Source organism: Pseudomonas sp. B21-015, assembly GCF_024749285.1.
In the GTDB taxonomy this organism is placed as follows: domain Bacteria; phylum Pseudomonadota; class Gammaproteobacteria; order Pseudomonadales; family Pseudomonadaceae; genus Aquipseudomonas.
On record NZ_CP087196.1, the window covers coordinates 4,344,320 to 4,401,232 of the forward strand.

At 59.3% G+C, this 56,913-nt stretch carries 52 protein-coding genes and 1 pseudogene (2 of these 53 only partly in view); 18 read left to right on the forward strand and 35 right to left on the reverse strand.

The window, feature by feature from the left end; all coding sequences use genetic code 11:
* From pheS to thrS, 5 genes are all read right to left on the reverse strand, one after another.
* Positions 1-715: the 5' portion of a phenylalanine--tRNA ligase subunit alpha gene (gene pheS, locus LOY38_RS19805; protein ID WP_007905876.1), read on the reverse strand. It extends 302 nt beyond the left edge of the window; 715 of the gene's 1,017 nt are visible here — the first part of the coding sequence; it begins with the start codon at positions 713-715; the stop codon falls past the left edge of the window.
* A gap of 109 nt (positions 716-824) precedes the next feature.
* On the reverse strand, positions 825-1,181 hold the full coding sequence (gene rplT / locus LOY38_RS19810) for a 50S ribosomal protein L20 (RefSeq protein WP_007905879.1): 357 nt from the start codon (positions 1,179-1,181) through the stop codon (positions 825-827).
* Between the two features lie 28 nt (positions 1,182-1,209).
* Complete coding sequence (rpmI, locus tag LOY38_RS19815) at positions 1,210-1,404, reverse strand: 50S ribosomal protein L35 (RefSeq protein WP_002553160.1); 195 nt, start codon at positions 1,402-1,404, stop codon at positions 1,210-1,212.
* Between the two features lie 60 nt (positions 1,405-1,464).
* Positions 1,465-2,016, reverse strand: a complete 552-nt coding sequence (gene infC / locus LOY38_RS19820) for a translation initiation factor IF-3 (RefSeq protein WP_172435341.1) — start codon at positions 2,014-2,016, stop codon at positions 1,465-1,467.
* Positions 2,016-3,938: a threonine--tRNA ligase gene (thrS, locus tag LOY38_RS19825; protein ID WP_258696701.1), complete on the reverse strand. Its 1,923-nt coding sequence runs from the start codon at positions 3,936-3,938 to the stop codon at positions 2,016-2,018. Before thrS ends, infC begins: the two co-directional genes overlap by 1 nt.
* Before the next feature lie 372 nt (positions 3,939-4,310).
* Between thrS and LOY38_RS19830 the strand changes: the two genes are divergently transcribed.
* The gene (locus LOY38_RS19830; RefSeq protein ID WP_258696702.1) at positions 4,311-4,613 is read left to right on the forward strand and encodes a hypothetical protein; all 303 of its coding nucleotides are present in this window, start codon (positions 4,311-4,313) and stop codon (positions 4,611-4,613) included.
* A gap of 292 nt (positions 4,614-4,905) precedes the next feature.
* Complete coding sequence (locus tag LOY38_RS19835) at positions 4,906-5,118, forward strand: cold-shock protein (protein ID WP_003179963.1); 213 nt, start codon at positions 4,906-4,908, stop codon at positions 5,116-5,118.
* Positions 5,119-5,190: 72 nt separating this feature from the next.
* On the opposite strand, the gene LOY38_RS19840 is transcribed toward LOY38_RS19835, so the two are convergent.
* Together LOY38_RS19840 and LOY38_RS19845 are read right to left on the reverse strand one after the other, a co-directional pair.
* A complete protein-coding gene (locus LOY38_RS19840; protein WP_258696703.1) occupies positions 5,191-5,508 on the reverse strand; it encodes an I78 family peptidase inhibitor in 318 nt (105 codons plus the stop codon).
* 166 nt (positions 5,509-5,674) lie between these two features.
* Positions 5,675-5,980, reverse strand: coding sequence for a hypothetical protein (locus LOY38_RS19845; RefSeq protein ID WP_258696704.1), 306 nt, complete (start codon positions 5,978-5,980; stop codon positions 5,675-5,677).
* Between the two features lie 131 nt (positions 5,981-6,111).
* Here LOY38_RS19845 and LOY38_RS19850 point away from each other — a divergent pair, with 131 nt between their 5' ends.
* Positions 6,112-6,318, forward strand: coding sequence for a hypothetical protein (locus tag LOY38_RS19850; protein WP_258696705.1), 207 nt, complete (start codon positions 6,112-6,114; stop codon positions 6,316-6,318).
* Between the two features lie 41 nt (positions 6,319-6,359).
* On the opposite strand, the gene LOY38_RS19855 is transcribed toward LOY38_RS19850, so the two are convergent.
* The 8 genes from LOY38_RS19855 to LOY38_RS19890 all read right to left on the reverse strand — a co-directional run bounded on the left by LOY38_RS19855 (position 6,360) and on the right by LOY38_RS19890 (position 13,955).
* Positions 6,360-7,388 (reverse strand): nucleoside hydrolase, encoded by a 1,029-nt coding sequence (locus LOY38_RS19855; RefSeq protein ID WP_258696706.1) that lies wholly within the window; start codon positions 7,386-7,388, stop codon positions 6,360-6,362.
* Positions 7,389-7,421: 33 nt separating this feature from the next.
* Positions 7,422-7,826, reverse strand: a complete 405-nt coding sequence (gene rbsD, locus LOY38_RS19860; protein WP_258696707.1) for a D-ribose pyranase — start codon at positions 7,824-7,826, stop codon at positions 7,422-7,424.
* The gene (gene rbsK / locus LOY38_RS19865) at positions 7,823-8,740 is read right to left on the reverse strand and encodes a ribokinase (protein WP_258696708.1); all 918 of its coding nucleotides are present in this window, start codon (positions 8,738-8,740) and stop codon (positions 7,823-7,825) included. Before rbsK ends, rbsD begins: the two co-directional genes overlap by 4 nt.
* Before the next feature lie 24 nt (positions 8,741-8,764).
* Positions 8,765-9,784: a LacI family DNA-binding transcriptional regulator gene (locus LOY38_RS19870; RefSeq protein ID WP_258696709.1), complete on the reverse strand. Its 1,020-nt coding sequence runs from the start codon at positions 9,782-9,784 to the stop codon at positions 8,765-8,767.
* A 3-nt stretch (positions 9,785-9,787) separates the two neighbouring features.
* Complete coding sequence (locus LOY38_RS19875) at positions 9,788-10,765, reverse strand: ABC transporter permease (protein WP_258696710.1); 978 nt, start codon at positions 10,763-10,765, stop codon at positions 9,788-9,790.
* Positions 10,762-12,315: a sugar ABC transporter ATP-binding protein gene (locus LOY38_RS19880; RefSeq protein ID WP_258696711.1), complete on the reverse strand. Its 1,554-nt coding sequence runs from the start codon at positions 12,313-12,315 to the stop codon at positions 10,762-10,764. Before LOY38_RS19880 ends, LOY38_RS19875 begins: the two co-directional genes overlap by 4 nt.
* Before the next feature lie 56 nt (positions 12,316-12,371).
* A complete protein-coding gene (locus LOY38_RS19885; RefSeq protein WP_258696712.1) occupies positions 12,372-13,328 on the reverse strand; it encodes a sugar ABC transporter substrate-binding protein in 957 nt (318 codons plus the stop codon).
* 174 nt (positions 13,329-13,502) lie between these two features.
* Positions 13,503-13,955, reverse strand: a complete 453-nt coding sequence (locus LOY38_RS19890; RefSeq protein WP_258696713.1) for a hypothetical protein — start codon at positions 13,953-13,955, stop codon at positions 13,503-13,505.
* Positions 13,956-14,253: 298 nt separating this feature from the next.
* Between LOY38_RS19890 and LOY38_RS19895 the strand changes: the two genes are divergently transcribed.
* The gene (locus LOY38_RS19895; protein ID WP_258696714.1) at positions 14,254-14,544 is read left to right on the forward strand and encodes a DUF1654 domain-containing protein; all 291 of its coding nucleotides are present in this window, start codon (positions 14,254-14,256) and stop codon (positions 14,542-14,544) included.
* A gap of 4 nt (positions 14,545-14,548) precedes the next feature.
* Entirely contained in the window at positions 14,549-15,238 is a 690-nt protein-coding gene (locus LOY38_RS19900) for an endonuclease I family protein (RefSeq protein ID WP_258696715.1), read from the forward strand.
* Between the two features lie 262 nt (positions 15,239-15,500).
* Here the strand turns inward: LOY38_RS19900 and LOY38_RS19905 are convergent, their stop codons facing one another.
* Positions 15,501-16,964 (reverse strand): glyceraldehyde-3-phosphate dehydrogenase, encoded by a 1,464-nt coding sequence (locus tag LOY38_RS19905; protein ID WP_123720883.1) that lies wholly within the window; start codon positions 16,962-16,964, stop codon positions 15,501-15,503.
* A gap of 354 nt (positions 16,965-17,318) precedes the next feature.
* On the opposite strand from LOY38_RS19905, the gene mfd reads away from it, so the two are divergent.
* The 3 genes from mfd to LOY38_RS19920 are packed head-to-tail and all read left to right on the forward strand — an operon-like array spanning position 17,319 to position 24,062.
* A complete protein-coding gene (mfd, locus tag LOY38_RS19910; RefSeq protein ID WP_258696716.1) occupies positions 17,319-20,768 on the forward strand; it encodes a transcription-repair coupling factor in 3,450 nt (1,149 codons plus the stop codon).
* Positions 20,769-20,778: 10 nt separating this feature from the next.
* Entirely contained in the window at positions 20,779-21,357 is a 579-nt protein-coding gene (locus LOY38_RS19915; RefSeq protein WP_258696717.1) for a peptidoglycan binding protein CsiV, read from the forward strand.
* A gap of 11 nt (positions 21,358-21,368) precedes the next feature.
* Complete coding sequence (locus LOY38_RS19920; RefSeq protein WP_258696718.1) at positions 21,369-24,062, forward strand: DEAD/DEAH box helicase; 2,694 nt, start codon at positions 21,369-21,371, stop codon at positions 24,060-24,062.
* Between the two features lie 138 nt (positions 24,063-24,200).
* Here LOY38_RS19920 and LOY38_RS19925 read toward each other — a convergent pair whose 3' ends face one another.
* The 3 genes from LOY38_RS19925 to LOY38_RS19935 form a co-directional block, all read right to left on the reverse strand.
* Positions 24,201-24,938 carry an S-methyl-5'-thioinosine phosphorylase gene (locus tag LOY38_RS19925; RefSeq protein WP_258696719.1) on the reverse strand — a complete coding sequence of 246 codons (738 nt, stop codon included), beginning with the start codon at positions 24,936-24,938 and terminating at the stop codon, positions 24,201-24,203.
* 12 nt (positions 24,939-24,950) lie between these two features.
* Positions 24,951-25,949 (reverse strand): beta-N-acetylhexosaminidase, encoded by a 999-nt coding sequence (gene nagZ / locus LOY38_RS19930; protein ID WP_258700763.1) that lies wholly within the window; start codon positions 25,947-25,949, stop codon positions 24,951-24,953.
* 167 nt (positions 25,950-26,116) lie between these two features.
* Positions 26,117-26,824 carry a TetR/AcrR family transcriptional regulator gene (locus tag LOY38_RS19935; RefSeq protein WP_258696720.1) on the reverse strand — a complete coding sequence of 236 codons (708 nt, stop codon included), beginning with the start codon at positions 26,822-26,824 and terminating at the stop codon, positions 26,117-26,119.
* Between the two features lie 229 nt (positions 26,825-27,053).
* On the opposite strand from LOY38_RS19935, the gene lexA reads away from it, so the two are divergent.
* Together lexA and sulA are read left to right on the forward strand one after the other, a co-directional pair.
* Positions 27,054-27,662, forward strand: coding sequence for a transcriptional repressor LexA (gene lexA, locus LOY38_RS19940; RefSeq protein WP_007933171.1), 609 nt, complete (start codon positions 27,054-27,056; stop codon positions 27,660-27,662).
* 10 nt (positions 27,663-27,672) lie between these two features.
* Positions 27,673-28,146, forward strand: coding sequence for an SOS-induced cell division inhibitor SulA (gene sulA, locus LOY38_RS19945; protein WP_258696721.1), 474 nt, complete (start codon positions 27,673-27,675; stop codon positions 28,144-28,146).
* 93 nt (positions 28,147-28,239) lie between these two features.
* Here the strand turns inward: sulA and LOY38_RS19950 are convergent, their stop codons facing one another.
* The 7 genes from LOY38_RS19950 to LOY38_RS19980 form a co-directional block, all read right to left on the reverse strand.
* The gene (locus LOY38_RS19950; protein WP_007933173.1) at positions 28,240-28,473 is read right to left on the reverse strand and encodes a hypothetical protein; all 234 of its coding nucleotides are present in this window, start codon (positions 28,471-28,473) and stop codon (positions 28,240-28,242) included.
* 141 nt (positions 28,474-28,614) lie between these two features.
* A complete protein-coding gene (locus LOY38_RS19955) occupies positions 28,615-29,139 on the reverse strand; it encodes a DUF6586 family protein (RefSeq protein ID WP_258696722.1) in 525 nt (174 codons plus the stop codon).
* Between the two features lie 141 nt (positions 29,140-29,280).
* The gene (topA, locus tag LOY38_RS19960; protein WP_258696723.1) at positions 29,281-31,908 is read right to left on the reverse strand and encodes a type I DNA topoisomerase; all 2,628 of its coding nucleotides are present in this window, start codon (positions 31,906-31,908) and stop codon (positions 29,281-29,283) included.
* A gap of 114 nt (positions 31,909-32,022) precedes the next feature.
* Entirely contained in the window at positions 32,023-32,259 is a 237-nt protein-coding gene (locus LOY38_RS19965; RefSeq protein WP_057715655.1) for a DUF1653 domain-containing protein, read from the reverse strand.
* A gap of 98 nt (positions 32,260-32,357) precedes the next feature.
* Positions 32,358-33,533, reverse strand: coding sequence for an acetyl-CoA C-acyltransferase FadA (fadA, locus tag LOY38_RS19970; protein ID WP_007933190.1), 1,176 nt, complete (start codon positions 33,531-33,533; stop codon positions 32,358-32,360).
* 30 nt (positions 33,534-33,563) lie between these two features.
* A complete protein-coding gene (gene fadB, locus LOY38_RS19975; RefSeq protein ID WP_258696724.1) occupies positions 33,564-35,711 on the reverse strand; it encodes a fatty acid oxidation complex subunit alpha FadB in 2,148 nt (715 codons plus the stop codon).
* Between the two features lie 542 nt (positions 35,712-36,253).
* A complete protein-coding gene (locus LOY38_RS19980) occupies positions 36,254-36,691 on the reverse strand; it encodes a hypothetical protein (RefSeq protein ID WP_258696725.1) in 438 nt (145 codons plus the stop codon).
* 104 nt (positions 36,692-36,795) lie between these two features.
* On the opposite strand from LOY38_RS19980, the gene LOY38_RS19985 reads away from it, so the two are divergent.
* Complete coding sequence (locus LOY38_RS19985) at positions 36,796-37,233, forward strand: universal stress protein (protein ID WP_030128421.1); 438 nt, start codon at positions 36,796-36,798, stop codon at positions 37,231-37,233.
* 114 nt (positions 37,234-37,347) lie between these two features.
* Here the strand turns inward: LOY38_RS19985 and LOY38_RS19990 are convergent, their stop codons facing one another.
* Entirely contained in the window at positions 37,348-39,270 is a 1,923-nt protein-coding gene (locus tag LOY38_RS19990; protein ID WP_258696726.1) for an ATP-binding cassette domain-containing protein, read from the reverse strand.
* A gap of 212 nt (positions 39,271-39,482) precedes the next feature.
* Here LOY38_RS19990 and LOY38_RS19995 point away from each other — a divergent pair, with 212 nt between their 5' ends.
* Positions 39,483-41,411, forward strand: coding sequence for a transglycosylase SLT domain-containing protein (locus tag LOY38_RS19995; protein ID WP_258696727.1), 1,929 nt, complete (start codon positions 39,483-39,485; stop codon positions 41,409-41,411).
* 118 nt (positions 41,412-41,529) lie between these two features.
* On the opposite strand, the gene LOY38_RS20000 is transcribed toward LOY38_RS19995, so the two are convergent.
* The 4 genes and pseudogenes from LOY38_RS20000 to LOY38_RS20015 form a co-directional block, all read right to left on the reverse strand.
* Positions 41,530-41,718: a Fic family protein gene (locus tag LOY38_RS20000; protein WP_408980637.1), complete on the reverse strand. Its 189-nt coding sequence runs from the start codon at positions 41,716-41,718 to the stop codon at positions 41,530-41,532.
* A gap of 142 nt (positions 41,719-41,860) precedes the next feature.
* Positions 41,861-42,259, reverse strand: coding sequence for a type VI secretion system amidase immunity protein Tai4 (locus LOY38_RS20005; RefSeq protein WP_258700764.1), 399 nt, complete (start codon positions 42,257-42,259; stop codon positions 41,861-41,863).
* A 29-nt stretch (positions 42,260-42,288) separates the two neighbouring features.
* Positions 42,289-42,618: pseudogene (locus LOY38_RS20010) on the reverse strand (T6SS effector amidase Tae4 family protein); the annotation flags it as partial.
* A gap of 25 nt (positions 42,619-42,643) precedes the next feature.
* On the reverse strand, positions 42,644-44,431 hold the full coding sequence (locus LOY38_RS20015) for an ABC transporter transmembrane domain-containing protein (protein WP_258696728.1): 1,788 nt from the start codon (positions 44,429-44,431) through the stop codon (positions 42,644-42,646).
* Between the two features lie 258 nt (positions 44,432-44,689).
* Between LOY38_RS20015 and LOY38_RS20020 the strand changes: the two genes are divergently transcribed.
* A complete protein-coding gene (locus LOY38_RS20020) occupies positions 44,690-44,869 on the forward strand; it encodes a PA1571 family protein (protein ID WP_258696729.1) in 180 nt (59 codons plus the stop codon).
* Between the two features lie 186 nt (positions 44,870-45,055).
* On the opposite strand, the gene pdxB is transcribed toward LOY38_RS20020, so the two are convergent.
* Positions 45,056-46,198: a 4-phosphoerythronate dehydrogenase PdxB gene (gene pdxB / locus LOY38_RS20025; protein ID WP_258696730.1), complete on the reverse strand. Its 1,143-nt coding sequence runs from the start codon at positions 46,196-46,198 to the stop codon at positions 45,056-45,058.
* Positions 46,199-46,440: 242 nt separating this feature from the next.
* Between pdxB and LOY38_RS20030 the strand changes: the two genes are divergently transcribed.
* On the forward strand, positions 46,441-47,850 hold the full coding sequence (locus LOY38_RS20030) for an MATE family efflux transporter (protein ID WP_258696731.1): 1,410 nt from the start codon (positions 46,441-46,443) through the stop codon (positions 47,848-47,850).
* On the opposite strand, the gene tusA is transcribed toward LOY38_RS20030, so the two are convergent.
* Positions 47,847-48,098, reverse strand: coding sequence for a sulfurtransferase TusA (gene tusA / locus LOY38_RS20035; RefSeq protein WP_007907805.1), 252 nt, complete (start codon positions 48,096-48,098; stop codon positions 47,847-47,849). The two genes, LOY38_RS20030 and tusA, sit on opposite strands and share 4 nt — an antisense overlap.
* A 185-nt stretch (positions 48,099-48,283) precedes the next feature.
* Entirely contained in the window at positions 48,284-49,357 is a 1,074-nt protein-coding gene (rlmM, locus tag LOY38_RS20040) for a 23S rRNA (cytidine(2498)-2'-O)-methyltransferase RlmM (RefSeq protein ID WP_018925308.1), read from the reverse strand.
* Between the two features lie 223 nt (positions 49,358-49,580).
* On the opposite strand from rlmM, the gene acnA reads away from it, so the two are divergent.
* From acnA to LOY38_RS20055, 3 genes are all read left to right on the forward strand, one after another.
* Positions 49,581-52,322 (forward strand): aconitate hydratase AcnA, encoded by a 2,742-nt coding sequence (gene acnA, locus LOY38_RS20045; protein ID WP_258696732.1) that lies wholly within the window; start codon positions 49,581-49,583, stop codon positions 52,320-52,322.
* Positions 52,323-52,559: 237 nt separating this feature from the next.
* The gene (locus LOY38_RS20050) at positions 52,560-53,351 is read left to right on the forward strand and encodes a CPBP family intramembrane glutamic endopeptidase (RefSeq protein ID WP_258696733.1); all 792 of its coding nucleotides are present in this window, start codon (positions 52,560-52,562) and stop codon (positions 53,349-53,351) included.
* Between the two features lie 103 nt (positions 53,352-53,454).
* Positions 53,455-55,020 (forward strand): PAS domain-containing methyl-accepting chemotaxis protein, encoded by a 1,566-nt coding sequence (locus tag LOY38_RS20055; protein ID WP_258696734.1) that lies wholly within the window; start codon positions 53,455-53,457, stop codon positions 55,018-55,020.
* A 205-nt stretch (positions 55,021-55,225) separates the two neighbouring features.
* Here LOY38_RS20055 and LOY38_RS20060 read toward each other — a convergent pair whose 3' ends face one another.
* On the reverse strand, positions 55,226-55,903 hold the full coding sequence (locus tag LOY38_RS20060) for an alpha/beta family hydrolase (RefSeq protein WP_258696735.1): 678 nt from the start codon (positions 55,901-55,903) through the stop codon (positions 55,226-55,228).
* Positions 55,904-55,998: 95 nt separating this feature from the next.
* On the opposite strand from LOY38_RS20060, the gene ccoN reads away from it, so the two are divergent.
* Positions 55,999-56,913: the 5' portion of a cytochrome-c oxidase, cbb3-type subunit I gene (ccoN, locus tag LOY38_RS20065; RefSeq protein WP_258696736.1), read on the forward strand. Its footprint extends 510 nt past the window's final position; 915 of the gene's 1,425 nt are visible here — the first part of the coding sequence; it begins with the start codon at positions 55,999-56,001; its stop codon lies off the right edge, out of view.

The following is a 56,913-nucleotide window of genomic DNA, read 5'->3' on the forward strand; positions in this document are numbered from 1 at the left end:
GTTCTTTTTCGAAGAACACGCGCAGGAACTCTTCGATGGTCCCTTTCAGGTCGGCGAAGTTGATATCGCGGTCGACCAGCAGGCCTTCGACCTGGTGGAACATCGGGGAGTGAGTGATATCGGAGTCGCTACGGTACACACGGCCTGGACAGACGATGCGGATCGGCGGCTGTTTCGATTCCATGGTGCGAACCTGTACCGGCGAGGTATGGGTGCGCAGCAACATGTTGGCATTGAAATAGAAGGTGTCATGCATCGACCGGGCCGGGTGATGGCCTGGGATGTTGAGCGCTTCGAAGTTGTGGTAGTCGTCTTCGACCTCAGGGCCTTCGGCGATGCCGTAGCCGATGTGAGTGAAGAACTGTTCGATACGTTCCAGAGTGCGAGTAACCGGATGCAGACCACCCGAGGTCTGGCCACGGCCAGGCAGGGTCACGTCAATGGACTCGGCAGACAGTTTGGCGGCCAGATCAGCCTCTTCAAACAGTGCCTTGCGCGCATTGAGAACCTCTGTGACACGCTCCTTGGCAACGTTGATCAGCGCACCGACTTGCGGGCGCTCTTCTGCCGGCAAATTCCCCAGGGTCTTCATCACCTGAGTCAATTCACCCTTTTTGCCAAGGTAGTGAACCCGGATTTGCTCCAGGGCATTGATATCTTCAGCGCTTTGCACAGCCTCTAGTGCTTGAGAGACGAGCGCGTCCAGGTTTTCCATGTACAGACTCCAGATACAAAATAGGGGAAGAGCTTGAAGGCTCTTCCCCTATTTATGACGTTTAACACCTGACCCCACAGAGGTGAGGCCGGGTGACTGTCGGGGGTACTTAAGCCAAGGTGGCTTTAGCTTTCTCGACAATCGCAGCAAACGCCGCTTTTTCGTTCACTGCCAGATCAGCCAGAACCTTACGGTCGATCTCGATGGACGCTTTTTTCAGGCCGGCGATGAAACGGCTGTAGGACAGACCGTTGATACGTGCACCAGCGTTGATACGAGCGATCCACAGAGCGCGGAACTGACGTTTTTTCTGACGACGGTCACGGTAGGCGTATTGGCCTGCCTTGATTACCGCTTGCTTGGCAACACGGAATACGCGCGAGCGAGCGCCGTAGTAGCCTTTAGCAAGTTTCAGAATTTTTTTGTGACGTTTACGGGCAATGACGCCACGCTTTACACGAGCCATGAGTTACTTCCTCTATTCTTGACTAAAATTAACGAAGGCGCAGCATGCGCTCGACTTTTGCCACGTCAGACGGATGCAGCAAGCTGCTACCGCGCAGTTGACGCTTACGCTTGGTCGACATTTTAGTCAGGATGTGGCTCTTGAAAGCGTGCTTGTGCTTGATACCGTTAGCAGTTTTCAAAAACCGCTTAGCAGCACCACTTTTCGTTTTCATTTTTGGCATGTTCGGATACTCCGCATTCAGTTGATAAACATAATCAGAAGGCCTGCCGTGCCCTGTTGATTACTTCTTCTTTTTCGGGGCGATGACCATGATCAGCTGGCGTCCTTCCATCTTAGGATGCTGTTCGACCGAACCGTACTCGAGCAAGTCACCTTCAACTCGCTTGAGGAGTTCCATCCCCAGCTCCTGGTGGGCCATCTCACGGCCGCGGAATCGCAAGGATACCTTGGCCCTGTCCCCGTCACTCAGGAAACGTACCAGGTTGCGCAGTTTTACCTGGTAATCCCCTTCCTCCGTCCCTGGACGAAACTTGATTTCTTTAACCTGAATCTGCTTCTGGTTTTTCTTGGCTGCGGCAATCTGCTTCTTCTTCTCGAAGATCGATTTGCCGTAGTCCATCAGTTTGCAAACAGGGGGTACTGCATCGGCGGAAATTTCCACCAGATCCAGCTTGGCCTCTTCAGCCTTAAGAAGCGCGTCTTCAATTGACACAATCCCAAGCTGTTCACCTTCAGCCCCAATTAACCGAACCTCGCGTGCCGAGATATTCTCGTTGATCGGGGCTTTCGGTGCAGCTCGTTTATCTTGTCTCATTTCACGCTTAATAATAATTACTCCGAATCTGGGCGACCACGCCGGGAAACCGCTTGCGCGAGAAACTCAGCGAACTGGGCGACGGGCATCGAGCCCAGGTCAGCACCTTCACGAGTACGCACAGCGACAGTCTGCATCTCGACTTCCCGATCTCCGATAACCAAGAGATAGGGAACCTTGAGCAAAGTATGCTCGCGGATTTTAAAGCCGATCTTTTCATTTCTCAAGTCAGACTTGGCACGAAACCCGCTTTCGTTGAGAGTTTTTTCAACCTCGGCGGCAAAATCGGCTTGTTTATCAGTGATATTCATAATCACTGCCTGGGTCGGCGCCAGCCACGCAGGGAATGCACCCTCGTAGTGCTCGATCAGAATTCCGACGAAGCGCTCGAAGGAACCCAGGATCGCCCGGTGCAACATCACCGGGTGCTTGCGACTGTTGTCTTCGGAGACGTATTCGGCTCCCAGACGGACAGGCAGGTTAAAATCGAGCTGAAGGGTACCACACTGCCAGACGCGACCGAGGCAATCTTTCAGCGAGAACTCGATCTTCGGACCGTAGAACGCGCCCTCGCCTGGCTGCAAATCGTACGGCAAGCCAGCGCTATCAAGGGCTGCAGCCAGTGCAGCTTCGGCGCGATCCCACAGTTCGTCGGAACCAACGCGTTTTTCCGGACGAGTGGACAGCTTCATCTCGACGTCTTTGAAGCCGAAGTCGGCATAAACGTCCATGGTCAGCTTGATGAACGCGGCGGATTCGGCCTGCATCTGCTCTTCAGTACAGAAGATGTGAGCATCGTCCTGAGTGAAGGCACGAACGCGCATGATGCCGTGCAGCGCACCCGACGGTTCATTACGGTGGCAGGCACCGAACTCGGCCAGACGCATTGGCAGCTCGCGGTAGCTTTTCAGGCCCTGGTTGAACACCTGCACGTGGCAAGGGCAGTTCATCGGCTTGATGGCGTAGTCGCGGTTTTCCGACTGGGTGGTGAACATGTTGTCGGCGTAGTTGGCCCAGTGCCCGGATTTCTCCCACAGGCTGCGGTCAACGACTTGTGGAGTCTTGATCTCCAGATAACCGTTGTCGCGTTGAACCTTGCGCATGTACTGCTCGAGCACCTGGTACAGAGTCCAGCCGTTCGGGTGCCAGAACACCATGCCCGGCGACTCTTCCTGGGTGTGGAACAGGCCCAGGCGCTTGCCGATCTTGCGGTGATCGCGTTTTTCAGCTTCTTCGATGCGCTGAATGTAAGCCGCCAGCTGCTTCTTGTCCGCCCATGCGGTGCCGTAAACGCGCTGCAATTGCTCGTTCTTGGCATCGCCACGCCAGTAGGCGCCAGACAGCTTGGTCAGCTTGAAGGATTTCAGGAAGCGCGTGTTCGGCACGTGCGGGCCACGGCACATGTCGACGTATTCTTCGTGATAGTACAGGCCCATGGCCTGCTCGTTCGGCATGTCTTCGACCAGACGCAGCTTGTAGTCTTCGCCGCGGGCCTTGAACACTTCGATCACTTCGGCGCGCGGAGTGACTTTTTTGATCACATCGTAATCTTTCTCGATCAGCTGCTGCATGCGCTGTTCGATGGCGGCCAGGTCGTCGGGCGTGAAAGGACGCTCGAAGGCGATGTCGTAATAGAAGCCTTCTTCGATGACCGGGCCGATGACCATCTTGGCCGTCGGGTACAACTGCTTGACCGCGTGGCCAACCAGGTGGGCGCAAGAGTGGCGAATGATCTCCAGCCCCTCTTCATCCTTTGGCGTAATGATTTGCAGCGAGGAATCGCTGTCGATGATATCGCTGGCGTCGACCAGCTTGCCATTGACCTTGCCGGCCACGGTGGCCTTGGCCAGACCGGCACCAATGGATGCGGCGACCTCGGCTACGGAAACCGGGTGATCGAATGAACGTTGACTGCCATCGGGAAGAGTAATAGTTGGCATGGCGCCTCCTCTCCTAGTGGTGACCCCTACCAAAGGTCACGTGGGTTGGGATGAGCCAGTACAAGATCCGGTCCAGGCCATTCAATAACGAACGCCTGCCTTACAGCGGCAGGAGCCTTGCGGCCAACCGGAAAACCGAACCAGAGTGACTGGGATTCAAATCAGGGTTATTCGCGCCTCTGCCGCTACCGGGACTGAAGGTCATCCGGAGCCTGCAAACGCCCGAGCAGGGCATGCTAGCACAGATGAACGGTCGTCGATGCACCGGGGTTTTCTGCTGGGGCAAATCAGGCTTTTTATGCCAGAGTGCTGAACTTGAACCCCGCGTCACCCATCAGATAAAAGACATTGACCCAAAAGGAGCATCTCAGCATGCGTCTGAATCGTTTATTTGCCGTCGTCGCACCCGTCGTCCTGCTGCTGCCGCTGACTGCTCATGCCGACTGGCCGAAGGGCGAGCGCGAGAAGTACATGGCGCAGTGCACACAAGCTGCTTCCCCGCAGATTGGCGCTGCGGCTGCAAAAGCTCACTGTGCATGCGGTGCTGATGCGATCAAATCGTACCCGGCCAGCGACATCCAGTCATTGATGGACAACACCGCCAGTGACGCACTGAAACAAAAAGCACTGACTAAAATTGCCTCCTGCAAAGCCGATGAGAAGGCGAAAAAATAAGCCCCACAGAACGCTTTGAAGGCCTTGAGAGCTGATGAAAAGCCTCTGAAAACAGCTTTTTCGTACAAAATATGCAGGTTTTACAGCTTTTTTTATTGTCTTTACTTTCGGCTGAAAGCCTTTTAAAACGGGGCTTTCAGCCACACATAGCAACAAAGAGAACGCGACTGCAGGGCAAACAGCACGGCCGGGGGGCTCCCAAAGCGAACATTTCGACTATGATACTCCGGTGTGCCCAGTTGGCCTGAGCAGCACAGTACTACTGAAAATATATGTTTCTTGGAGATACACCATGTCTAATCGCCAAACCGGCACCGTTAAATGGTTCAACGATGAAAAAGGCTTCGGCTTCATCACTCCTCAAGGTGGCGGTGACGACCTGTTCGTACACTTCAAAGCTATCGAAAGCGACGGTTTCAAAAGCCTGAAAGAAGGCCAAACCGTTTCCTTCGTGGCTGAGAAAGGCCAAAAGGGTATGCAAGCTGCACAAGTTCGCCCAGAGTAATTTTCTGGCGCACTAAAAAACCCCGTCCATGTGACGGGGTTTTTTTATGGATGAAACAAAAGCCTGCAGCAATCAGCCGCAGTTGACGCGAGTGACCACCAGGTTGTTATCGGTGTTCAGGTTCAGGCGATCGGAGCGGTACTCCAGGGTCACCATGTCATCGGGCTTGAGGAACCGGGCATTCTGCGCGCCTGCACGGGTGCGTGCCTGCTCCAGCAGTTCGGGCGAAGCCTTTTTGCCAAGGGTGAATTCGGCAGCCTTTGCTTCACAACGGCTGTGGCCGGTATCGGTCGCCACCGGGTCCTTTACCGACTCGGTGGACGTACTGCTGCAACCAGCCAGCAGCGTGGCAGCCAACAAAGTACCCAATGACGCGAGCTTCCAAGGCATGAAGCCTCCTTTTTTCAATAGTTAAGCTGAGATCGTGCGACCGCCATTTTGGTGTTTGGTTTCAAGACCGGCGCTATCACCCTGCCCTCGGCCTGGACAAGCGGCGAGTTTGCCTGAGCATCACCCTGCCGTTCATCCCGCAATCGTGACTAAATATGAACAGCGCTCAATAGACGTCGATGTAGTCGAACGGCGGATTCGGCCAGTTTTCTTTCAGCGCATTAAATATCTGCATGACCCAGACTTCGTCGCTGGCCGCGACCAATCCGACATAACCCGAGCCCTTGGCCCATGTTTCCAGGCGAAACAGCAGCCCGTCGATATCAGTACCGCCCACGACACCCGACGAAATGTAGGCGATGCCGCCCTTGGTGACCCGCAGCTGGGTGTGCTCATCATCGCTGGCAGAGGCCAGTAGCTGACGCACCGCCTCAAGGGTCAAGCCGTCAGGAGTGTTCAAATCGATCTGCACAGCACAGTCCTTGAAAATTCGTCAAAGACCAAGTGTCGCATAGCCCTCCCTTCATGCCTAAGTCGGAGTGCCAAACGTCCCGCAAAATGGTTAACTCGACACTCAGACATCTCGATTTCACGAGCGCCATCATGACCACCGTAAGCATCGACGCCAACATCACTATCAAGTGGCCACAGGGCCACAGCTCTTACAGCCCGGGCACCCCGGAAGAGTTGGCAATCATTGGTATCGATTTGCTGGTCAAGGAACTGGGGACGCAAGCCGCCCAGACCTTCATCGCACAGGTACTCGAGAAGTACCCCGCCGACTATATGGGCGCAACAGAAACCGAGTAAGCGTAAAAACCCCGCAGGCGGGCACCTGCGGGGCATACGGCTTACTTCAGGCGAGCCAGCCGCTGGGTCAGCAGGTCGAAGAAGCCCTGAGCGTCGCCATTTTCAACCCAGAAGGCATTCTTCGGCGCCTTCAGGCCGTCATACCAGTCGACAATGGTCTGGCCAAAGGTCGGCCCTTCGCGGCTATCAACCACTACGTTGACCGAACGACCGGTGAACAGCTCCGGTTTGAGCAGGTAAGCGATGACCGTGGCGTCATGCACCGGGCCTCCCGGAATACCGTAGTGCTCCATGTCGCCCTTGACGTATTCGTTGAGAATATCGCCCACCAGTTTGCTGGCATTGTTGTTCAGAGCGGCGATCTGCTTCAGGCGCGCTTCACTGGTGAGGATCTTGTGGGTCACGTCCAGCGGCAAATAAGTCAGCTTGACGCCGCTTTTCAGCACCACTTCCGCCGCCTGTGGGTCGGCGAACAGGTTGAATTCGGCCACCGGGGTGATGTTGCCGCCGTTGAAGTGCGCACCGCCCATGATCACCACTTCCTTGATGCCCTGAACGATTTCAGGTTCCTGGATCAACGCCAGGGCCAGGTTGGTCTGTGGCCCGAGCATGGCGATGGTGATGCTGTGGGGTTTGGCGGCTTTCAGGGTATCGATCAGATAGTTGACCGCGCTGCCTTCGGCCAGGCCTTTCTTCGGCTCATGCACGGTGACACCCGACAGGCCTTCCTTGCCGTGGATGTTCTCGGCATAGATCGGCGTGCGCATCAGCGGTTTCGGTGCGCCCGCGTAAACAGGCACCTCTTCGCGGCCCGCCCATTCGCGGGCCAGACGCGCGTTACGCGAGGTCTTGTCCAGGCGCACGTTGCCAGCGACGGTGGTCAGTGCACGAATGTTCAGTTCTTCCGGCGAGGCCAGGGCAAACAGCAAGGCGACCACATCGTCGGCCCCCGGATCGGTGTCGATGATCAAGTCGATCTTTTCCGCTGCCTGGGCGCTTGTTGCAGTAATCAGGGACAAAAGCAGCAGACTCCGAAGCAGGTGGTGCAGTTTCTGGGCATAGCGGTGCATAGCGCACTCCTTGTGCGTGGGAAGAACGGAAAGTTAGAACGTTACGCCAGCCACCAACACAATGTTGCAGTACGGCTGACATTCGCCTGTACGAACAATCGCCCGTGCTTGTCGGCTGAGCGCTTTGAATTGCTCATGACCGAGCAGTTCGCGCCGGCCAACCGCGCCTTCGGCATTCAGTTCATCCAGTGTGCTCAAGGCCGACGGTTTCTTGTCCAGAATCTCATGGGCCAGCACATGGCTTTCGACCTGCATTTCGCTGAGCACGACTTTCAAGGTACTGACGAAATCCGGAATGCCGTGGGTCAAGGCCAGATCGATCAATTCGACGCCGGGCGGTACGGGCAGACCGGCATCGCCGATCACGATCATGTCGCCATGGCCCAGAGACGCGATCAGCCGCGACAGCGCGACGTTGAGCAAAGGTGTCTTTTTCATGGTGTTTTAAAGGCCTGTACGTCAGACAAGGTGGGAATCGAAGGTTGCGCGCCGGCCCGGGTGACCGACAGCGCAGCGGCGACCTGACCGAAACGGATCGCCTCGGCCTCGCCTTTGCCGGCCGCCAGGGCCGCGGCGAAACCACCGACAAACGTGTCACCGGCCGCAGTGGTATCGACCGCCTTCACTTTCGGCGCCGGGAAATGCTCCAAGCGTGTGCCATTGGCAAACAGCGATCCCTGAGCGCCGAGGGTAATGATCACTTTGCCGGCACCCATGGCGATCAACCGGGTCGCGGCGATTTCGGCAGTGCTCAGGGAGTCCACGGGCAAACCGCTCAAGGCCGAGGCTTCGCTTTCGTTGGGGATCAGGTAATCGATGGCCGCGTACCAATCCGCTGGCAGCGGGCGACTGGCCGGCGCCGGATTGAGGATCACGGTTTTGCCCAGCTCACGGCCGCGCTTCAAGGCATGGCCGACCGTGACATCCGGCACTTCCAGCTGACAGATGATCACATCCGCCGTCTGCAACACGCTGTCGAAACGGTCGATCACCTCGGGGGTCAGCGCACCATTGGCGCCGGCAACAATCACAATCGCGTTCTGACTGTTGTCATCGACCACGATCAACGCCACACCGCTGGAATCTTCGACAGTACTGACTGCCTGGCAATCGATCTGATCGGCCAACAACGCTCCGCGCAGCGCGTCGCCATAGGCATCACTGCCGACACAACCGACCATCGACACCTGCGCCCCCAGACGCGCCGCGGCCACGGCCTGGTTCGCGCCCTTGCCACCGGAAACCGTGGAAAACGACTGGCCTATCAGCGTTTCACCACCACGGGGCAGCCGTGGCGCCCGGGTCACCAGGTCCATGTTCAGGCTGCCTATTACCACTACTTTTGCTGGCATACATCACTACTCATCAATTCGATTTCAGCGGTATTGGTCAAACACACCGGCCAGCGGCGCGGTCGATTCTCGCAGGACAATACTGGGCGTCACGATGCGCTGATCGGTCGCCAGATCCGGCGCGGCAATCCGGCGCAGCAGCACCTCGGCCGCCATCTCGCCAAGCCGCAGGATCGACTGGCCCACGGTGGTCAACGCCGGATAGACATAACGGCTCATCTGGATATCGTCGAAACCGATCACCGACAGCTCGGTGGGCACGCGAATATTGCGCTCGGCAGCGGCGCGCAACACACCGATGCCGATCATGTCGTTACCGGCGAAGATCGCACTGGGCGGATTCCTTTCCAGCAGGATCGCAGCGGCGTTGTAACCGCCGGTGCTGGTGAAATCGCTTTCCAGCATGCGCTCGCGCGGCACTTCGACGCCCGCCTCTTTCAAGGCGCGGCAATATCCGGCCAGACGCATCTGCGCCACGCTGGTACTCGCCGGCCCGCCAATCGTGGCAATGTCCCGATGCCCCAGCTCCAGCAAGTGCCGGGTCGCCAGATAGGCGCCGTATTCGTGATCGATACGCACCAGGTCCGCATCGACGCCTTCCAGATCACGGTCGACGATCACCATCGGCGTGCGCACGCCCGCCAGGCCTTCAGCCAGGCCGCTGTCACCACCGGCAGACGCAACGATCAAACCGTCGATGCGTTTTTCCAGCAGTACGCGAAGGTAGCTACGCTGCTTGTCCGGGTTGTCGTCGGAATTACAGAGGATGACGCAATAGCCGTTGCGCTCGCAGTAATCCTCGATGCCACGGGCCAACTCGGCGAAGTAAGGGTTGAGGCTGTTGGGCACCAGCAGGCCGATGGTCGCGGTGGTTTTCGCTTTCAACGAGCGGGCCACGGCGCTGGGCACGTAGTCGAGGCTTTTGATTGCCGCCTCGACCTTGATCCGCACTTCCTCACTGACCGGCCGCGTCTTGTTCACCACATGGGAAACCGTGGTGTAGGAAATGCCCGCGAGTGCCGCTACATCCTTGATCGTTGCCATGACTCAGGTCCGCCGGCTTGCGCGCTGACTGCGATAAGTATCGAGCACCACCGCCACCACGATAACCGCACCGGTGATGATGCGTTTGGTCGGTTCGGTCGCGCCGATCTGCGCCAGACCGGCCGCCAGTACGGAAATAATCAAGACGCCGAAGAACGTGCTGATAACCGAACCGCGCCCGCCCATCAGGCTGGTGCCGCCGATCACCACCGCGGCGATCACTTGCAGCTCCAGACCGGAACCGGCATTCGGGTCCGCCGCTTCCAGGCGAGAAATCTGAAACAGCGCAGCGATACCGGCCAGCAGCCCCATCAGACTGAAGACCAGGATCTTGTAGGGCTTCGGATTGATCCCTGCCAGACGCACCGCCTCTTCGTTGGTGCCGATGCCGATCAGGTAACGACCGAACACCGTACGCGTCAGCACGGCCTGGGCAATGAAGATAATCAGCAAGGCAATGATGAATGACGGCGAGATGCCGAATGCAATCGGGTTGGACAGCCAAGCGAACGCATCACCGATGTACGCGGTGCGCGAACCGGTCATCTGATACGCCAGCCCCCGCGCCATTTCCAGCACCCCGAGGGACACGATGAACGACGGAATCCGCCACGCCACGGTGATCGAACCGGTGAGGGTGCCAGCCAGTGCCGCAGCCCCCATACCCAGCAACGCCGCCGGCAACACGCTCCAGCCCCAGCCGAGGATCGCCACGCTGACCGTCGACGCCGCGAGCGCCAGCACTGAACCGACTGACAAATCGATTCCGCCGATGATCAATACGAAGGTCATGCCGACCGCCAGCACCATCAAATCGGGAATCTGGTTGGCCAGGGTGCTGAAGGTGTCGTAAGACAGGAAATGGCTGCTCAGCACCGAGAACAGCGCGACCATCGCCAGCAAGGCACCGGCCAGGCCCAGGTAAGTGCCGAGGCCATAAAAATTGCCGCTACGTTTGCCGACCAGAGTTGCAGTATTCATGGAAGATCCCTAGGCGCTGCTTCGTTGAGCAACGCATCACGTTTTTGGTAGCCGGCGAAAGCGGCGGCAAGCAAATCATCCTGGGTCCAGCTGTCACGCTCGAAGGTGTCGATCAGACGCCCTGCCGACAGCACACCGATGCGGTCGCAGATCAGCATCAATTCCCTCAGGTCGCTGGACACCACCACCAGCGCTTTGCCCTGACGGGTCAACTCACCGAGCAACGTATAGATGTCGAACTTGGCGCCGACGTCGATGCCACGGGTCGGCTCGTCGAACAGCAACACTGTGCAGTCGCGCTCCAGCCAGCGACCGATCACGACTTTCTGCTGATTGCCGCCGGACAGCTCCGAGACCAATTGCGTCGGGCTGGAGCTGCGAATGCGCATGGCGTCGATCTGACGCTGGGCCAGCGCCATCTCGTCAGCGTTGTTGACGAAGCCGCCGCTGGAAATCACCGGCATATTGCCCAGGGCAATGTTGGCGCTGATCGATTGCGTCAGCAGCAGGCCTTCGCCCTTGCGATCTTCGGTGATCAGCGCGATGCCATGACCGACCGCGTCGGCCGGCGAACGAATATTCACCACCCGAGCCGGCGCCCCTAGCGCGACGGTGCCGCTGTCGGCTGTATCGGCACCGAAGATCAGGCGCAGCAACTCGGTGCGCCCTGCCCCGATCAAACCGGAAATCCCGAAAATCTCGCCGGCGCGCACTTCGAAGGACACGTCGCGGACTTTGTCGGAGCGAGTCAGCCCTTTGACCGTCAAGGCTGGTGCGCCGATGTTGCGCGACCCCATGTCGATGTGTTCGCCCAATTCACGGCCGACCATCAGGGTGACCAGTTGCTCACTGTTGTAATTGGCCATCGGCTCGACGCAGACCAGGTTGCCGTCGCGCAATACCGCGATGCGCTGGGCCACCCGCGCCAGTTCTTCAAGGCGGTGGGAAATGTAGATGATCGACACGCCGCGAGCCTGCAGGCGAGTGATCTGCTCAAACAACATTTCGACTTCACGGGCCGTGAGCATCGCGGTCGGCTCGTCGAGGATCAGCACATGGCAATCGCCGATCAGGTTGCGGGCGATCTCCACCATTTGCTGGTGGCCGATACCCAGCTCACCGACCAGGGTGTCCGGGTCGATGGCGTCGAGGCCGACCTGGGCCATGGCCTCGATCGCCGCCCTGCGCAATTGCTTGCGGCTGATCCAGCCACCGTGACTGGGCAGGTTGTCGAGGAACAGGTTTTCCGCCACCGACAACGTCGGCAACAGATTGAGTTCTTGCATGACCATGCGGATGCCCAGCTCTTCGGCCTGGCTCCGGCTGCCGGGACGGTAATCCTGCCCCTGGAATTGCATCTGGCCGGTGGTCGGCTCGACCAGTCCGCCAATGATTTTCGACAGCGTGCTTTTACCGGCGCCATTCTCGCCGGTCAGCGCCAGCACTTCACCGCGCATCAGCGTCAGGTCAATGCCGGTCAGGACGGGTTGGGCGTAGGTCTTGCCGATACCGCTGACCGAGAGGACAGCGTTCGGGGCGCAAACGGACATAAAAACTCTCCATGTGCTCGCCTCAAGAGGCGAGCACCGTTGTGTCGCCAGAAGGACTACTTGGTAACCAGCTCTACTGGGGTTTCGATGACGCCGTTGGTACCGCTGTCGACTTTCTCGCCTTTGATGATTTTCAGCGCGGTCTCGATGCCGAACACCGCTTGCCGGGCAGCAAACTGGTCGGCGGTGGCCAGGACGCGACCGTCCTTGAGCATTGGCTTGATCGCATTGATGTTGTCATAACCGACCACTTGCACCTTGCCGGCCTTGCCCGCTGCACGTACGGCAGATACCGCGCCGACAGCCATGCTGTCGTTGCCGGCCAGCAGGGCTTTGATGTTCGGGTATTCGCTGAGCATCGCCGAGGCTACCTTGCCGCCCTTGTCGATTTCCCAATCGCCAGACTGCAGGGACACGACTTTGATCTGCGCCGCTTCCATCGCATCCTTGAAGCCCGCCGTGCGCTGCTGGGCGTTGGTGGTGGTGGAAACGCCTTCGATGATGCCGACCTCATCACCGGCCTTCAGTTCTTTGGCCAGGTATTCACCCACCAGGCGTGCGCCTTTGCGGTTGTCCGGACCTACGAACGGAACGGTGATGTTTTTGCTTTTGACGACGGCCGGGTCCAGCTGGTTATCGATGTTGATCACGGTGATGCCGGCATCGACTGCTTTCTTGATGACCGGGACCATGGCCTTGGAGTCAGCCGGGGCAATGACCAATGCATTGACTTTGGACAAAATCATTTGCTCGACGATGCGCGTCTGGCCAGCCGTATCCGTTTCGTCCTTGATGCCGTTGGAGATCAGTTCGAAGTCGCCGGAGTGGTCTTTCTGGTAGGCCTTGGCGCCGTCTTCCATGGTCAGGAAGAATTCGTTGGCCAGGGATTTCATGACCAGTGCGACTTTAGGTTTTTCAGGGGTTTCGGCGAACGCCGAAGAGACAGGTAAAGCGGCGGATGCGGCCGCCAGCATAGCGACAGCGAGAAGACGTCCAGCGAATGGCAGCTTCATGGGTTCACTCCGATCTTATGATTATTCTGAGCAACGCTTGCGCTGGATCATCAATGGATCAGGCCATCGACGGCGACCACGCAAACGTTTGCGTAGACCGAACTATGCGAACCCTGTCGAGTTTTGTCAACGACCCGTTCTGTGTCTCGGTTGGCAAAAACCAACCGTTTTACCTCACGCCGTGGTGCTGACCAGACCGCCACTGCTGGAATCCTTGGCCAGCTCTTTCACCAAACTGCCCGTCACTTGCGCGAGCGCCCCGCTGGTATTGGCGATTTGCCCCTGTATCGTCATGACAGCGGTGGACTTGGCTTCCGGGGTCGGATAATTCGCGGCTTGAGCGGCTGCCAGTTGTTGCTGCTGTTCGCGCAGTTGCTGCTGCAGTTCCTGCATGCGCTTGAGCAGCACCTGCACCGCAATACTTTGACTGCTGGTTTTCTCGGATTTGGTTTCGCCCTGAGCCCCTGCACCGCCACCGGTTCTGACCTGGTTGTCGCTGTCCTTCTCTTCACCCAGCGATTGGGCAGAGGCGTCGGAGGTCGCTTCACTCAAGGCGTTGATGGTCGCCGGGGACTTGCCCGCGATAGTGATAGCACCTGCATTGGGAAAACCGATGGTAAACGACATGTGAACTCCTTGAGAAAAAATCCTTGAAGGAGCATCGACCTGTGTGCGGGTTTCTTTAGCACTGATTTTCGATATCGCAAGGCGACTTGCTCAACGGCAAAGAGCTGCAACGGATGTTCTGGGAATACTGACTCGCCCTCGCCCTCGCCCGACCTGTTCCGGTTGGGCACCACGCTTACCACTCGCCAGCCTTGGCGAGCGGCTCACGACCTCTTCCGACAAAAAACTTCCCACCGCCCTACATCAAACGGAAAAACTACTGTCAGAGGATTTTCTTGAACTTTAAGCAGTTGCGAAAATGCTTACAGTTAAATACTGTATGCCCGTACAGTTAAATAAGGATAATTCCGTGGCCACTACCTCTGACTCTCCTGACACCTATGAACGCCTGGGTATGCGCGTTCAGAAAATCATCAATTCCCCCACCGCCCAGAAAGCCAAAGCAGCGCTGATCTTCCGTCTTCCGGACGAACCCGTGGATGAGTGGGAACGCCTGCTCGAAGAAATCGACGAGAACGACAACGTCACCCTCGCCCATCGCGACGATGGCGGTGTGCAGATTTTCTGGGTAGTGCCGAAGGAAGATTGAGTCGATGAGTGTCCGCTGGTCTGCTTTACTGTTTTTGCTCATCACCCTCGGCGCCCAGGCTGGCGCCCCACGTACCTTCGACGAAGCCAAGAAAGTCGCCTGGAAGCTGTACGCTCCGCAATCCACCGAGTTTTATTGCGGCTGCAAATACACCGGCAACCGTGTGAATCTCGCCGCATGTGGTTATGTGCCACGCAAAAACGCCAAGCGCGCCTCGCGCATCGAGTGGGAGCACATTGTCCCGGCCTGGCAGATCGGCCATCAACGCGAGTGCTGGCAACAAGGCGGTCGCAAGAACTGCACGCGCTACGACCCGACCTATCAAAAAGCCGAGGCCGACCTGCACAATCTGGTGCCAAGCATCGGCGAGGTGAATGGCGATCGCAGCAATTTCAGTTTCGGCTGGCTGCCCGTTCAATCGGGCCAGTACGGCTCGTGCCTGACTCAAGTAGACTTCAAGGCGAAGAAGGTCATGCCCCGCCCTTCCATTCGCGGCATGATCGCCCGGACGTATTTCTACATGAGTAAGCAGTACGGCTTGCGCCTTTCGAAACAGGATCGCCAATTATACGAAGCCTGGGACAAGACCTACCCGGTTCAGGCCTGGGAACGTCAGCGCAACCAGAGCGTGGCGTGCGTGATGGGTCGCGGCAACGAGTTTGTCGGCCCCGTCGACATGAAGGCTTGCGGCTAACCGGCGACTAAAACAGGCCTGATGCCTGATGCCAGTCAGTTAAGCACAACCCATGCGGGAGCGGGCTTGCTCGCGAAGAGGCCAGCCCCTTCAAAATTGATGCCGACTGATACTCCGCCTTCGCGAGCAAGCCCGCTCCCACACGTTTCGCGCCCTGATTATCCTGATGCCAGGACGTTCTCCCGGCAGATTGCGCCCTCGCCGAACGCACAAACAAAAACGCCCCGACCGAAGTCGGGGCGTTTTCATGTGCGGCTAAGGCTTAGCGCGGGAACGCTGGCGGGTTTACACCGGCCATGTCTTCCATCACGCGAACGACCTGGCAGCTGTAACCGAACTCGTTGTCGTACCAGACGTACAGAACAACGCGGTTGTCCTGAACGATAGTCGCTTCAGCGTCCACAACGCCTGCGTGGCGCGAGCCAACGAAGTCGGTGGAAACCACTTCCTGCGAATTGACGTAGTCGATTTGCTTGTGCAGATCGGAGTGCAGCGCCATGTAGCGCAGGTACTCGTTCATCTCTTCACGGGTAGCGGCTTTCTCAAGGTTCAGGTTGAGAATGGCCATCGACACGTTCGGCGTCGGAACACGGATCGCGTTACCGGTCAGCTTGCCGGCCAGCTCAGGCAGCGCCTTGGCGGCAGCGGTGGCAGCACCAGTCTCGGTGATGACCATGTTCAGCGCGGCGCTACGGCCACGACGATCGCCTTTGTGGAAGTTGTCGATCAGGTTCTGGTCGTTGGTGTACGAGTGAACGGTTTCGACGTGACCGTTGATGATGCCGAACTTGTCATTCACAGCCTTCAGCACCGGCACGATGGCGTTGGTGGTGCAGGAAGCGGCGGACACGATCTTGTCGTCAGCGGTGATTTCACCGTGGTTGATGCCGTGAACGATGTTCTTCAGCTTGCCTTTGCCAGGCGCGGTCAGAACAACGCGGTCGATACCCGGGCAGGCCAGGTGCTGGCCCAAGCCCTCGGCGTCACGCCATACACCGGTGTTGTCCACCAGCAGCGCATTTTTGATGCCGTACTGGGTGTAGTCCACTTCAGTCGGGTTCTTCGCGTAGATAACCTGGATCAGGTTGCCGTTGGCGGTGATGGTGTTGTTGGCTTCATCAATGGTGATGGTGCCATTGAACGAACCGTGCACCGAGTCGCGACGCAGCAGGCTGGCACGCTTGACCAGATCGTTCTCGGCGCCCTTGCGGACAACGATGGCGCGCAGACGCAGGCCGTCGCCACCACCGGTTTTCTCGATCAGGATGCGCGCCAGCAGACGGCCGATACGACCGAAGCCATACAGGACAACGTCGGTGCCGGTACGACCGGAACCATTCTGCTTGCCGACCACATCGGCCAGTTCGTCACGGACGAACGCTTCGGCGGTACGGCCATTGCCTTCGGCCTTGAACTTGACGGCCAACTTGCCCAGGTCTACCGAAGCAGCGCCGAGCTTGAGCTCGCTCATTGCCTTGAGCAGAGGGAATGTTTCGTGGACGGACAATTCGCTGTCATCGGACTGGCGATGGCGAGCAAAGCGGTGAGCTTTGAGGATCGCGATGACAGACTGGTTGATCAGACTGCGGCCATAGATCGAGCTCACCACGTTGTTATTGCGGTAGAGCTGACCGATAAGCGGAATCATCGCTTCTGCGAGTGCTTCACGGTCGATCCATTCACCAAGACACTGGTCGGGCTTCTGAGTCACGGGAACCTTCCACATGTAGGGGCAGAAAAAAGGGGCTACATTATGCCGCCGAGTCCCTCCCGTAGCAATGCGCGCCTGTCGAACGGGCGGTAACAAAATCCCGTTCAAAAAAATCACGCCCTGCGCCAGCCCAGTAAAACCGGGGCTTTCAGCCTTGTCAAATTTTCGACGACAGCGCCGCCGTGTCCGTAACCCTCCGTAACACTGAGCGGTTTCGGCACTACATTTTCACTATTAAAGCGCCAGTTTTTGTCATTACCACTACATTTTGCCCAACCTGTGTATATAGACACAGTCTGCAACTGACAGCCGGCACTCGAGACCGTTACAATTGCCGACTTTGTCGCAACGCTTGGAGCTCAACCTTCCGTGCCCGTTCTGCGTCTACCGCTTCTCCCTGCCGCGGCAGGTAAACAGCACTGGGGCAACCTGCCCGGTGCCGCCCTGAGCCTGGCCATTGCCGAGGCCGCCAGCGCTGCCAAGCGCTTTACCCTGCTACTGACCGCCGACAGCCAGAGTGCCGAACGGCTGGAACAGGAGCTGAGTTTCTTCGCCCCGGATTTGCCTGTACTGCATTTCCCCGACTGGGAAACCCTGCCCTACGACCTGTTCTCGCCACACCAGGACATCATCTCGCAGCGCATCTCCAGCCTGTATCGGCTACCCGAGCTGGCACATGGCGTTCTGGTCGTGCCGATCACCACGGCCCTGCACCGCCTGGCGCCGACCAAATTCCTGCTGGGCAGCAGCCTGGTGCTGGACGTCGGCCAGAAGCTCGATGTCGAGCAAATGCGCAGCCGGCTTGAGGCCAGCGGCTATCGCTACGTCGATACCGTATACGAGCACGGCGAGTTCACTGTGCGCGGCTCACTGATCGATCTGTTCCCGATGGGCAGCAAACTGCCCTTCCGCATCGATCTGTTCGACGACGAAATCGAAACCCTGCGCACCTTCGATCCGGAAAACCAGCGTTCCATCGACAAGGTGGACACCGTTCGCCTGCTGCCGGCGCGGGAGTTCCCGCTGCAAAAGGACGCGGTCACCCGTTTCAAGGCGCGCTTTCGCGAGCGTTTCGATGTCGACTTCCGTCGCTGCCCGATCTTTCAGGATTTGAGCAGCGGGATTACACCGGCGGGTATCGAGTACTACTTGCCGCTGTTCTTCGACGAAACCTCTACGCTGTTCGACTATCTGCCCCAGGACACACAAGTGTTCTCTTTGCCGGGCATCGAACAGGCGGCAGAGAATTTCTGGAACGATGTGCGCAATCGTTACGAAGAGCGCCGTGTCGACCCATCTCGTCCTTTATTGCCACCGGCCGAGCTGTTCCTGCCCGTGGAAGATTGCTTTGCCCGCCTGAAGAACTGGCCGCGTGTGGTTGCCAGTCAACAGGATGTGGAAACCGGTGTCGGTCGCGAGCGCTTCCCGGCTCAGCCGCTGCCGAACCTGGCCATTGAAGCCAAGGCCACTCAGCCGTTGGCGGCGCTGGCCGGTTTCCTCGACGAATTCCCTGGCCGCGTGCTGTTTACCGCCGAATCCGCGGGCCGTCGTGAAGTGCTGCTGGAGTTGCTGGAACGCTTGAAGCTGCGACCGAAAACCGTCGACAGCTGGCCGGACTTTGTCGCCAGCAAGGAGCGCCTGGCGATCACCATCGCGCCGCTCGACGAAGGCTTGGTGCTGGACGATCCAGCCCTGGCGCTGGTCGCTGAAAGCCCATTGTTCGGTCAACGCGTGATGCAGCGCCGTCGCCGCGAAAAGCGCGCCGACGCCAACAACGATGCCGTGATCAAAAACCTCACCGAACTGCGCGAAGGCGCACCGGTGGTGCACATCGATCACGGTGTCGGCCGTTATCTGGGGCTGACGATTCTGGAAATCGACAATCAAGCCGCCGAATTCCTGACCCTTGAATATGCCGAGAACGCCAAGCTGTACGTTCCGGTAGCCAACCTGCATTTGATCGCTCGTTATACCGGCAGCGACGATGCCCTGGCGCCGCTGCACCGCCTCGGTTCCGAGACCTGGCAGAAAGCCAAGCGCAAAGCCGCCGAACAAGTGCGCGACGTGGCCGCCGAGTTGCTCGACATCTATGCCCGCCGCGCCGCTCGCGAGGGTTATGCCTTCGCCGACCCGAAAGCCGATTACGCGACCTTCAGCGCCGGTTTCCCGTTCGAAGAAACCCCGGACCAGCAAACCACCATCGAAGCGGTGCGCGCCGACATGCTCGCGCCGAAACCGATGGATCGCCTGGTCTGCGGCGACGTCGGCTTCGGCAAGACCGAAGTGGCGATGCGCGCGGCGTTCATTGCGGTGCATGGCGGTCGTCAGGTGGCGATTCTGGTGCCGACCACCCTGCTCGCCCAGCAACACTACAACAGCTTCCGCGACCGCTTCGCCGACTGGCCGGTGAGCGTGGAGGTGATGAGCCGCTTCAAGTCGACCAAGGAAGTGAACGCCGCGGTCGCGGACCTGGCCGAAGGCAAGATCGACATCGTCATTGGCACACACAAGCTGCTGCAAGATGACGTCAAAATCAAAAATCTCGGGCTGGTGATCATCGACGAAGAACACCGTTTCGGTGTCCGTCAGAAAGAGCAGCTCAAGGCGCTGCGCAGTGAAGTCGACATCCTGACGCTGACCGCCACGCCGATTCCGCGCACGCTGAACATGGCGGTGTCGGGCATGCGTGACCTGTCGATCATCGCCACGCCACCGGCCCGTCGTCTGTCGGTGCGCACCTTCGTCATGGAGCAGAACAAGAGCACGGTCAAAGAGGCCCTGCTGCGTGAGTTGCTGCGTGGCGGCCAGGTCTACTACCTGCACAACGACGTGAAGACCATCGAGAAATGCGCCGCCGACCTCGCCGAACTGGTGCCGGAAGCGCGGATCGGCATCGGCCACGGACAGATGCGCGAGCGCGAACTCGAACAGGTGATGAGTGACTTCTACCACAAGCGCTTCAACGTACTGATTGCCTCGACCATCATCGAGACCGGCATCGACGTGCCGAGCGCCAACACCATCATCATCGAACGCGCCGACAAGTTCGGCCTGGCCCAGTTGCACCAGTTGCGTGGTCGGGTCGGTCGCAGCCACCACCAGGCGTATGCTTACCTGCTGACACCGCCGCGCCAACAGATCACTCCCGACGCGGAAAAGCGTCTGGAAGCGATCGCCAATACCCAGGACCTCGGCGCGGGCTTCGTGCTCGCCACCAACGACCTGGAAATCCGTGGCGCCGGCGAACTGCTGGGCGATGGGCAGAGCGGGCAGATCCAGGCCGTGGGCTTCACGCTGTACATGGAAATGCTCGAGCGTGCAGTGAAGTCGATCCGCAAGGGCGAACAGCCGAACCTCGATCAACCGCTGGGTGGCGGCCCGGAAGTCAATCTGCGTGTGCCGGCGTTGATCCCAGAAGACTACCTGCCGGACGTTCATGCGCGCCTGATTCTCTACAAACGCATTGCCTCGGCCACCGATGAGGAGGGCCTCAAGGACCTGCAAGTGGAGATGATCGATCGTTTCGGCCTGCTGCCGGAGCCGACCAAGAACCTGGTGCGGATCACGGCGCTGAAATTGCAGGCCGAACAGCTGGGCATCAAGAAAGTCGACGGCGGCCCGCAAGGCGGCCGTATCGAGTTCGCGGCACAGACCCCGGTCGATCCGCTGACACTGATCAAGCTGATCCAGAGCCAGCCCAAACGCTACAAATTCGAAGGCGCCACGATGTTTAAATTCCAAGTGCCGATGGAACGCCCGGAAGAACGCTTTAATACTGTAGAGGCGCTATTCGAGCGCCTCATTCCGACCACTGCTTGAAGGACGCCGCATGCGCCTGTTTCGCTCACTGACCTTGTTGATGACGCTGTTAATGTCGTTGCTCGCCTCGACGGCGTTTGCCGATGATCTGTATCAGGTTGAAATGATTCTGGTGCGGCAAAACGCCGTGCCCGCCATCGTCAGCCGCGCCGCGCCGGAAGACTGGGCTGCCGGCGCCCAACGCATCAGCCCCGACAGCTTTCGCACGCCGAGCCTGAATACCGAAGTGGAAAAGCTCACCGCCAGCAACGAATACACAGTGTTGCTGCACAAGGCCTGGCAACAGAACCTGGGTGAAGAAGCCAGCAAAGTGGCGATCAGCGAAGGCAAGGAACAGTTTGGCCAGTTCCCGATCGAGGGCACGTTGAACCTGAAACTGGGGCGTTTCACCGACGTCGACGCCGACTTCTGGGTCAATCAGATTGACGCCAACGGCATGGTCACCGCCAGCGAACGCCTGAAACAGGAAAGCCACACCAAGAACGGCCATCTGAACTTCCTCGACAACGGTCACCTGGGCCTGCTGATCAAGATCACCTCACTGACCGCTCCTGCGCCTCGGCCAGCCCCCGATGTAATTCCGGACTGATTGAAGCCCTTATGTCCTCCGCGACCCTGAGCAAACCCCTGGCAACATCCTGGGTCAGCCGATTCAAGGAACAGAGCCTGGAGCGCGGCCGCCGCTACGCGCTGGAAAACCGCGTCAGGATCGTCGAAGTTGGCGACGCCACCATCACCGCCAGTTGCGAAGGCTCTGGCGGTAACGTTTACCGTCAGACCATTCGCCTGCGCGAGTCGGCCAAAGGCACCTTGCTGATGATCGACGCCACGTGCACCTGCCCGGTTCACAGCAACTGCAAACATTGCGCCGCGGTGTTGCTGCAAGTGCAGGAAACCCTCGCATACCCGGCCGCGGCAAAAGACGCCGAACTGCTGGAAAAACTTCAGGCCGTACTGGAAAACCGTAGCCCCAAGGCGCCGCCGCAAGTCTTGGTGGACAACGTGCAACCGGTGCCGCGCCTGTGGCTGGCGAGCATCGAGTTCAGCGCCTTCGAACCGCGTAACGGCAAGATGCAGCGTTATATCCAGCATCGTGCGGCGCTGTCCTTCAGTTACCTGGATGAATACGTCAGCGGACAGAAGAACGCCGACATCCTGATCCGCCAGGAGACGCAGACGTTGCGGATAAAACGTCACCCGGAAGTCGAACAGACCTACAGGGAACAGCTGCGAATTCTCGGTTTCAAGGTCGCCACCCGACAAAGCAAGGCTTTGCCGGAAAGTGCCGGCGAACTCTACGAGATGGTCAACGACAGCGCCTGGCTGACCTTCACCCTCAATGAGCTGCCGAAGTTGCGCACCCAAGGCTGGGAGTTGCAGATCGACGAGGACTTCGGCTTCGACCTGACCGCCGTGGACGATTGGTACGCCACCGTCGAGCAGGCACCGGAGCGAGACTGGTTCGACCTGGAACTGGGGATCATCGTTAACGGCGAACGCCTGAGCCTGCTGCCGATCCTGTTGAACCTGATGCGCTCCCACACCGAGATCCTCAACCCGGAACGGCTCGCCCGACGTCGCGACGACGAACTGATTCTGGTGAACATCCCGCAACGCCGCAGCACCGACCAGGGCCCCTTGCAGGTCGCCCTGCCCTTCGGCCGCCTGAAACCGGTGCTGGCCACCCTCGGCGAGTTTTATCTGCAAGAACCCGGCGAAACCACGCTGCGCCTGAGCAAGGCCGACGCCACGCGACTGAACCCGCTGGAAGGCCTGCCGCTGCTCTGGGAAGGTGGCGAGCAGATCCGCACCTTTGCCCAGCGCCTGCGCGATATCAAGGACCACACCGCCGCCGCGCCCGAAGGCTTGAATGCCACCTTGCGCCCGTATCAGCTGGAAGGCCTGAGCTGGATGCAGTCGTTGCGACAACTGGAAGTCGGCGGGATTCTCGCGGACGACATGGGCCTGGGCAAAACCCTACAGACCCTCGCGCACGTTCTCAGCGAGAAAAATGCCGGGCGCCTCGATCGGCCGTGCATGGTGGTCATGCCCACCAGCCTGATTCCCAACTGGCTCGACGAAGCGGCGCATTTCACGCCGCAGCTCAAAGTGCTGGCGCTGTACGGTGTCAGCCGCAAAAAGCATTTCGACAATCTGGCCGATTACGACCTGATCCTGACCACCTATGCGCTGCTGCCCAAGGACGTCGAACGCCTGGCCGCGCAGCCGTTACACGTGCTAGTGCTGGATGAGGCTCAGTACATCAAAAACCCCAACAGCAAGGCCGCCCATGCGGCCCGTGAGCTGAATGCTCGCCAGCGGCTGTGCCTGAGTGGCACACCACTGGAAAACCACTTGGGCGAGCTGTGGTCACTGTTCCACTTCCTGCTGCCGGGATGGCTCGGTGACGTGAAAAGCTTCAACCGCGATTACCGCGTTCCGATTGAAAAACGCGCAAGCGAAGTAAGACTTCAACACCTGAACGGTCGGATCAAACCGTTCCTGCTGCGCCGGACCAAGGAACAGGTGGCCACCGAACTGCCGCCGAAAACCGAGATCATCCATTGGGTCGAGCTCAACGAAGCCCAGCGCGACGTATACGAAACCATGCGCCTGGCCATGGACAAGAAAGTCCGCGACGAAATCACCCGCAAGGGCGTGGCGCGCAGCCAGATCATCATCCTTGAGGCGCTGCTGAAACTGCGTCAGGTGTGTTGTGATTTGCGCCTGGTCAACGATGCCGCCCTGCCCGCTCGCGGCAGCACCTCCGGCAAACTCGACAGCCTGATGGAAATGCTTGAAGAGTTGTTCGAGGAAGGTCGGCGGATTCTGCTGTTCTCGCAGTTCACTTCAATGCTGTCGCTGATCGAGGACGAACTGAACAATCGCGGCGTGGCGTATGCGATCCTGACCGGGCAGACCCGCGACCGGCGCACGCCGGTGAAGGAGTTCCAGAGCGGCAAGCGTCAGATCTTTCTGATCAGCTTGAAGGCTGGCGGTGTAGGCCTGAACCTGACCGAAGCCGATACCGTGATTCACTACGACCCCTGGTGGAACCCGGCGACGGAAAATCAGGCGACGGATCGCGCGTATCGCATTGGCCAGGAGAAACCGGTGTTCGTCTACAAGATGATTGCCAGGGGCACGGTTGAGGAGAAGATTCAGCATCTGCAGAAGGAAAAGTCCGATCTGGCCGCAGGCGTGCTGGATGGGCGCAAGACCGGGGACTGGAAGTTGCAGAGTGATGATATCGAGGCGTTGTTTGCGCCGTTGCCGGAAAAAATCGACAAGTAGCGGCGATTATAGAATCGCCATCGCGAGCAGGCTCGCTCCCACATTGGATCTGTGTTTGCCCACCATAATGGAGACAACACAAAATTAATGAGGGAGCGAGCCTGCTCGCGATGGGGGTCGACTCGATGTAACGACTGATTAACCCTTAAGCACCCGCGCCAACGTCGACTTCACCTTGCCCATCCCGTCATGTAATGCCTGCTCGATCTCGGCCATGGTGATCACTGCCGTCGACTTGCCCGCCGCCGGGTTCACCACCAGCGCCAGGCAGGCGTAATCCAGTTCCAGTTCACGCGCCAGTGCCGCTTCCGGCATACCGGTCATGCCGACAATGTCGCAGCCGTCACGTTCCAGCCTCGCGATTTCAGCCACTGTTTCCAGACGCGGGCCCTGGGTGCAGGCATATACGCCATGGCTGCTGTAGCCAACCCCTTCAACCGCCAACGCTGCAATCAATTGCTGACGCAGGGGTTCGCTGTAGGGATAGCTGAAGTCGATGTGCGTCACCTGTTCCAGGTCATCGGCAAAATAGGTGTGTTGGCGACCGCTGGTGTAGTCGATCAATTGATGCGGCACGCAGAAGTGCCCGGTACCCATCGCAGCATGAATCCCGCCCACGGCATTGACCGCAAGAATCGCTTCGGCACCGGCCTGCTTCAAGGCCCACAGGTTGGCGCGGTAGTTCACCTGATGTGGCGGAAAGCGGTGCGGGTGCCCGTGACGCGCGAGAAACAGCACCTCCTTGCCAGCGTATTCACCAATCTGCACCTCGGCCGAAGGCGCGCCGTAAGGAGTGTCCACCGCCAATGACTGACGAATGCTCAAGCCTTCGAGCTGAGTCAAGCCGGTGCCACCGATAATCGCGTAAACCGTCATAACGAAAAGTCCTTAATCAATCAATTGAGCTTCTTTGAGCGCGCCGACGGCCGTCAGCCAGCGCGGATCTTGACGGTATTCGGTGTTGGCATACGCCTGCCCACGCATCCGCGCAATACGCGCCGAAGGTTTGACCTTCAAACGCTGGGCGGCGCTCAAGGCCAGCTCGGCGGCCGCGCGGTCGTTGCACACCAGGCCCATGTCACAACCGGCGGCCAATGCCGCTTCGATGCGACTGGCAGCATCGCCCACCACATGCGCACCGGCCATCGACAGGTCGTCACTGAAGATCACGCCATCGAATTGCAACTCGCCGCGCAGGATGTCCTGTAACCAGCGGCGGGAGAAACCAGCGGGCCGGGAATCGACTTGTGGATAAATAACGTGGGCCGGCATGACGGCGGCCAGCTGCTTGCTCAATCGCGCGAACGGCACCAGATCGTTGGCACGGATCTCATCGAGGCTGCGCTCGTCGTTGGGAATCGCAACATGGGAGTCGGCCTCGGCCCAGCCATGACCGGGGAAATGCTTGCCGGTGGCGGCCATCCCGGCGCTGTTCATGCCGCGAATGAATGCACCGGCGAGCAAGGCGGCGCGTTCGGGATCACCCTCGAACGAACGGGTTCCGACCACCGCGCTGCGCTGGTAATCCAGGTCCAGCACCGGGGCGAAGCTCAGGTCGAGACCGACCGCCAGCACTTCGGTCGCCATGATCCAGCCGCACTGTTCGGCCAGGTATTCGGCATTCGGGTTGTCGGCGATGGCGCGCATGGCTGGCAACCGCACGAAGCCCTGACGCAGCCGCTGAACCCGACCACCCTCCTGATCCACCGCCAGCAGCAGATCGGGACGAATGGCGCGGATCGCAGCGCTCAACTCGCGCACCTGACGCGGGTGTTCGATGTTGCGGGCAAAAATGATCAGGCCGCCCACTTCAGGTTGACGCAACAATTGGCGATCTTCAGACGTCAGCCAGGTACCGGCGACGTCCACCATCAACGAGCCTTGCAGGCCAGCAGTCATAGAAATTCCTTGATTACGATAAACCCGGCTCGCACGAATTCGCCGCCATGGGCTGAGCCCGGCAGGTCGGCGATATCAATGAGGGGGTTCAGAACGAGAGTCGGCATGGGCGGCTAGCTTAGCGGATGTCAGCTGCCGCGCCCACCCGTGTGTGGTTAAACCTTGGCGGCCACCGGGGCCGATTTGCTGCGCGGACGCAACTGTGCAGTGGCCATGGCGGTGTCGGTGACGCCGGTTTCGGCACGCATGCCCGCGGCCAGGAACGGCACCATCAGACGCATCACTTGCTCGATGGAGGTGTTGACGCCGAAATCGGTCTCGGCAATCGCGCGCAAGGCCTTGATCCCCGACATGCTGAACGCCGCGGCACCGAGCATGAAGTGCACGCGCCAGAACAATTCGATCGGTGGAATGCGCGGTGCAGCCTCGTTGACCAGCATCATGTAGCGGCGGAAAACCTTGCCGTACATGTCTTCCAGATAACGACGCAAGTGCCCTTGGCTCTGACTGAAGGCCAGCCCCAGCAAACGCATGAAAATGGACAGGTCGTTGCCACTGCGTGGCTGCACCACCAGGGCTTGCTCGACGAGGATCTCCAGCAGCTCTTCAAGGGTCGGTTTGTTCTCGGGCTTGGCCGAACGGCGCTCCAGCTCTTTATCGAGACTGAGGCAGAACGGCCCGAGAAAACGCGAGAAGACCGCCTGAATCAGCGCCTTCTTCGATCCAAAGTGATAATTCACCGCCGCCAGATTGACACCGGCCTTGCTGGTGATCAGACGCAATGAGGTTTCAGCGAAACCTTTTTCCGCGAACAACTGCTCGGCAGCATCGAGAATGCGTTCAACGGTTTCCGACTGGGCCATGGCTACTCCGCCTGACAAACACTTGTTTGAAACATACGTTTCAGCCCAGGCCTTGTCAAGTCTGGCGGTTCGTTTTTGGAATGGTCGGTCAGTTATTTAACCATACAACAGTGGCGCTTCAATCAGCGAGCAGAATGACCGTCCAGCGGCCGGTAAAAAAAGGGGCATTGCCAAGACTGGTTCACTGTATATAATCCCAGTCACTGTATAAAAAAACAGAGCGATCAATATGCTAAAGCTGACGCCACGCCAAGCAGAGATTCTGGCCTTCATCAAACGCTGCCTCGAAGACAACGGCTACCCACCGACCCGCGCGGAAATCGCTCAGGAACTGGGCTTCAAGTCGCCCAACGCGGCGGAAGAACACCTCAAGGCACTGGCCCGCAAGGGGGCGATCGAAATGACCCCCGGCGCCTCCCGCGGCATTCGCATCCCAGGCTTCGAAGCCAAGGCCGACGAGTCCACGCTGCCGATCATCGGCCGAGTGGCGGCGGGTGCTCCGATCCTGGCCCAACAGCACATCGAAGAATCCTGCAACATCAACCCTTCGTTCTTCCACCCTCGTGCCGACTATCTGCTGCGGGTCCATGGCATGAGCATGAAGGATGTCGGCATTTTCGATGGCGACCTGCTGGCCGTCCATACGACCCGCGAAGCCCGCAATGGCCAGATCGTGGTGGCACGGATCGGTGACGAAGTGACCGTCAAGCGCTTCAAGCGCGACGGCAGCAAGGTCTGGTTGATTGCCGAAAACCCTGAATTCGCCCCTATCGAAGTCAACCTGAAAGATCAGGAACTGGTCATCGAAGGCTTGAGTGTCGGCGTGATTCGCCGCTAAAGGAGGCTTTATGCAGTTCCCACACACCTCACAGCAAGCCCAACTACCGTTGTTCGAGGCGTTCATGGCGCAGCCGCTGGCGCCAATCCTGAAAGACGTGGTCGAGTCGCCCTGGAGCACCGAGCCCGAAGTCTTCAGCGAACTATCACTGCGCGGCGCGGCCGGGAACTGCCTGAACCTTCTGGCACCGATTCTCAGGGAACTGAGCCAGGATCAGGATGCACGCTGGCTGACACTGATCGCCCCGCCCGCCAGCCTGACCCAGGCTTGGTTACGGGACGCTGGCCTGAACCGTGAACGCATTCTGCTGCTGCAACCGCGCGGCGCACAGAGCGCTCAGCAGTTGACCTGTGAAGCCTTGCGACTTGGCCGCAGCCATACGGTTGTCAGCTGGCTAAATCCGTTGAGTACTTCGTCGCGGCAACAGTTGATCAGCGCTGCCCGTACCGGGGATGCGCAAAGCCTGAATATTCGACTGGGCTAACTGATAAACACTGCGCGCTGAATAGCGCGGGGCTTCTCCATAGATATAGAGAAGCCAATCTGTAGAGGTATCGGCAGAATCCGACGGGCGGGATCAATGAAGAACCCGTGGCCCCTCTTCCTTATCAAATTCGCCTTCAACCAGGCGTCCTGCCATCTGAACACCGACGCTCAACATCGCCTTGGCGACTTCCACGTGCTGGCCTTGCAGGAAAGCCTTGGCATCCTCGGAGAAATCCAAAGTAACCAGAGAACCCTCGTCCTCAGCCCTGCGCAGCTCGATTCGGCCGTCTGGTAACTCGACAATTTCTAGAAAGGACGTTGGCATAAAGGTCTGTTCTCCACGAAAGGCGGAGATTATATAGGCATCGGCCAAGCTTCGCTCGGGATCTTGACCAGATGCCATCACGAAGAGAAATTTCTGACAACACCCTTCCTTGAGTCGGCCATTCGCCAAACACTCAATCTTTCAGCACTCGTTTAACCCTTCGCGAAACCTAATCGCCAAGCCTTTCAGGTTCTGGCGCCAGCTCTCCAGTTCCTCCCGGCTCAGCTCCTCAGGCGCCTCGTCTTCATCCAGATTGACGGCCAGAATGAGCGGCTGTGTCACATCGCCCTTGGGCTTGTGCGGAGTGCGAGGTGGCTGAAACAGCGCAGCATGAGCCGACAGCAGTTTGGCCAGCCAGGTCTCAGGGTTTTGCGCCAGCTCGACCATCTCCGCCATTTCCGGAATAGCGATGGTTTCGAGCACTTCGCGGGTCAGCAGCGTCTCTGCCCTAGGCGCATTGGCCTGAGGCAAGCGATAGAAACCGGCGATTTCATGACACAACCCCAGCAGCGCACCATACAGGTGAAACAACGCTGACTCGCGCCCGGCCTGAATCAGCGCCAGGGAGTTCATCGCCCGCCCCTCTTCAGCCCTGGCAAGCGCTTCCAGCGACAGGCCGGCGAAATAAATCTTCTGATTGGTACGGGTATAGAGTTCGTGGGCCATGACGGCAGCCTCCACAACGAAATAATTGCTTCACGCAGGTCAGACAGTGTCGTGGATCACCCAAGCTCACCGCAAGCCCAAAACAAAAAGGCCGCATGAAAACCCGAGGGTTGTCATGCGGCCTTTTGTGTACAGCGGCTTTTAAGCCTTGGCTGCTGGACGCTTGTCTTCAACCGTCCACTTGCCGCCGTCGTAATACGCCTTCCAGCCAGTCGGTTTACCGTCGACCTCAGTCTGCACGTACTGCTCTTTGGTCTTGCGGCTGTAACGGATCACTGCAGGAAGGCCGTCGGGATCTTTCTTCGGTGCTTCGCAAAGGAAGTGGTACTTCGGATCGATCTCATCCTTGTGCGGCACGATCTCCACGACCAATGGAGCACGGGTCTCGCGGTTTTTCGGGAATTGGCTGGCCGCCAGGAACAGGCCGGAAGCACCGTCGCGCAGGATGTAGGTGTCGTTGACCTTTTCGCATTTGAGCTCAGGCATCTTCACCGGGTCCATCTTTGGCGGCGCCGCGTCACCGCTTTTCAGCAGCTTGCGGGTGTTCTTGCACGTCGCGTTGGTGCAACCGAAGAACTTGCCGAAACGGCCGGTCTTGAGCTGCATCTCGCTACCGCACTTGTCGCACTCCAGGCTCGGACCTTCATAGCCCTTGATGCGGTAAGTGCCCTCTTCGATTTCGTAGCCAGCGCAATCCGGGTTGTTACCGCAGATGTGCAGCTTGCGCTTCTCGTCGAGCAGGTAAGCATCCATCGCCGTGCTGCAGATCGGGCAGCGATGCTTGCCACGCAGGACCAGCGACTCGGACTCACCCTCGTCGTCCGCGGCGATTTCATCGCCCGGCACCAGGTTGACGGTGGCTTTGCAGCGCTCTTTCGGCGGCAGGCTGTAGCCCGAGCAACCGAGGAATACACCCGTCGAGGCAGTACGGATCTGCATCGGACGACTGCACAACACGCACGGAATGTCAGTCATTACCGGCTGGTTGGCGCGCATGCCGCCTTCGGCGCTTTCGGCCACTTCGAGTTTCTTCTTGAAGTCGCCGTAGAACTCGTCGAGCACGTTTTTCCAGTCGCGCTCGCCCTGGGCCACATCATCGAGATTCTCTTCCATGCCGGCGGTGAAGCCGTAGTCCATGAGATTGGAGAAGCTCTCGGCCAGACGTTCGGTGACGATATCGCCCATCTTTTCCGAATAGAAACGACGGTTATGCAGCGCCACGTAACCGCGGTCCTGGATGGTCGAAATGATCGCCGCGTAGGTCGAAGGACGACCGATGCCGCGTTTTTCCATTTCCTTTACCAGGCTCGCTTCCGAGTAACGCGCCGGCGGCTTGGTGAAGTGCTGGGTCGGATCAAGCTTGATCAGCTTCATCGCGTCGCCCTGGGCCATGTCCGGCAACACGTCGTCATCACCAGGCTTGGTGATTTGCGGCATGACGCGGGTGTAACCGTCGAACTTCAGGATGCGGCCCTTGGCGCGCAACTCGAAGTCACCGGCACCAACGGTAACCGTGGTTGACAGGTATTGGGCCGGCAGCATCTGGCACGCCAGGAACTGGCGCCAGATCAGCTCGTAAAGCCGCTCGGCATCACGCTCCATGCCCGACAGCTTGCTTGGCTCGGTATTGGCATCAGACGGACGAATCGCTTCGTGAGCCTCTTGTGCGCCTTCTTTGCTGCTGTAGACGTTCGGGGTTTCCGGCAGGTACTTCTTGCCGAATTCGCCTTCAATATAAGTACGCGCCATCGTCACGGCATCGGCCGAGAGGTTGGTGGAGTCGGTACGCATATAAGTGATGTAGCCGGCTTCGTACAGACGCTGGGCCATCATCATGGTTTTCTTCACACCGAAGCCCAGGCGGTTGCTCGCGGCCTGTTGCAGGGTGGAAGTGATGAACGGTGCCGACGGTTTGCTGCTGGTCGGTTTGTCCTCGCGCTTGACGATGCTGTAGCTGGAAGCCTTGAGCTTCTCCAGCGCGGCCATGGCCTGGGCTTCGTTGAGCGGCTTGAAGGCTTCGCCTTTCTCGCGGGCCACGTCGAAACGCACGGTCGCGCCCTTGGTGGTGCCGAGGTCAGCATGAACTTCCCAGTACTCTTCCGGGTTGAACGCGCGGATTTCACGCTCACGCTCGACCACCAGCTTCACGGCAACCGATTGCACGCGACCGGCGGACAGACCACGAGCGACCTTGGCCCACAACAGCGGCGAAACCATGTAACCCACCACGCGGTCAAGGAAGCGACGCGCCTGCTGAGCGTTTACGCGATCGATGTCCAGCTCGCCCGGCTGGGAGAAAGCTTCCTGGATCGCTTTTTTGGTGATTTCGTTGAACACCACACGCTTGTAGCGGCTGTCGTCACCACCGATGGCTTCGCGCAGGTGCCAGGCAATGGCTTCCCCCTCGCGGTCCAAGTCGGTTGCGAGATAGATGGTGTCAGCATCTTTGGCGAGCCGGCGCAGCTCTTCGATAACCTTTTCCTTGCCCGGGAGGATCTCGTACTTGGCTTTCCAGCCATGATCGGGATCGACCCCCATGCGCGAGACCAGCTGCTTGCGCGCTTTCTCCTTCGGCGTGAGCACCGGACCTTCACCTGCGGCGGCCTTGCCACGCTTGGCGGCAGGCTCTTTGCTGGCGCTAGCCGAACCGCTGGTGGGCAGGTCTCGGATATGGCCGATACTCGACTTCACCACGTATTGGTTACCCAGATACTTGTTGATGGTCTTGGCCTTAGCCGGGGATTCCACAATGACCAGCGATTTGCCCATGGATCAGAAAATTCCTGAATTCTAAAAGTGAAAGGCGGTTGGCGCCTGACGCGGCACCGCTATATATAGTGGCTACAAGGTGAGGTCAAGCGCAGGGTTCTGCGCGCACTCCCCTTATGGCTGCGGAAAAACGCTCGGTTCGGCTTGCACCAAAGCAAAGCGTGGCACCTGTTCGCCGTCAACCTCGACCGACTCCAGGAACATGCTCAAGGGACGCACCCAAAAGCCGTAATCGCCATACAGGGCTTGGTAGAAGACCACTTCTTCTTCGGTCTCCGAATGCCGCGCAACACTGAATACGCGGTACTGCGGACCTTTGTAATGCTGGTAGAGCCCAGGTTGTATCGGCATGCTTTGGCCCTCACTCAAATCTTTTTAAAATAAAAACAAAATAAATCCGGAAAAACAAAAACCGGGGCACTTGGCCCCGGCTTCCATCAACGAAACGCTTAAACGCGTTCGAAGACGGTGGAGATGCCTTGGCCGAGACCAATGCACATGGTAGCCACCCCGAAGGTGCCGCCATTCTGCTTCATCACGTTCAGCAAGGTGCCCGAAATACGTGCACCGGAGCAACCGAACGGGTGACCCAGGGCGATCGCGCCGCCGTGCAGGTTAACCTTCTCGTTCATCTTGTCGAGCACTTTCAAATCTTTCAGCACTGGCAGGGCCTGTGCGGCGAAAGCTTCGTTGAGTTCGAAGAAGTCGATATCGTTGATGCCAAGGCCCGCGCGCTTCAATGCTTTCTGCGTTGCCGGTACTGGACCATAGCCCATGATCGCCGGGTCCACACCTGCTACTGCCATCGAGCGAATCACCGCCAGCGGCTGGATGCCCAGGTCCTGGGCACGCTGTGCCGACATCACGATCATGCACGAAGCACCGTCGGTGATCTGCGACGAAGTACCGGCGGTCACGGTGCCGCCCTTAGGATTAAACGCTGGCTTCAGAGCCGCCAGGCTTTCCAGGGTGGTTTCCGGACGAATGGTTTCGTCGTAGTCGAACAGCTTCAGGAAACCGTTCTCGTCGTAGCCCTGCATCGGGATGATTTCGTCCTTGAACTTGCCTTCCACGGTCGCCTTGTGGGCGAGTTGGTGGGAACGCACGCCAAAGGCGTCCTGCTGCTCGCGAGTAATGCCGTGCATTTTGCCGAGCATTTCCGCGGTCAGGCCCATCATGCCCGAGGCTTTCGCCGCGTACAGGGACATGTGCGGGTTCGGATCGACACCGTGCATCATGCTCACATGGCCCATATGCTCGACGCCGCCGACGACGAAAACGTCACCGTTGCCGGTCATGATCGCTTGCGCGGCAGTGTGCAGCGCACTCATGGACGAGCCACACAGACGACTGACGGTCTGGCCGGCCGAGGTGTGCGGGATCTGCGTCATCAGGGACGCCATGCGGGCGATGTTCCAGCCCTGCTCCAGGGTCTGGTTCACACAACCCCAGATCACGTCTTCGACTTCGCTCGGGTCGACCTTGACGTTGCGTTCCAGCAGTTTGCTGATCAGGTGCGCCGACATGTCTTCGGCGCGGGTGTTGCGGTGCATGCCGCCCTTGGAGCGGCCCATCGGCGTACGACCGAAGTCGACAATCACGACGTCTCTAGGATTCAAGCTCATATACGTTCACTCTCGCTCTAGTGTGGGCGCTTAACCGAAGAAGCTCTGACCGTTTTTGGCCATTTCACGCAGCTTCGCGGTCGGGTGGTACAGCGCGCCCAAATCAGCGTACTGGTCAGCCAGGGCAACGAACTCTGCAACACCGATCGAGTCGATGTAACGCAGCGCACCGCCACGGAATGGAGGGAAACCAATACCGTAGACCAGACCCATGTCGGCTTCGGCGGCGGTATCGACAATGCCGTCTTCCAGGCAGCGCACGGTTTCCAGGCACAGCGGGATCATCATCCAGTTGATGATGTCTTCGTCAGTGACTTCGAGCTGTTGGAAAACGATCGGCTTGAGCACTTCCAGCACCGACGAATCGGCGACTTTCTTCTGCTTGCCGCGCTTGTCGGTTTCGTAGGCATAGAAACCCTTGCCGTTCTTCTGGCCCAGGCGCTTGGCTTCATAGAGCACGTCGACGGCCGAACGACGGTCGTCCTTCATGCGATCCGGGAAGCCTTCAGCCATGACGTCACGACCGTGGTGACCGGTGTCGATGCCGACCACGTCCATCAGGTATGCCGGGCCCATTGGCCAGCCGAATTTCTCCATGACCTTGTCGATACGGACGAAGTCCACGCCGGCGCTGACCAGTTTGGCGAAACCACCGAAGTACGGGAACAGCACGCGGTTGACCAAAAAGCCCGGGCAGTCGTTGACGACGATCGGGTTCTTGCCCATTTTCTTGGCGTAGGCAACGGTGGTGGCAACGGCCACTTCACTGGACTTCTCGCCACGGATCACTTCAACCAGCGGCATCATGTGCACCGGGTTGAAGAAGTGCATGCCGACGAAGTTTTCCGGACGCTTGAGGGCTTTGGCCAGCAAGGTGATGGAAATGGTCGAAGTGTTGGACGCGAGGATGGTGTCCTCTTTGACCTTGCCTTCGACTTCGGCCAGAACGGCCTGCTTGACCTTCGGGTTCTCGACAACGGCTTCGACGACCAGGTCGACGTGACCGAAATCGCCGTAAGACAGGGTCGGACGAATACCGTTGAGCACTTCGGCCATCTTCGCCGCAGTCATGCGACCTTTATCAACGCGGCCCACCAGCAGTTTGGCGGCTTCGGCCAGACCTTGCTCGATACCGTGCTCGTTGATGTCTTTCATCAGGATCGGCGTGCCTTTGGAGGCCGACTGATAAGCGATACCGCCCCCCATGATGCCGGCGCCCAATACGGCGGCCTGCTTCACTTCCTTGGCGATTTCGTCGTAGGCCTTGGCCTTTTTCTTCAGTTCCTGATCGTTCAGGAACAGACCGATCAAGCTCTGCGCGGCAGAGGTCTTGGCCAGTTTGACGAAACCGGCGGCTTCGACTTCCAGCGCCTTGTCGCGCCCGAAGTTCGCAGCTTTCTGGATGGTCTTGATCGCTTCGACCGGCGCCGGGTAGTTCGGGCCCGCTTGGCCGGCCACGAAACCTTTGGCGGTTTCAAACGACATCATTTGTTCGATGGCGTTGAGTTTGAGTTTTTCGAGCTTCGGCTGACGCTTGGCCTTGTAGTCAAACTCACCGGAGATGGCGCACTTGATCAGGTTCAGCGCCGCTTCCTGCAACTTCTGCGAGTCGACCACAGCGTCGACGGCACCGACTTTCAACGCGTCTTCAGCGCGGTTTTCCTTACCGGCAGCAATCCACTCGATGGCATTGTCGGCACCAATGATGCGCGGCAAACGCACAGTACCGCCAAAGCCTGGGTAGATGCCCAGTTTGACTTCCGGCAGGCCGATTTTGGCGGTGCTGGCCATGACGCGGAAATCCGCCGCCAGGCACATTTCCAGACCGCCGCCCAGTGCGATGCCATTGATCGCGGCGACAGTCGGGACATTGAGGTCTTCAAAATCGCTGAAAATCTTGTTGGCTTCGAGGTTGCCAGCAACAAGCTCTGCATCCGGCAGCTTGAAGTTGTCGACGAATTCGGTGATGTCGGCGCCGACGATGAATACGTCCTTGCCACTGCTGACGATCACACCCTTGATCGAAGCATCTGCCTTGATGGTGTCTACAGCCTGACGCAGTTCGTTCAGGGTAAGACGGTTGAACTTGTTGACGGACTCACCCTTGAGGTCGAATTTCAATTCGACGATGCCACTTTCAAGAGCCTTAACCGTGATGGCTTTACCTTCGTAAATCATCAACTGATCTCCACGATATGGAAGCTGAACAGTACACGTCGGACGCAAGCGACTGGCTCGGCAGGGACGTTTATCGTCGATGCTAACGCCAATTCACCCGGCACACCCGCCAACGCGATAGTCGGGATTCTGTAGGAGCGGTGTGTAATACAAACGCTCAATTCATACGCCCGTTTGATTTGGGTACGTCACCTTCACGGAATTTCCGACAATTGTCAATCGCCCAAAACACTGGTTGAAACGCGACTTTCCAGTCACTTCCGTACCACGAAGACCTGCAACACGCGGATGCCCGCGAGGCCATTCATAGAATCAATAGTTAGAAAAGTCGCCCTAATTACCGGCGGCCTGTGTTTAACAAGCTACGCTGGCGGGACTCTGAAGAAAAAATTTGAACGCTTTTGGCGAATGCCCAGCGTAAGATCAGTGCCACAAAGAATTACCGGCCTGCCTGGCCAACCCCAGCCCGATGATGATGTCGGGCTTTTTATTGCCTCTGTAGCCGCTGCCGAGCCTGCGAGGCAGCGGCTACAGATCGGGTTTCAAGCGAGTGCTTTGAGCGTGGCGTCGATCTGTTGCAGAACCTCGGCCTCACCCTTCTCGCCCCAATACAGGGCAATCATTTGCTTGTCCGCCTCGATCTTGTAGACGTTGGCAGGCAATTTTTCGAAATGATTCAGCAGCGCTCCATCCTCGCAGACCTCCTGCCACTGATTGACCCACACCCCCGGCGCTTTCTGCCAATAGCTCCAGCACGCCGGCTGAGTGCCACGGCGCGGCCGATGGTACTGGGCGCAAGGGCTCGGCGGCTCCTGGCTCAGCCAGTGCGGCCACTCCTGGGGCGCCAGTTGCATGGCAAGGCCAATGCGCCGCGCCTCCATGCGCAGGGCCATGCGCCCGCTCTGGCCACGAGACGGACGCAACCAGGCCAGTGGGCTCAGCACCACCAACAGGATTGACACCACTATCCAGACCGTCATATCTGTACTCCCGATTCTTGATGAGCCCATTGAGTCACTCTGAAACCAATGCGCTTGAAACCAGCCATACTTACCAATATTGCAATCCTCAGGAGGAGCACCTCATGCCCTACCACCATATTCTGGTCGCTGTAGATCTAACCGAAGAGTGCGATCCTGTAATCCACCGCGCTCGCGAACTCTCGGTGAGCAATGGCGCGAAGCTGTCCCTGGTGCATATTGTCGAGCCGATGGCCATGGCCTTTGGCGGCGACGTGCCGATGGACCTTTCCCAGTTGCAACAACAACAGTTCGATCAGGCCAAGGAGCGCCTTGAGCGGTTGATCGTGAAATACCCGGAACTCTCCAAGGAATACAGCCACTTGACCTACGGCCAGCCGCGCCAGGAGATTCACCACCTTGCCAAGGAACAAACCTGCGACCTGATCGTGGTGGGCAGTCATGGTCGGCATGGTCTGGCGCTGTTGCTGGGCTCCACCGCCAACGACGTACTGCACGGCGCGCCTTGCGATGTGCTGGCGGTGCGCCTGATCAAAAGCTGACAACCCATACCCTGCTCGCTCCCACAGGGGATCTAACGCAGCCAACAGATCGAGCTCCATACGAAAAGCCCGGCGCTCATCACTGAACGCCGGGCTTTTTTATAGCCGGATCAATCAGGCATCCAGTTCGGCCCAGCGCTCGACCATCACGTCGAGTTCAGCCTGCAATTGCTCGAGCTGAGCGATCACCGCAGCCGTCTCGGCAGGTGGACGCTGATAGAAGCCGGCATCCGCCATCTGCGCTTCAACCAGCGCGATCTGCTGCTCCATGGCTTCGATCTGGCCTGGCAAGGCTTCCAGCTCACGCTGCAACTTGTAGCTGAGCTTCTTTTTCGCCACCGGCGCCGGGGCTTCCACCGCAGCGACTGGCGCAGGCTCGGCCGTCACGACGGCAGAGTTCAGGTCGGCCTTGCCGGATTTGCTCTCGGTCACGCCCAGCAGGCGCGGCGAGCCGCCCTGACGCAGCCAGTCCTGATAACCACCGACGTATTCGCGAACCTTGCCTTCACCTTCGAAGACCAGGGTGCTGGTGACCACGTTGTCGAGGAATGCCCGGTCGTGGCTGACCATCAGCACGGTGCCATTGAAGGTCAGCAAGACCTCTTCCAGCAGCTCAAGGGTTTCCACGTCCAGGTCGTTGGTCGGTTCGTCGAGCACCAGCAGGTTCGCCGGCTTGCTGAACAGTTTGGCCAGCAACAGCCGGGCACGCTCACCACCGGACAGCGCCTTGACCGGCGTACGAGCACGCTGCGGGCTGAACAGGAAGTCGCCGAGGTAGCTCAGCACATGGCGGCTCTGACCATCGATGTCGATGAAGTCACGGCCTTCGGCCACGTTGTCGATCACGGTCTTTTCCAGGTCCAGCTGATGGCGCAACTGGTCGAAGTAGGCCACGTCGATGCGCGTCCCCTCTTCCACTGCGCCGCTGGTCGGTTGCAGACCGCTGAGCATCAGTTTCAGCAACGTGGTCTTGCCGGTACCGTTGGCGCCGAGCAGACCGATGCGGTCGCCGCGCTGCAGGACCATCGAGAAATCCTTGATCAGGAACGGACCGCCCGGGTGAGCGAAACTCACGTTCTCGAGCACCATCACCTGCTTGCCGGACTTGTCGGCGGTATCCAGCTGGATGTTGGCCTTGCCGGTACGCTCACGACGCTCGCTACGCTCGACGCGCAGGGCTTTGAGTGCACGGACACGGCCTTCGTTACGGGTGCGACGCGCCTTGATGCCCTGGCGGATCCAGACTTCTTCCTGGGCCAGTTTCTTGTCGAACAGCGCGTTGGCGGTTTCTTCAGCGGCCAGTGTGGCTTCTTTGTGCACGAGGAAGCTGGCGTAATCGCCGTTCCAGTCGATCAAGCCGCCGCGATCCAGTTCCAGGATGCGGGTCGCAAGGTTCTGCAGGAATGAACGGTCGTGCGTGATGAACAGCACAGCGCCCTGGAAATCCTTCAGCGCTTCTTCGAGCCAGGCGATGGCACCGATGTCCAGGTGGTTGGTCGGTTCGTCGAGCAGCAGCAGGTCCGGTTCGGAAACCAGAGCCTGGGCCAGCAGGACGCGGCGACGCCAGCCGCCGGACAATTCGGCGAGGGTTTTGTCGGCCGGCAGTTGCAAGCGGCTCAACGTGCTGTCGACCAGTTGCTGCAAACGCCAGCCATCGCGGGCTTCGAGGTCGTGCTGGACGTGCATCAGTTTGTCCAGATCGGCGTCGGTAACGATGTTCTGGCTCAGGTGGTGATACTGCGCGAGCAGCTCGCCAACACCGTCCAGGCCTTCGGCAACCACGTCGAACACGGTCCGCTCGTCGGCTACCGGCAATTCTTGCGGCAATTCGCCGATCTTGAGACCAGGCGCACGCCAAACGGAGCCGTCATCAGGCTTCTGGTCGCCTTTGACGAGCTTCATCATGCTGGACTTGCCAGTGCCATTGCGGCCGATGATGCACACCCGCTCACCACGGGCGATCTGCCAGGACACCTTGTCCAACAACGGCATAGCGCCGAAAGCAAGGGACACATCGCTGAATTTGAGCAGGGTCATGAGCTTCTCCAAAAACCGGGCGCGCATTCTACCTGACTTGAGGCTTCAGAAGGCCGGCAATTTCGCTGTGACAACACTCTGACTAATAATTGTTGCGAACTTGTGCCGCTAGCCCGGCAAAGCTTTCACCGGGTGCTGGCAAAAGGCTAAGCTACAGATATCAAGTGCCGGCGTTGCCGGCACATGTCACGATTTCTCTGCCCGGACGTACCATGCGCAGTCGCCTTTTCAATCTTTTTTCATGTTTGCTTCTTACCGCCGCTGCCGTTCAATCCGCCCAGGCGGTAGACCTGTCTACCCAACGCCAGTATTACGACGAAGCCAAGCGTGCCTTGGCCAAGGGCGATTCCGGCCCTTATTTCCGTTATAGCCAGGCGCTCAGCGATTATCCGCTGACCCCCTACCTGGCTTATGACGAACTGACCGCGCGGCTGAAAACCGCGAGCAATGCCGAAATCGAGAACTTCCTCGCCGAACACGGTGACCTGCCGCAAGCCAACTGGATGAAATTGCGCTGGCTGCGCTGGCTGACCGAACGCGGCGATTGGGCGACCTTCGTCAAATACTATGATCCCAAGCTCAATTTCACCGAACTGGACTGCCTGAACGCGCAGTATCAGATCAGCCATAACCGCAAGGCTGAAGGCTACGTCAACGCCGAAAAGCTCTGGCTGAGCGGCAAAACCCAGCCCGAGGCATGCGATGCAGTGTTCGGCATGTGGGCCGCCGATGGTCAACTGACTGAACAGAAACGCTGGGAACGCACCAAACTCGCCGCCCACGCCCGCAACTACCCGCTGGCCAACAGCCTGATCAATGGCCTGACAACCCTCGCCCCGCGCGGTCGTCTGCTGGTGGATGTGGCGCAGAAACCCGAGCTGCTGAATCAGCCGTCGCGCTTCATCCCGGCCGATGAGCCGATGTCCGACATAGTCAGCCTTGGCCTGCGCCGCCTGGCTCGTCAGGATCCGGACAAGGCCATGGCCCTGCTCGACGGTTATGCCAGCAGCATGCACTTCTCCCGTGACGAAAAAGTCGCGATCGCCCGGGAAATCGGCCTGACCCTGGCTCGACGTTTCGACAGCCGCGCGCTGGACGTGATGACCAAATACGACCCGGAACTGCGGGACAACACCGTTTCCGAATGGCGCTTGCGCCTGCTGTTGCGTCTGGCCCGTTGGGACGACGCCTATCAGTTGACCCGCCGCCTGCCTCAGGACCTGGCCACTACCAATCGCTGGCGTTACTGGCAGGCTCGCAGCCTGGAGCTGGCGCAGCCGCAGAATCCGCAAGCGCAGACGCTTTACAAGAACCTGGCTCACGAGCGCGACTTCTACGGTTTCCTGGCGGCCGATCGCTCACAGTCATCCTATTCGCTGAACAACAAACCGCTGGTGCTCAGCCAGGCGCTGATCAACAAGGTTCGCAATACCCCAGGTGTGCGCCGCGCGCTGGAGTTCCATGCCCGCGGGCAGATCGTCGACGGCCGCCGCGAGTGGTACCACGTCAGCCGGCACTTCAGCCGTGATGAAATGGTCGCCCAGGCGAAACTGGCCTACGACCTGAAATGGTATTTCCCGGCGATCCGCACCATCAGTCAGGCGCAGTACTGGGACGATCTGGACATCCGCTTCCCGATGGCCCACCGCGAAACCCTGGTGCGCGAAGCCAAGGTCCGTGGACTGCACTCGAGCTGGGTATTCGCCATCACCCGCCAGGAAAGTGCCTTCATGGACGACGCCCGCTCCGGCGTCGGCGCCAGCGGCCTGATGCAACTGATGCCCGTCACCGCCAAGGAAACCGCGCGCAAGTTCAGCATTCCGCTGGCCTCGCCGCAGCAGGTGCTGGATCCGGACAAGAACATCCAGCTCGGTGCCGCTTACCTGAGCCAGGTGCACAGCCAGTTCAACGGCAACCGCGTCCTTGCCTCCGCCGCTTACAACGCCGGCCCCGGCCGCGTGCGTCAATGGCTGCGCGGTGCCGATCACCTGAGCTTCGATGTGTGGGTAGAAAGCATCCCGTTCGACGAAACCCGCCAGTATGTGCAGAACGTGCTGTCGTACTCGGTGATCTACGGCCAGAAACTCAATTCACCGCAGCCGCTGGTGGATTGGCATGAGCGCTACTTTGACGATCAATAACCGGTAAGGCCGGTTATGCAGGAGCTTGCCGAAGGCTGCGCTCTTTGCTTTGAGACGTAAACGAAAATGCCCGCATCAATTGATGCGGGCATTTTTTTGTGTCCATCCAGTTCAATCTTCACCGCGTCGCGGTCTGCTTGCCAAGTTCGGTCAAACGATACCTTTGAGCCGGACTATTGGGCGAATCGGGATTCGTCATTTCAATCAAATTGGCGGCCAGTGCCGGTTTGAGATAGTTAGTTCGGAAGGTCGCCTGCTGCCGATCTCTTATCTTAAATGGAGCAAAACGGCTGAGGCCATCGGAGATCTTCGGGGGCTGCCGGGTTTCCTATGTTGCCCCGGTCTTGCACACCTGCGCACAGCCGCCACCCCAATTTGCAGCCGAGCGGGTGGAGATGGCCGTGAGAGTGTAGGAGCTGTCCCAGATACCCGGCGCCAGGATTAACGTTTCACTTGCCCTGCCTGTAAATCCGATTGGGGTGGATAACCAGACGCTTGACCTGTGCATCCAACTCGTTGCTGTGATACAGGTCCAGGCATTTCAGCAAATCGAAACGCACGCCCTGGACTTCCGACTCGACCAGCGGGTTGTGATAGTCACGCGCCAAGTAACGATCCACCTGGGTCTTGATCGCGTCGGGGGCCTTTTCCAGGTCGTACTCGGTCCAGTCGCGCAATGCGCTGATGCTGCTTCCTGCGTCAATGGCTGCTGACTTGTCCTCCTTGTAGGCGTTCGCAATGCAGGTCGCGAGCACCATGTCTTTGTAATTCTGCCCGTAGGTACGTGCACTGGCCTCCGGGGATATACCCCCAGTGTCTTTCGCATAACCAACGGAGGCCAGCAACATGAGTGGCAGGATGCCCAATAGAACCTTCTTCACAGCAATCTCCAGAAGTTCGCACGGTCGGTGCGATAGTTCGCGCCGGGTTCGTTGAAATAGCAGTGGTCGTAGCAAGTACTGCCGTTGAACAGCGTGGCATGCCCCTGGGCATCCCACCAACCCTGCACTTCAAACAGGATCACCCCCTTCTTGCCTCTCAGGGCTCCGCCACCCGAGGGTGGATACTGCACGACTTCAGCTTTGCCCCAGCGTTGTTCCAGAACGGCAATAAGGTTTTTGACGCGGAAGAAGTACTGGGACTTGTCGGCACCGGACACGGTTTGCCCCGGCACACTTGGAATTTTCAGACCTGCCTGGTTCAGGATATTGTACCGGGGCGCCAGCAGCGCCTTACGCTCGCAGATCGGTTTCAACCTTGCCATCATTGAACTGCAACGCCGCCAGCCGCGCATACAGCGCATTACTCGCAATCAACTCCTGATGCGTTCCCACCGCCACCAGTTTCCCTTGGTCCATCACCGCGATCCTGTCGGCGTTTTTCACCGTGGCCAGTCGGTGGGCGATGACCAGTGTGGTGCGGTTTTTCATCAGGCTGGGCAGGGCTTGCTGGATCAGGTGCTCGCTCTGGGCGTCGAGGGCGCTGGTGGCTTCGTCCAGCAACAGGATCGGCGCGTCCACCAGCAGCGCCCGGGCGATGGCCAGGCGTTGGCGTTGCCCGCCGGACAAACCAAGACCTGCGTCGCCGAGGTGAGTCTGGTAGCCGTTGGGCATTTGCTCGATGAAGTCGTGGGCGTAGGCGATTTTCGCCGCTTCCTGAACCTGGGCCAAGGTCGCCTTCGGGTTGCCGTAGCGAATGTTCTCTTCGATGCTGCCGAAGAACAGCGTCGGGGTTTGCGAGACGAGGGCGAAGCAGCGACGCAGGTCCAGAGGATCGAGTTGAGTCAGCGGCACACCGTCCAGCAGGATGCGTCCTTCGGCGGGGTCGTAAAAACGCAATAGCAGGTCATACACCGTCGACTTGCCAGCACCGGACGGCCCGACCAAGGCAAGGGTTTCGCCGGCGTTGATGGTCAGATTCAAGCCATCGACGGCATAGCTTTCAGGACGCGACGGGTAGGAAAAGCGCACATCGTGCAGCACCAGATTACCCTTCACCCGTTCAGGCAACGTCACCAGACCTTGGGTCGGTGGCTGGATGATGTTTTCTGAACGCAACAACTCGGCAATACGTTCCGCCGCCCCTGCCGCTCGCTGCAGTTCGCCGATCACTTCACTCAACGTGCCGAAGGCGCCGCCCACGATCAGGCTGTAAAAGACGAACGCCGCCAATTCACCCGCGGAAATCCGCCCGGCGATGACATCCATGCCGCCCACCCAGAGCATCACCCCGACCGCGCCCAACACCAGCACGATCACCAGGGTAATCAGCCAGGCCCGCTGGAAAATGCGCTTGCGGGCGGTGTTGAAAGCCTCTTCCACGGTCGTGGCAAAACGCTGTTCGTCCTGGACCTGATGGTTGTAGGCCTGCACGGTTTTGATCTGACTCAGGGTTTCGGAGACATAGCTGCCGATATCGGCGATCCGGTCCTGGCTCAGACGCGACAGGGTGCGCACCCGACGCCCGAAAATCAGGATCGGCGCGACCACCAACGGCAACGCGACCACCACGATGCTGGTGAGTTTGGGGTTGGTGATAAACAGCAAGACAATCCCGCCGATCACCATCAGCCCATTACGCAGGAACAGCGACAGCGAAGAACCGATCACCGACTGCAGCAGCGTGGTATCTGCAGTCAGACGTGACTGGATTTCGGAGCTGCGGTTGTCTTCATAGAACCCCGGATGCAGGTAGACCAGATGGTTGAACACCCGACGGCGGATGTCCGCGACAACGCGTTCGCCGATCCACGACACCAGGTAAAAACGCGCAAAGGTGCCGATTGCGAGGCCGACCACCAGCAGCATGAACAGGGCAATCGATTGGTTGAGCAAATGCGGCGATCGGGTCATGAAACCCTGATCCACCAGCAGGCGAATCCCCTGTCCCATGGACAAGGTGATGCCGGCCGTGACGATCAACGCCAGCAAGGCGCCCAAGGCCGGCCAGCGATAAGGCGTGATGAAACGGGTGGCCAGGCGAATGGCGCGGCGGTGACGGGCAGAGAGCATGAAGATCATCCGATGGCACAACTCATGACTTTAACCTGATCAAGCCTACACCGGTCGACAGGATTGAACGCTGTAAATCACAATGAGTCGGGTTAATTATGACCGCCAAGACTAGTGGCTAGAGATTATTGGTCTAAAGTCCAGGTGGAAACATCAGGGTATTTCTGATGGACTGAAGAGGCCGACCTGAAAGATCGCAGGGAATTGTCACAGCCCGGTCACTTGGCGGTTTTACAGTAAGCACACAACCTGATGAGGAGACAGGCCATGTCCTTGCAAAACAGCAGCGATGACAAGATTCAAGTGATCCGCACACAGCCAGACCAGTCTCTGGGTTGCTCGATGATCGATGAGGAAGGGCGCGAAGTACCGATCACTGAAAACATGATTCAGGACGCTTGCCGCGAACTGGAAAAGCGATTGGTCAAGCCTGTCGAACAAAAGTGATATAGCCACCGTCTTCTTGACCCGGCCTTGTTGGCCGGGTTTTTTATGGGCTTTATCCGGGAACGGCGGCGCGCCCCATCGCGAGCAGGCTCGCTCCCACAGTAGATCTCCACTGAATACAGATTTGCTATACGACTGAGATTAAGTGTGGGAGCGAGCCTGCTCGCGATGGGGCCAACTCGATGTTCAGACAGCCGAAGCCCCCAAAGCCGCCACAATCCGCTGCAACGCCGGCGAATCCCCTTCAATCCGCACCTTCGACCCATCGATTTCACGTCGCCGCGGGTAATGTTTGCGCAGCGCATCGAACGCTGCACGCTGCTCGCTCAGATTGCCTACAAGGCTGCGACGGAAATCCGCGTCGTCGCGGCGCGGGTCGTACACGCCACGGCATAACATCGCCAGCGCCCAGGCCGGATCGGTATCGGCATTCAACGTCACGGCCGACAGCCATGGCGCTGGCAGCAAATCGCTCAGGCTGACCTGTTCCGGTTGCCCAAGGAACTTGCAAAACGCCTGATAGATCTGCGCCGTCCCGCGCTGCTTGCCGTCGAGGCTGTAACCGGCAATGTGCGGCGTCGCGATGACACACAACTCCGCCAGCGCTACATCGACCTCAGGCTCAGCCTCCCAGACATCCAGCACCGCTTGCAGGTCTTCACGTTGCAACAGCACTTGGCGCAGGGCGGTGTTATCCACCACCGGGCCACGACTGGCGTTGATCAACCAAGTGCCGGACTTGAGTTGGTTCAACCGTTTTTTATCGAACAGATGCCAGGTTGCCTGAGGGCCTTGCTTGTCCAGCGGCGTGTGCAGGCTGATGACGTCGCATTGCTCGATGATCTGCTCGAGACTGACGTAATCGCCCCCTTCAGCGGCTTGCCGGGGTGGATCGCAAACCAGCACGTTCCAGCCCAGGCCTTGCAGAACCCTGACCAGCCGCCCGCCGACTTCACCGGCACCGACCACGCCGTAGGTGCGCTGAGTCAGGTCGGCGCCTTCGATTTCGGCCAGGGTCAGCAGGCTGCCCAGCACGTAATCGACCACCCCCCGGGCATTGCAGCCCGGCGCGCTGGACCAGGTGATGCCGGCCTGCTGAAAGTAGTCCAGATCCAGGTGATCGGTCCCGATGGTGCACGTGCCGACAAAACGCACCTTGCTGCCTTCGAGCAACGCGCGGTTGACGTTAGTCACCGAGCGCACCAGCAGCACATCGGCCTGCTCGACAGTGGCGCGGTCGATGGAACGTCCCGGCACTCGGCGGATTTCACCGAAGCTTTCAAAGAAAGCATCGAGCAGCGGGATATTTTCGTCGGCAACAATCAGCATGGCAGGCTCCTTTGGCGGACCGGCAGTTTAGGCGCAGATGACCGTGATGGGCCAGCAGGCATTGTTCACCTTAAATGTGAAGGGGCCACTCATCCTGCGGGAGAGGGCTTGCCTGCTCCCACAAGGGTCTCAAACACCGCAAGCAACCATTTACAAATCCGCAACACAGGATTTTTCCTGACCACGGCGTCAAGGCGTAGAATGCGCCGCCTCGCGCATCAAAACCCTTTGGACGTTTCGCCTTGAATTCCGTGACTGACCGCCCCTCCGCTATTTCCCTCACCCGCCCGGCCCGGGTTCGCCTGGAGCTGAAAAACCTGCTCGGCCTGGCGTTGCCGATCATGATCGCGCAACTGGCGACCACCGCCATGGGCTTCGTCGATGCGGTGATGGCCGGTCGGGTCGGGCCTCGCGACCTGGCGGCCGTCGCACTGGGCAACTCGATCTGGGTGCCGGTGTTTCTGCTGATGACCGGCACACTGCTGGCCACCACCCCGAAAGTCGCCCAGCGCTTCGGCGCCGGCACCCACAGCGAGATTGGCCCGATCGTACGCCAGGCCTTGTGGCTGGCGCTGGTGGTGGGTTTGATGGCGAGCGGCATGCTGTTCAGCGCCGAACCAATCCTGCACATCATGAAGGTCGACCCCGAGCTGATCGGCCCGTGCATGCAATACCTGCACGGCATCGCCAGCGGTCTGCCCGCCGTCGCGTTCTATCACGTGCTGCGTTGCTTCAGTGATGGCCTGGGCCGCACCCGCCCGGCCATGGTCCTTGGCCTGTGTGGGTTGGCGCTGAACATTCCGCTCAATTACATCTTCATCTACGGCCATTTTGGTGTGCCGGCCATGGGCGGTGTCGGCTGCGGCTGGGCCACAGCCATCGTGATGTGGGTGATGGCGTTGGGCATGGCCGGCTGGGAGCGCTGGGCGCCGGCCTATCAGTCGAGTGAGTTGTTCAGCCGTTTTGACTGGCCGCAGTGGTCGGTGATCAAGCGTTTGCTGGGCATCGGTTTGCCGATTGGCATCGCGGTGTTTGCCGAGTCGAGCATCTTCGCCGTGATCGCGTTGCTGATCGGCAGCCTCGGCGCCACCGTGGTCGCCGGGCACCAGATTGCCCTGAATTTCAGCTCGCTGGTGTTCATGATCCCCTACTCCCTGGGCATGGCCGTGACCGTGCGGGTCGGCCAGGCACTGGGCCGTGAAGAACCACGGGAAGCACGCTTCGCCGCCGGCATCGGCATGGGCACTGCGCTGGCGTACGCCTGCCTGTCGGCGAGCCTGATGCTGTTGCTACGCGAACCCATCGCCGCGATCTACACCGCCGACCCGACGGTGATTCACGTGGCCGCGATGCTGATTGTGTACTCGGCGCTGTTTCAGTTTTCCGATGCGATTCAGGTGACGGCGGCCGGTGCGCTGCGGGGCTATCAGGACACTCGGGTGACGATGATCCTGACGTTGTTCGCGTACTGGGGAATTGGTTTGCCCGTGGGTTACGCCCTGGGCCTGACCGATTGGTTCGGCACGCCGAGCGGCCCGAGCGGGCTGTGGCAGGGTTTGATCGTCGGCTTGAGTTGCGCGGCGCTGATGCTGTCGATCCGCCTGGCGCGCAGCGCACGCAAGCGGATCCGCCTCAATCGTTCGGCCGGTTAAGCGAGTTTCTTGCGAATCCAGTAGAGGTAGGTGCCTGCCTCTTCGTGCTGTGCGACCAGTTCGTGGTCGAGAAACACGCAGAACTTGGGAATGTCGCGACGGGTCGACGGGTCGGTAGCGATCACCTTCAGCAAACCGCCGGGCACCAGGTCGCGGATGTGCTGGTGCAACATCATCACCGGTTCCGGGCAATTGAGACCGGTAGCGTCGAGGGTGCCGTCTACCGGCGTATCGATCATTTCACTCATGGTTTACTCCTGAAACTTGCCGGCATTGTCGCGCATTGTCGGGTGTCTAGTCACTGACAGCTGATCGTTCCCACGCTCTGTGTGGGAATGCATCCCGTGACGCTCTGCATCACATCCAAAGGCGGAACGCGGAGCGTCCCCGGCGGCGTTCCCACGCAGAGCATGGGAACGATCGGCACACAAAGTCAGCGGGACTTGGGTTTCTTTACGTCGAGCCGGCGCAAATGGCAGGTCACTTCTTCACGGTCGTGATACAGCTGCTTGCAGCCGATTTCAACCCGAATACCCCGCGCCTTGAACCCCTCGGCAATACGCTCCAGCAAGCGCTTCACTTCGGCATAACGCTGCTTCATCGGCAGCTTGAGGTTGACCACCGCTTCCCGGCAATGCCCCTCGCCAATCCATTCTTCCAGCATCGCCGCGTTGCGCGCCGGTTTCTCGACGATGTCGCAGACCATCCAGTCCACCGGCTGCTTGGGCTTGAAGGTGAAACCGTCGGCCATCAAGTGTTGAACCAGACCAGTGTCCATCAGGCTTTCGGCCATCGGGCCGTTGTCGATGGCGGTCACCAGCATGCCACGATTGACCAGTTGCCAGGTCCAGCCGCCAGGGGCGGCGCCGAGGTCGACACCGGTCATGTCGCTATGCAGGCGCTCGTCCCACTGGTCGCGGGGGATGAAATGGTGCCAAGCCTCTTCCAGTTTCAACGTCGAACGGCTCGGCGCTTCACGGGGAAACTTCAGGCGTGGAATGCCCATCGGCCACATCGCCGAATTGTTCGACTCCGCCAGGCCCATGAACACTTCGCGGCCGCTCTTGAAGGTCAGCAGCAGCCGCGGTTTGTTGGGGTCTTCCACCAGTTTGCCGGCCGCCATCAGTGCCTTGCGCAGGTGAACTTCGAATTTTTTGCAGAAGTTCGACAGTTCTTTGCCATCGTTGGTGTCGACCATTTCCAGCCACAGGCTGCCACACAGCGGGAAGTCCGCCATGTGCGCAAGGATCACGCTGATGCGATCAGTTTCCGGCAGATCAATAAAGATTCCACGGGCCCACTGACGCGGGAAGATCAGGTCGGCGAAACGCTGGCCACGCATCAGGCGTTCGGCGCCGTCTTCTTCGGTGCAGATAAATTCGGCATAGGCGCTGGCGGTCTTGGCCTTGGCATAACCGGCCACGTTCAGCCGCGCGGCATGTTCGGAAATCTCGGAACAGACTTCGCCTTCGAAGCCCGGCCGGCAATGCATAAAGAGGGTGTTCATTCTTACTCCTGGGCAGTTGGCGGAAAAATTGCGCCACTGCGCGATGCCCAGACTTGCGTTGAAGCAAAGCCTGTCACGAAAACCGGCGCATGATAGCCGAGATCGGCCCCCTGGACTTGTCCATAGCGTCCGGTTATTAGCCTTAACGTCTAAACAGGGCTAGGTTAAAGGCTCTGTCCGTCCTCTCAGTCCGTAGCCGCGCGGATCTAAAGGAGTCATTTCAATGCCGTCCCTCGATAGCCTGAAAACCCTTAAAACCTTACAAGTCGACGACAAGACCTATCACTATTTCAGCCTGCCCGAAGCCGCCAAGAGCTTGGGTGATCTCGACAATCTGCCGATGTCGTTGAAAGTGCTGCTGGAAAATCTGCTGCGCTGGGAGGACGAGAAAACCGTTACCGGCGCCGACCTCAAGGCGATTGCCGCCTGGCTCAAGGAACGTCGCTCCGACCGCGAAATCCAGTACCGGCCCGCGCGGGTACTCATGCAGGACTTTACCGGCGTCCCCGCCGTGGTCGACCTCGCCGCCATGCGCGCCGCCATGGCCAAGGCCGGTGGTGACCCGCAGCGAATCAATCCGCTGTCGCCGGTGGACCTGGTGATCGACCACTCGGTGATGGTCGACAAGTTCGCAAGCAGTAGCGCCTTCGAACAGAACGTCGACATCGAAATGCAGCGCAACCACGAGCGTTACGCCTTCCTGCGCTGGGGGCAGAGCGCCTTCGACAACTTCAGCGTCGTGCCGCCGGGCACCGGCATCTGCCACCAGGTCAACCTCGAGTATCTGGGCCGCACGGTCTGGACCAAGGATGAGGACGGGCGCACCTATGCCTTCCCGGACACGCTGGTCGGCACCGACTCCCACACCACCATGATCAACGGCCTCGGCGTACTCGGCTGGGGTGTCGGCGGGATCGAAGCGGAAGCGGCGATGCTCGGCCAACCGGTGTCGATGCTGATTCCAGAAGTGATCGGCTTCAAACTCACCGGCAAGCTCAAGGAAGGCATAACCGCCACCGACCTGGTGCTGACCGTAACCCAAATGCTGCGCAAGAAAGGCGTGGTCGGGAAATTCGTCGAGTTCTACGGCGACGGCCTCGCCGACCTGCCGCTGGCCGACCGCGCGACCATCGCCAACATGGCCCCGGAATACGGCGCCACTTGCGGCTTCTTCCCGGTGGACGAAGTGACACTGGAATACTTGCGTCTTTCCGGACGCACCCCGCAAACCGTGAAACTGGTGGAGGCCTACAGCAAGACCCAAGGCCTGTGGCGCCTGCCCGGCAAGGAGCCGGCGTTCACCGACAGCCTGGCTCTGGACATGGGCAGCGTCGAAGCCAGCCTCGCCGGGCCGAAACGCCCACAGGACCGCGTCTCGTTGCCGAACGTGGCGCAAGCGTTCACTGACTTTCTCGGCCTGCAATTCAAACCCTCCACCAAGGAAGAGAGCCGCCTCGAAAGTGAGGGCGGTGGAGGCGTTGCGGTGGGCAACGCTGATCTGGTCGGCGAAGCGGACTACCATCACGAAGGCCGTACGTATCGGCTGAAAAACGGCGCGGTGGTGATTGCCGCCATCACGTCCTGCACCAACACCTCCAATCCCAGCGTGATGATGGCTGCGGGGCTGGTGGCGAAGAAAGCCATAGAGAAAGGCCTCAAGCGCAAACCGTGGGTCAAGAGTTCGCTGGCCCCCGGTTCGAAAGTGGTGACCGACTACTACAAGGCGGCCGGCCTGACCCAATACCTCGATGAACTCGGTTTTGCGCTGGTCGGTTATGGCTGCACCACCTGTATCGGTAACTCCGGACCGTTGCCGGAGCCAATCGAAAAAGCCATTCAGAAAGCCGACCTGACGGTTGCCTCGGTACTCTCGGGCAACCGTAACTTCGAAGGTCGCGTGCATCCCTTGGTGAAAACCAACTGGCTGGCCTCCCCGCCCCTGGTCGTCGCCTATGCGTTGGCCGGCACGGTGCGCATCGACATCAGCAGCGAGCCATTGGGTAACGACAAGGACGGCCATCCGGTTTATCTGCGAGACATTTGGCCGAGCACCAGGGAAATCGCCGATGCGGTGACTCAGGTGAACACCGCGATGTTCCACAAGGAGTACGCCGAAGTGTTTGCCGGCGACGAGCAATGGCAAGCCATCGAAGTGCCGCAGGCGGCGACTTATGTCTGGAACAACGATTCGACGTATATCCAGCATCCACCATTCTTCGATGACATTGGCGGCCCTGCCCCGGTGGTCAAGGATGTCGAAGGGGCGAAAGTCCTCGCCCTGCTCGGAGATTCGGTGACCACCGACCACATTTCCCCGGCCGGCAACATCAAGACTGACAGCCCCGCCGGCCGTTACCTGCGCGAGCAAGGGGTGGAACCGCGGGACTTCAATTCCTATGGCTCCCGTCGCGGCAACCACGAAGTGATGATGCGCGGCACCTTCGCCAACATCCGTATTCGCAACGAGATGCTCGGCGGCGAAGAAGGCGGCAACACGATTTATATGCCGACCGGGGAGAAGCTGCCGATCTACGACGCGGCCATGCGTTACCAAGTGTCGGGCACACCGCTGGTGGTGATCGCCGGGCAAGAATACGGCACCGGTTCGAGCCGCGACTGGGCAGCCAAGGGCACCAACCTGCTGGGGGTCAAAGCGGTCATCGCCGAAAGCTTCGAGCGGATTCACCGTTCCAACCTGGTGGGCATGGGCGTGTTGCCGTTGCAGTTCAAGCTGGATCAGAACCGCAAGAGCCTGAACCTCACCGGCAAGGAAACCCTGGATATCCTTGGCCTGACGGGCGTCGAACTGACTCCGCGGATGAACCTGACACTGGTCATCACCCGTGAAGACGGCAGCAAGGAAAAGGTCGAGGTGTTGTGCCGGATCGATACCCTCAATGAGGTGGAGTACTTCAAGGCTGGAGGGATTTTGCACTACGTGTTGCGGCAGTTGATTGCCTCGTAACGCCCTTGCTGACATCGACACCGCCTTCGGGCGGTGTTCTTGTTTACGCGGTGTACGGTTCTATAATCGCGCGCCCAATCATTTTGTATCGATCACAAATCAAATGCGGGAGCGAGCTTGCTCGCGAAGGCGGTGTGTCAGACAACGAAGAGGTTGAATGTTAAACCGCTCTCGCGAGCAAGCCCGCTCCCACAGAAACTGAGGCAATCCGCAGATTCTCTGAAACAAGGATTTCAAATGATCGCTCTGCCATGGATCTATCTGGCACTTCTCTCCATTGGCTATAGCCTGGCTTTGATCTACGGCCATCTCGGCTGGCTGGCCGCTATCTCTTTCGGGTTGCTGCTGTTTGCCGGCTTCGCCGTTCGCCAACAACAGATTCCGCTTGGCCGCTACCTCGGCCACGGCTTGTTCATCGTTCTGGCGGTAGCGCTGGCAATGCACTGGCTTCCCGGCTTCTACAACGGTCGCGCCATCGATCCCCAACGTTTCACCGACGATGCCGTGCCGTTCGCCATGTACCTGAATCAGGACAAACCCCTGATCGGCTTCTGGCTGTTGCTGGTTTGCCCGTGGATTATCGGCCGGCGTTCGCTGCGACTGGCCGTTTATGCCACCGCCCTCGCCCTGACCGTAAGCGCCGTGCTGGCCTTGGGTGGCGCGCTGTTGCTGGGCGTGATCAGTTGGGCGCCGAAGTGGCCGGATCAAGCCTGGCTGTGGGTGCTGAACAATCTGTTGCTGGTGACGCTGGTGGAAGAAGCGCTGTTTCGCGGCTACATCCAGGGCGGTCTGAGCCGGCACTTCAAACACCTGCCTTATGGCGAAAGCCTCGCGCTGGTGCTCGCATCAATGCTGTTCGGCCTCGTTCATCTGGGCGCTGGCTGGCAATGGGTGTTGCTGGCGAGCCTGGCGGGGCTCGGCTACGGCCTTGCCTACCGTTTCGGCGGGTTGGGCGCGGCCATCGCCACCCATTTTGGTTTGAATTTGCTGCATTTCGGGCTGTTCACTTATCCGATGCTCGCCGGGTGACGCAATGATCGTTTTGCGACGCGTCACTGATTATTGAAAAAAAACCTCAATAAGTTCCTGACGATGCCGATAACCGCTCAAAGCCTTGCGGATTGAGAAAGCCATGCGTAACAACCAGCCCATTACACAACGCGAACGGACCTTCCCGGCTCAGCAACGGTTGATTTCCACCACCGATGCCAAGGGCTTGATCACCTACTGCAACGATGCTTTCGTCGAAATCAGCGGGTTTTCTCGTGAGGAACTGATCCGTGCGCCGCATAACCTGGTCCGTCACCCCGACGTCCCGGCTGCGGTGTTCGCGCACATGTGGGGCACACTGAAACAAGGCTTGCCATGGATGGGCATTGTCAAGAATCGCTGCAAGACCGGTGACCACTACTGGGTTAACGCCTATGTCACACCGGTGTTCGATGGCAATCAGGTGATCGGTTACGAGTCGGTGCGGGTCAAACCCACCGCCGAGCAGATCCGCCGTGCCGAAGCGCTCTACCAACGCATCAACCAGGGCAAGTCAGCCGTTCCTCAAACGGATAAGTGGTTGCCGGTACTTCAGGACTGGCTGCCGTTCATACTGATCAGCCAACTGAGCTTCATGATTGGCGCCACGTTGACGTCGCAGTGGGGCTTCGCCCTCGCCGCCGGCCTCTCGGTGCCATTGGGTTTGATGGGCTTGAGCTGGCAACAGCGCGGTATCAAGCGTCTGCTGCGCCTGGCCGAGCAGACCACGTCCGACCCGCTGATCGCGCAGATGTACACCGATAGCCGCGGTGCCCAGGCGCGTCTGGAGATGTCGATCCTCAGCCAGGAAGCACGCCTGAAAACCTGCCTGACCCGCCTGCAGGACACCGCCGAGCATCTGACGGAGCAAGCGAAGCAGTCCGACGCCCTGGCCCACAACAGCTCCACGGGCCTGGAACGTCAACGGGTCGAAACCGAGCAGGTGGCGACCGCCGTCAATGAGATGGCCGCCACCACTCAGGAGGTTGCCAGCCACGTGCAGCGCACCGCTGACGCCACTCAGGAAGCCAATCGCCTGACCGGTCGCGGTCGCGATATCGCCGGGGAAACCCGCGAAGCTATTCAGCGCCTGTCGGCGGTGGTCGGTGAAACCGGCCTGACGGTCACGCAATTGGCTAAAGACAGTAACGAAATCGGCGGTGTGGTTGATGTGATCAAAGGCATCGCCGACCAGACCAACCTGCTGGCCTTGAACGCCGCGATTGAAGCCGCGCGTGCCGGTGAGATGGGCCGTGGTTTTGCGGTGGTGGCCGACGAAGTTCGCCAACTGGCGCAACGCACCAGCGAATCCACCGGGCAGATCCACGCCCTGATCGCCAAGCTGCAACAGACCGCCGGCACGGCGGTGCAAACCATGGAGGCTGGCCATCGCCAGGCCGAAGAAGGTGTGGCACGGGTATTGGAAGCGGATCAGGCGCTGGTGGGCATCAGCGAAGCCGTGGCCCACATCACCGACATGACCACTCAGATCGCTGCCGCTACCGAAGAGCAAAGCGCTGTGGCCGAAGAAATCAGCCGCAACATCAGCAACATCTCGCAACTGGCTGACCAGACCTCGGAACAGGCACAGAACTCGGCGCTGTTGAGCGAGGAACTGACCAAGACCGCGAATACCCAGTATTCGTTGGTGGAGCGGTTTAACCGCTGATCAGTGACAGCAAAACGAAAACCCGGACGGTGAAAACTTCCGGGTTTTTTATTGCCATTCTGAAAATAGTGACGCCTGTCCGGGCCCCTTCGCGGGCAAGCCCGCTCCCACAGGGTTTTGTATTGATCATAAAAATCGAGCGACACCGCCAGTCACTGTGGGAGCGGGCTTGCCCGCGATGAGGCCCCGGCAGGCACTGCAAATCTTACTGTAGAAATTCCGCAACCTTCCTCGCCGCAGCCGCCAAATGCTGCTCATGGGTAAACCCCGAAGCCTTCAACGGCTTCAAATCATGGTCCCCTGCCGTCAGCCAGAACACCTCGATAGCCGGGGCCAATGCGTAAGCCTCCACGGCTTCACGATTACCCAACGCATCCCTCTCCCCCTGCACGATCAACGTCCGGGTTTTCAGAGCCGCCAAATGCTCGACCCGCGGCTTCTCCGGTTTGCCCACCGCATAAAACGGATAACCGAGACACACCAGCGCATCCGCTTCCAGCTCATCGGCTAAAAGACTGGCCATCCGCCCGCCCATGGACTTGCCGCCAATGGCCACACGCCCAGTGACATGGCGTCGCACCAAGGCATACACCTCGCGCCAGCACTCCAGCAATTTCGGCGCCGGGTTCGGCGGGCGCTTGCCGCCATCGGCACGGCGCTGGGCCATGTACGGAAACTCGAAACGCAACACATTGACCCCATGTGCAGCAAGGCGCACAGCCATGTCGCTCATCCAGCCACTGTCCATCGGCGCACCGGCGCCGTGAGCGAGAATCAGTGTCGCCGAAGCCGGTGTCGAGGCCGCATTCCACAACCATCCATGATCCTGCACGCACTGCGCCCATTGATCCCCGTCAATACTGGCCTTGTGCTGTTTGTCCATGCTTGCCTCGCTTTTAGTCTGCCTATAACTCCAGACGAAGGGAGCGTTGCCTTGCGCAAACGCTCTCACTTCGGCTGAACCGTGGATGGGGAACCATGAACACTTCTATCAGTACCGCCTACAACTACAAGGTGGTCCGCCAATTCGCCATTATGACGGTGGTATGGGGCATCGTCGGCATGGGGCTCGGGGTTTTTCTCGCCGCCCAGTTGGTCTGGCCCGAACTCAACTTCAATCTGCCATGGACCAGCTTCGGGCGGTTGCGTCCGCTGCACACCAACGCGGTGATCTTCGCCTTCGGCGGCTGCGCCTTGTTCGCCAGTTCTTTCTATTCGGTGCAACGCACCTGCCAGGCCCGTTTGTTTGCGCCGAAAATCGCCGCGTTCTGCTTCTGGGGCTGGCAACTGGTGATCCTGCTGGCGGCCATCAGCCTGCCGCTCGGCTACACCAGCTCCAAGGAATACGCCGAACTGGAATGGCCGATCGACATCCTGATCACCATCGTCTGGGTGGCCTATGCCATCGTGTTTTTCGGCACGATCATGCAGCGCAAGACCAAACACATCTATGTCGGTAACTGGTTCTTCGGTGCGTTCATCATCACCGTGGCGATCCTGCACATCGTCAACAACCTGGAATTGCCGGTGAGCCTCACCAAGTCCTACTCGGTGTACGCCGGTGCGACCGATGCCATGGTGCAGTGGTGGTACGGACACAACGCCGTAGGCTTTTTCCTCACCGCCGGTTTTCTCGGGATGATGTACTACTTCGTGCCGAAACAGGCCGAGCGTCCGGTGTATTCCTATCGCCTGTCCATCGTGCACTTCTGGGCGCTGATCACCCTGTACATCTGGGCCGGCCCCCACCACTTGCACTACACCGCACTGCCGGACTGGGCGCAGTCGCTGGGCATGGTGATGTCGCTGATCCTGCTGGCGCCGAGCTGGGGCGGGATGATCAACGGCATGATGACCCTGTCGGGCGCCTGGCATAAGTTGCGCAGCGACCCG

Excerpts from the sequence above, each read along its gene's own strand:
- rplT (WP_007905879.1), bottom strand. The coding sequence starts at position 1,181 with ATGGCTCGTGTAAAGCGTGGCGTCATTGCCCGTAAACGTCACAAAAAA.
- rpmI (WP_002553160.1), bottom strand. The coding sequence starts at position 1,404 with ATGCCAAAAATGAAAACGAAAAGTGGTGCTGCTAAGCGGTTTTTGAAA.
- thrS (WP_258696701.1), bottom strand. The coding sequence starts at position 3,938 with ATGCCAACTATTACTCTTCCCGATGGCAGTCAACGTTCATTCGATCAC.
- LOY38_RS19830 (WP_258696702.1), top strand. The coding sequence starts at position 4,311 with ATGCGTCTGAATCGTTTATTTGCCGTCGTCGCACCCGTCGTCCTGCTG.
- LOY38_RS19835 (WP_003179963.1), top strand. The coding sequence starts at position 4,906 with ATGTCTAATCGCCAAACCGGCACCGTTAAATGGTTCAACGATGAAAAA.
- LOY38_RS19840 (WP_258696703.1), bottom strand. The coding sequence starts at position 5,508 with ATGCCTTGGAAGCTCGCGTCATTGGGTACTTTGTTGGCTGCCACGCTG.
- LOY38_RS19850 (WP_258696705.1), top strand. The coding sequence starts at position 6,112 with ATGACCACCGTAAGCATCGACGCCAACATCACTATCAAGTGGCCACAG.
- LOY38_RS19855 (WP_258696706.1), bottom strand. The coding sequence starts at position 7,388 with ATGCACCGCTATGCCCAGAAACTGCACCACCTGCTTCGGAGTCTGCTG.
- rbsD (WP_258696707.1), bottom strand. The coding sequence starts at position 7,826 with ATGAAAAAGACACCTTTGCTCAACGTCGCGCTGTCGCGGCTGATCGCG.
- rbsK (WP_258696708.1), bottom strand. The coding sequence starts at position 8,740 with ATGCCAGCAAAAGTAGTGGTAATAGGCAGCCTGAACATGGACCTGGTG.
- LOY38_RS19870 (WP_258696709.1), bottom strand. The coding sequence starts at position 9,784 with ATGGCAACGATCAAGGATGTAGCGGCACTCGCGGGCATTTCCTACACC.
- LOY38_RS19875 (WP_258696710.1), bottom strand. The coding sequence starts at position 10,765 with ATGAATACTGCAACTCTGGTCGGCAAACGTAGCGGCAATTTTTATGGC.
- LOY38_RS19880 (WP_258696711.1), bottom strand. The coding sequence starts at position 12,315 with ATGTCCGTTTGCGCCCCGAACGCTGTCCTCTCGGTCAGCGGTATCGGC.
- LOY38_RS19885 (WP_258696712.1), bottom strand. The coding sequence starts at position 13,328 with ATGAAGCTGCCATTCGCTGGACGTCTTCTCGCTGTCGCTATGCTGGCG.
- LOY38_RS19890 (WP_258696713.1), bottom strand. The coding sequence starts at position 13,955 with ATGTCGTTTACCATCGGTTTTCCCAATGCAGGTGCTATCACTATCGCG.
- LOY38_RS19895 (WP_258696714.1), top strand. The coding sequence starts at position 14,254 with ATGCTTACAGTTAAATACTGTATGCCCGTACAGTTAAATAAGGATAAT.
- LOY38_RS19900 (WP_258696715.1), top strand. The coding sequence starts at position 14,549 with ATGAGTGTCCGCTGGTCTGCTTTACTGTTTTTGCTCATCACCCTCGGC.
- LOY38_RS19905 (WP_123720883.1), bottom strand. The coding sequence starts at position 16,964 with ATGTGGAAGGTTCCCGTGACTCAGAAGCCCGACCAGTGTCTTGGTGAA.
- LOY38_RS19915 (WP_258696717.1), top strand. The coding sequence starts at position 20,779 with ATGCGCCTGTTTCGCTCACTGACCTTGTTGATGACGCTGTTAATGTCG.
- LOY38_RS19920 (WP_258696718.1), top strand. The coding sequence starts at position 21,369 with ATGTCCTCCGCGACCCTGAGCAAACCCCTGGCAACATCCTGGGTCAGC.
- LOY38_RS19925 (WP_258696719.1), bottom strand. The coding sequence starts at position 24,938 with ATGACGGTTTACGCGATTATCGGTGGCACCGGCTTGACTCAGCTCGAA.
- LOY38_RS19935 (WP_258696720.1), bottom strand. The coding sequence starts at position 26,824 with ATGGCCCAGTCGGAAACCGTTGAACGCATTCTCGATGCTGCCGAGCAG.
- lexA (WP_007933171.1), top strand. The coding sequence starts at position 27,054 with ATGCTAAAGCTGACGCCACGCCAAGCAGAGATTCTGGCCTTCATCAAA.
- sulA (WP_258696721.1), top strand. The coding sequence starts at position 27,673 with ATGCAGTTCCCACACACCTCACAGCAAGCCCAACTACCGTTGTTCGAG.
- LOY38_RS19950 (WP_007933173.1), bottom strand. The coding sequence starts at position 28,473 with ATGCCAACGTCCTTTCTAGAAATTGTCGAGTTACCAGACGGCCGAATC.
- LOY38_RS19955 (WP_258696722.1), bottom strand. The coding sequence starts at position 29,139 with ATGGCCCACGAACTCTATACCCGTACCAATCAGAAGATTTATTTCGCC.
- topA (WP_258696723.1), bottom strand. The coding sequence starts at position 31,908 with ATGGGCAAATCGCTGGTCATTGTGGAATCCCCGGCTAAGGCCAAGACC.
- LOY38_RS19965 (WP_057715655.1), bottom strand. The coding sequence starts at position 32,259 with ATGCCGATACAACCTGGGCTCTACCAGCATTACAAAGGTCCGCAGTAC.
- fadA (WP_007933190.1), bottom strand. The coding sequence starts at position 33,533 with ATGAGCTTGAATCCTAGAGACGTCGTGATTGTCGACTTCGGTCGTACG.
- fadB (WP_258696724.1), bottom strand. The coding sequence starts at position 35,711 with ATGATTTACGAAGGTAAAGCCATCACGGTTAAGGCTCTTGAAAGTGGC.
- LOY38_RS19980 (WP_258696725.1), bottom strand. The coding sequence starts at position 36,691 with ATGACGGTCTGGATAGTGGTGTCAATCCTGTTGGTGGTGCTGAGCCCA.
- LOY38_RS19985 (WP_030128421.1), top strand. The coding sequence starts at position 36,796 with ATGCCCTACCACCATATTCTGGTCGCTGTAGATCTAACCGAAGAGTGC.
- LOY38_RS19990 (WP_258696726.1), bottom strand. The coding sequence starts at position 39,270 with ATGACCCTGCTCAAATTCAGCGATGTGTCCCTTGCTTTCGGCGCTATG.
- LOY38_RS19995 (WP_258696727.1), top strand. The coding sequence starts at position 39,483 with ATGCGCAGTCGCCTTTTCAATCTTTTTTCATGTTTGCTTCTTACCGCC.
- LOY38_RS20005 (WP_258700764.1), bottom strand. The coding sequence starts at position 42,259 with ATGTTGCTGGCCTCCGTTGGTTATGCGAAAGACACTGGGGGTATATCC.
- LOY38_RS20015 (WP_258696728.1), bottom strand. The coding sequence starts at position 44,431 with ATGATCTTCATGCTCTCTGCCCGTCACCGCCGCGCCATTCGCCTGGCC.
- LOY38_RS20020 (WP_258696729.1), top strand. The coding sequence starts at position 44,690 with ATGTCCTTGCAAAACAGCAGCGATGACAAGATTCAAGTGATCCGCACA.
- pdxB (WP_258696730.1), bottom strand. The coding sequence starts at position 46,198 with ATGCTGATTGTTGCCGACGAAAATATCCCGCTGCTCGATGCTTTCTTT.
- tusA (WP_007907805.1), bottom strand. The coding sequence starts at position 48,098 with ATGAGTGAAATGATCGATACGCCGGTAGACGGCACCCTCGACGCTACC.
- rlmM (WP_018925308.1), bottom strand. The coding sequence starts at position 49,357 with ATGAACACCCTCTTTATGCATTGCCGGCCGGGCTTCGAAGGCGAAGTC.
- acnA (WP_258696732.1), top strand. The coding sequence starts at position 49,581 with ATGCCGTCCCTCGATAGCCTGAAAACCCTTAAAACCTTACAAGTCGAC.
- LOY38_RS20050 (WP_258696733.1), top strand. The coding sequence starts at position 52,560 with ATGATCGCTCTGCCATGGATCTATCTGGCACTTCTCTCCATTGGCTAT.
- LOY38_RS20055 (WP_258696734.1), top strand. The coding sequence starts at position 53,455 with ATGCGTAACAACCAGCCCATTACACAACGCGAACGGACCTTCCCGGCT.
- LOY38_RS20060 (WP_258696735.1), bottom strand. The coding sequence starts at position 55,903 with ATGGACAAACAGCACAAGGCCAGTATTGACGGGGATCAATGGGCGCAG.